General features: G+C 37.3%; 59 protein-coding genes and 1 other RNA gene (2 of these 60 cut by a window edge). 48 read left to right on the forward strand and 12 right to left on the reverse strand.

Annotated elements, in window-relative coordinates:
• The 17 genes from VNN39_RS07310 to purH all read left to right on the forward strand — a co-directional run.
• Nucleotides 1-148, forward strand: partial view of a YfcC family protein gene (locus VNN39_RS07310; RefSeq protein ID WP_339006999.1) — the end only. 1,379 nt of this gene lie to the left of the window's left edge; 148 of the gene's 1,527 nt are visible here — the last part of the coding sequence; the start codon falls outside the window, past its left edge; it ends in the stop codon at nucleotides 146-148.
• 48 nt (nucleotides 149-196) lie between these two features.
• The gene (locus VNN39_RS07315; protein WP_338997273.1) at nucleotides 197-1,540 is read left to right on the forward strand and encodes a M20 family metallopeptidase; all 1,344 of its coding nucleotides are present in this window, start codon (nucleotides 197-199) and stop codon (nucleotides 1,538-1,540) included.
• Between the two features lie 185 nt (nucleotides 1,541-1,725).
• Nucleotides 1,726-2,922: a CCA tRNA nucleotidyltransferase gene (locus VNN39_RS07320; protein ID WP_338997274.1), complete on the forward strand. Its 1,197-nt coding sequence runs from the start codon at nucleotides 1,726-1,728 to the stop codon at nucleotides 2,920-2,922.
• On the forward strand, nucleotides 2,919-4,313 hold the full coding sequence (locus VNN39_RS07325; protein ID WP_338997275.1) for a C69 family dipeptidase: 1,395 nt from the start codon (nucleotides 2,919-2,921) through the stop codon (nucleotides 4,311-4,313). Before VNN39_RS07320 ends, VNN39_RS07325 begins: the two co-directional genes overlap by 4 nt.
• Nucleotides 4,314-4,486: 173 nt before the next feature.
• Nucleotides 4,487-6,331: a glycerophosphodiester phosphodiesterase gene (locus tag VNN39_RS07330; RefSeq protein ID WP_338997276.1), complete on the forward strand. Its 1,845-nt coding sequence runs from the start codon at nucleotides 4,487-4,489 to the stop codon at nucleotides 6,329-6,331.
• A gap of 94 nt (nucleotides 6,332-6,425) precedes the next feature.
• Nucleotides 6,426-8,276 (forward strand): ABC-F family ATP-binding cassette domain-containing protein, encoded by a 1,851-nt coding sequence (locus tag VNN39_RS07335; RefSeq protein ID WP_338997277.1) that lies wholly within the window; start codon nucleotides 6,426-6,428, stop codon nucleotides 8,274-8,276.
• 150 nt (nucleotides 8,277-8,426) lie between these two features.
• Complete coding sequence (locus VNN39_RS07340) at nucleotides 8,427-9,266, forward strand: thymidylate synthase (RefSeq protein ID WP_213432663.1); 840 nt, start codon at nucleotides 8,427-8,429, stop codon at nucleotides 9,264-9,266.
• 1 nt (nucleotide 9,267) lies between these two features.
• Entirely contained in the window at nucleotides 9,268-9,729 is a 462-nt protein-coding gene (locus VNN39_RS07345; RefSeq protein WP_213496150.1) for a GNAT family N-acetyltransferase, read from the forward strand.
• A gap of 16 nt (nucleotides 9,730-9,745) precedes the next feature.
• On the forward strand, nucleotides 9,746-10,171 hold the full coding sequence (locus tag VNN39_RS07350) for an ASCH domain-containing protein (protein WP_017370143.1): 426 nt from the start codon (nucleotides 9,746-9,748) through the stop codon (nucleotides 10,169-10,171).
• 104 nt (nucleotides 10,172-10,275) lie between these two features.
• Entirely contained in the window at nucleotides 10,276-10,992 is a 717-nt protein-coding gene (gene purC / locus VNN39_RS07355) for a phosphoribosylaminoimidazolesuccinocarboxamide synthase (protein ID WP_339007000.1), read from the forward strand.
• Nucleotides 10,993-11,048: 56 nt separating this feature from the next.
• Nucleotides 11,049-11,291, forward strand: a complete 243-nt coding sequence (purS, locus tag VNN39_RS07360) for a phosphoribosylformylglycinamidine synthase subunit PurS (protein ID WP_096369356.1) — start codon at nucleotides 11,049-11,051, stop codon at nucleotides 11,289-11,291.
• Entirely contained in the window at nucleotides 11,291-11,971 is a 681-nt protein-coding gene (purQ, locus tag VNN39_RS07365; protein ID WP_165711479.1) for a phosphoribosylformylglycinamidine synthase subunit PurQ, read from the forward strand. The genes purS and purQ overlap by 1 nt, the downstream gene beginning before the upstream one ends.
• The gene (purL, locus tag VNN39_RS07370) at nucleotides 11,968-14,184 is read left to right on the forward strand and encodes a phosphoribosylformylglycinamidine synthase subunit PurL (RefSeq protein ID WP_338997279.1); all 2,217 of its coding nucleotides are present in this window, start codon (nucleotides 11,968-11,970) and stop codon (nucleotides 14,182-14,184) included. The genes purQ and purL overlap by 4 nt, the downstream gene beginning before the upstream one ends.
• Nucleotides 14,169-15,584, forward strand: coding sequence for an amidophosphoribosyltransferase (gene purF / locus VNN39_RS07375; RefSeq protein WP_338997280.1), 1,416 nt, complete (start codon nucleotides 14,169-14,171; stop codon nucleotides 15,582-15,584). Before purL ends, purF begins: the two co-directional genes overlap by 16 nt.
• Nucleotides 15,577-16,590, forward strand: a complete 1,014-nt coding sequence (purM, locus tag VNN39_RS07380) for a phosphoribosylformylglycinamidine cyclo-ligase (protein ID WP_338997281.1) — start codon at nucleotides 15,577-15,579, stop codon at nucleotides 16,588-16,590. Before purF ends, purM begins: the two co-directional genes overlap by 8 nt.
• Nucleotides 16,587-17,129: a phosphoribosylglycinamide formyltransferase gene (gene purN, locus VNN39_RS07385; RefSeq protein WP_338997282.1), complete on the forward strand. Its 543-nt coding sequence runs from the start codon at nucleotides 16,587-16,589 to the stop codon at nucleotides 17,127-17,129. Before purM ends, purN begins: the two co-directional genes overlap by 4 nt.
• A 40-nt stretch (nucleotides 17,130-17,169) precedes the next feature.
• Entirely contained in the window at nucleotides 17,170-18,720 is a 1,551-nt protein-coding gene (purH, locus tag VNN39_RS07390) for a bifunctional phosphoribosylaminoimidazolecarboxamide formyltransferase/IMP cyclohydrolase (protein ID WP_338997283.1), read from the forward strand.
• A 34-nt stretch (nucleotides 18,721-18,754) separates the two neighbouring features.
• On the opposite strand, the gene treR is transcribed toward purH, so the two are convergent.
• Complete coding sequence (treR, locus tag VNN39_RS07395) at nucleotides 18,755-19,471, reverse strand: trehalose operon repressor (protein ID WP_017370151.1); 717 nt, start codon at nucleotides 19,469-19,471, stop codon at nucleotides 18,755-18,757.
• Nucleotides 19,472-19,600: 129 nt separating this feature from the next.
• Between treR and VNN39_RS07400 the strand changes: the two genes are divergently transcribed.
• The 12 genes from VNN39_RS07400 to VNN39_RS07455 all read left to right on the forward strand — a co-directional run bounded on the left by VNN39_RS07400 (nucleotide 19,601) and on the right by VNN39_RS07455 (nucleotide 30,832).
• Nucleotides 19,601-20,086: a PTS sugar transporter subunit IIA gene (locus VNN39_RS07400; RefSeq protein ID WP_165711472.1), complete on the forward strand. Its 486-nt coding sequence runs from the start codon at nucleotides 19,601-19,603 to the stop codon at nucleotides 20,084-20,086.
• 12 nt (nucleotides 20,087-20,098) lie between these two features.
• Entirely contained in the window at nucleotides 20,099-21,643 is a 1,545-nt protein-coding gene (locus tag VNN39_RS07405; protein WP_338997284.1) for a PTS transporter subunit EIIC, read from the forward strand.
• A 19-nt stretch (nucleotides 21,644-21,662) separates the two neighbouring features.
• Complete coding sequence (gene treC / locus VNN39_RS07410) at nucleotides 21,663-23,273, forward strand: alpha,alpha-phosphotrehalase (protein WP_338997285.1); 1,611 nt, start codon at nucleotides 21,663-21,665, stop codon at nucleotides 23,271-23,273.
• 86 nt (nucleotides 23,274-23,359) lie between these two features.
• On the forward strand, nucleotides 23,360-24,052 hold the full coding sequence (locus VNN39_RS07415) for a YjjG family noncanonical pyrimidine nucleotidase (RefSeq protein WP_338997286.1): 693 nt from the start codon (nucleotides 23,360-23,362) through the stop codon (nucleotides 24,050-24,052).
• 103 nt (nucleotides 24,053-24,155) lie between these two features.
• A complete protein-coding gene (purD, locus tag VNN39_RS07420) occupies nucleotides 24,156-25,388 on the forward strand; it encodes a phosphoribosylamine--glycine ligase (protein WP_338997287.1) in 1,233 nt (410 codons plus the stop codon).
• A 2-nt stretch (nucleotides 25,389-25,390) separates the two neighbouring features.
• Nucleotides 25,391-25,876 (forward strand): 5-(carboxyamino)imidazole ribonucleotide mutase, encoded by a 486-nt coding sequence (gene purE / locus VNN39_RS07425; RefSeq protein WP_339007001.1) that lies wholly within the window; start codon nucleotides 25,391-25,393, stop codon nucleotides 25,874-25,876.
• A 122-nt stretch (nucleotides 25,877-25,998) separates the two neighbouring features.
• Nucleotides 25,999-27,117, forward strand: a complete 1,119-nt coding sequence (gene purK, locus VNN39_RS07430; protein ID WP_338997289.1) for a 5-(carboxyamino)imidazole ribonucleotide synthase — start codon at nucleotides 25,999-26,001, stop codon at nucleotides 27,115-27,117.
• Nucleotides 27,118-27,159: 42 nt separating this feature from the next.
• Nucleotides 27,160-27,942, forward strand: coding sequence for a hypothetical protein (locus VNN39_RS07435; protein ID WP_338997290.1), 783 nt, complete (start codon nucleotides 27,160-27,162; stop codon nucleotides 27,940-27,942).
• A 114-nt stretch (nucleotides 27,943-28,056) separates the two neighbouring features.
• Nucleotides 28,057-29,202 carry a VOC family protein gene (locus tag VNN39_RS07440; protein ID WP_422393570.1) on the forward strand — a complete coding sequence of 382 codons (1,146 nt, stop codon included), beginning with the start codon at nucleotides 28,057-28,059 and terminating at the stop codon, nucleotides 29,200-29,202.
• On the forward strand, nucleotides 29,189-29,782 hold the full coding sequence (locus VNN39_RS07445; RefSeq protein WP_017370161.1) for a flavin reductase family protein: 594 nt from the start codon (nucleotides 29,189-29,191) through the stop codon (nucleotides 29,780-29,782). Before VNN39_RS07440 ends, VNN39_RS07445 begins: the two co-directional genes overlap by 14 nt.
• 133 nt (nucleotides 29,783-29,915) lie before the next feature.
• Nucleotides 29,916-30,341 (forward strand): universal stress protein, encoded by a 426-nt coding sequence (locus tag VNN39_RS07450; protein WP_014024946.1) that lies wholly within the window; start codon nucleotides 29,916-29,918, stop codon nucleotides 30,339-30,341.
• A gap of 140 nt (nucleotides 30,342-30,481) precedes the next feature.
• Nucleotides 30,482-30,832 carry a YxeA family protein gene (locus VNN39_RS07455; RefSeq protein WP_017370163.1) on the forward strand — a complete coding sequence of 117 codons (351 nt, stop codon included), beginning with the start codon at nucleotides 30,482-30,484 and terminating at the stop codon, nucleotides 30,830-30,832.
• 235 nt (nucleotides 30,833-31,067) lie between these two features.
• On the opposite strand, the gene guaA is transcribed toward VNN39_RS07455, so the two are convergent.
• Nucleotides 31,068-32,609, reverse strand: coding sequence for a glutamine-hydrolyzing GMP synthase (gene guaA, locus VNN39_RS07460; protein ID WP_338997292.1), 1,542 nt, complete (start codon nucleotides 32,607-32,609; stop codon nucleotides 31,068-31,070).
• Nucleotides 32,610-32,725: 116 nt separating this feature from the next.
• Nucleotides 32,726-33,646, reverse strand: coding sequence for a type I pantothenate kinase (gene coaA / locus VNN39_RS07465; protein ID WP_017370165.1), 921 nt, complete (start codon nucleotides 33,644-33,646; stop codon nucleotides 32,726-32,728).
• 235 nt (nucleotides 33,647-33,881) lie between these two features.
• Between coaA and VNN39_RS07470 the strand changes: the two genes are divergently transcribed.
• The 7 genes from VNN39_RS07470 to VNN39_RS07500 all read left to right on the forward strand — a co-directional run bounded on the left by VNN39_RS07470 (nucleotide 33,882) and on the right by VNN39_RS07500 (nucleotide 39,104).
• Nucleotides 33,882-34,487: a class I SAM-dependent methyltransferase gene (locus VNN39_RS07470; protein WP_165711462.1), complete on the forward strand. Its 606-nt coding sequence runs from the start codon at nucleotides 33,882-33,884 to the stop codon at nucleotides 34,485-34,487.
• The gene (locus tag VNN39_RS07475) at nucleotides 34,484-35,776 is read left to right on the forward strand and encodes a pyrimidine-nucleoside phosphorylase (RefSeq protein WP_165711461.1); all 1,293 of its coding nucleotides are present in this window, start codon (nucleotides 34,484-34,486) and stop codon (nucleotides 35,774-35,776) included. Before VNN39_RS07470 ends, VNN39_RS07475 begins: the two co-directional genes overlap by 4 nt.
• Nucleotides 35,776-35,970, forward strand: a complete 195-nt coding sequence (locus VNN39_RS07480; RefSeq protein WP_165711460.1) for a hypothetical protein — start codon at nucleotides 35,776-35,778, stop codon at nucleotides 35,968-35,970. Before VNN39_RS07475 ends, VNN39_RS07480 begins: the two co-directional genes overlap by 1 nt.
• 71 nt (nucleotides 35,971-36,041) lie before the next feature.
• Nucleotides 36,042-36,704, forward strand: a complete 663-nt coding sequence (gene deoC, locus VNN39_RS07485) for a deoxyribose-phosphate aldolase (protein ID WP_017370169.1) — start codon at nucleotides 36,042-36,044, stop codon at nucleotides 36,702-36,704.
• A complete protein-coding gene (locus VNN39_RS07490; RefSeq protein ID WP_017370170.1) occupies nucleotides 36,691-37,083 on the forward strand; it encodes a cytidine deaminase in 393 nt (130 codons plus the stop codon). The genes deoC and VNN39_RS07490 overlap by 14 nt, the downstream gene beginning before the upstream one ends.
• 171 nt (nucleotides 37,084-37,254) lie before the next feature.
• Nucleotides 37,255-38,307 carry a BMP family lipoprotein gene (locus VNN39_RS07495; RefSeq protein ID WP_096368161.1) on the forward strand — a complete coding sequence of 351 codons (1,053 nt, stop codon included), beginning with the start codon at nucleotides 37,255-37,257 and terminating at the stop codon, nucleotides 38,305-38,307.
• A gap of 89 nt (nucleotides 38,308-38,396) precedes the next feature.
• Nucleotides 38,397-39,104: a GntR family transcriptional regulator gene (locus VNN39_RS07500; RefSeq protein WP_017370172.1), complete on the forward strand. Its 708-nt coding sequence runs from the start codon at nucleotides 38,397-38,399 to the stop codon at nucleotides 39,102-39,104.
• A gap of 39 nt (nucleotides 39,105-39,143) precedes the next feature.
• Here the strand turns inward: VNN39_RS07500 and VNN39_RS07505 are convergent, their stop codons facing one another.
• The gene (locus VNN39_RS07505; RefSeq protein WP_165713891.1) at nucleotides 39,144-40,706 is read right to left on the reverse strand and encodes a sensor histidine kinase; all 1,563 of its coding nucleotides are present in this window, start codon (nucleotides 40,704-40,706) and stop codon (nucleotides 39,144-39,146) included.
• Nucleotides 40,693-41,391 (reverse strand): response regulator transcription factor, encoded by a 699-nt coding sequence (locus tag VNN39_RS07510; RefSeq protein ID WP_017370174.1) that lies wholly within the window; start codon nucleotides 41,389-41,391, stop codon nucleotides 40,693-40,695. The genes VNN39_RS07505 and VNN39_RS07510 overlap by 14 nt, the downstream gene beginning before the upstream one ends.
• Before the next feature lie 174 nt (nucleotides 41,392-41,565).
• Here VNN39_RS07510 and VNN39_RS07515 point away from each other — a divergent pair, with 174 nt between their 5' ends.
• From VNN39_RS07515 to ssrA, 5 genes are all read left to right on the forward strand, one after another.
• Nucleotides 41,566-41,901 (forward strand): putative DNA-binding protein, encoded by a 336-nt coding sequence (locus VNN39_RS07515; RefSeq protein ID WP_017370175.1) that lies wholly within the window; start codon nucleotides 41,566-41,568, stop codon nucleotides 41,899-41,901.
• 57 nt (nucleotides 41,902-41,958) lie between these two features.
• Nucleotides 41,959-42,114, forward strand: coding sequence for a PLDc N-terminal domain-containing protein (locus VNN39_RS07520; protein ID WP_231951210.1), 156 nt, complete (start codon nucleotides 41,959-41,961; stop codon nucleotides 42,112-42,114).
• Entirely contained in the window at nucleotides 42,107-42,994 is an 888-nt protein-coding gene (locus VNN39_RS07525) for an ABC transporter ATP-binding protein (RefSeq protein WP_338997294.1), read from the forward strand. Before VNN39_RS07520 ends, VNN39_RS07525 begins: the two co-directional genes overlap by 8 nt.
• On the forward strand, nucleotides 42,991-43,740 hold the full coding sequence (locus tag VNN39_RS07530) for a hypothetical protein (RefSeq protein WP_096368165.1): 750 nt from the start codon (nucleotides 42,991-42,993) through the stop codon (nucleotides 43,738-43,740). Before VNN39_RS07525 ends, VNN39_RS07530 begins: the two co-directional genes overlap by 4 nt.
• Before the next feature lie 45 nt (nucleotides 43,741-43,785).
• Nucleotides 43,786-44,142, forward strand: a transfer-messenger RNA (tmRNA) gene (ssrA, locus tag VNN39_RS07535).
• A 395-nt stretch (nucleotides 44,143-44,537) separates the two neighbouring features.
• Here the strand turns inward: ssrA and VNN39_RS07540 are convergent.
• The 4 genes from VNN39_RS07540 to VNN39_RS07555 all read right to left on the reverse strand — a co-directional run bounded on the left by VNN39_RS07540 (nucleotide 44,538) and on the right by VNN39_RS07555 (nucleotide 48,044).
• Nucleotides 44,538-45,119: a hypothetical protein gene (locus VNN39_RS07540; protein ID WP_165711455.1), complete on the reverse strand. Its 582-nt coding sequence runs from the start codon at nucleotides 45,117-45,119 to the stop codon at nucleotides 44,538-44,540.
• 386 nt (nucleotides 45,120-45,505) lie between these two features.
• Nucleotides 45,506-45,664: a hypothetical protein gene (locus tag VNN39_RS07545; RefSeq protein WP_165711454.1), complete on the reverse strand. Its 159-nt coding sequence runs from the start codon at nucleotides 45,662-45,664 to the stop codon at nucleotides 45,506-45,508.
• A gap of 104 nt (nucleotides 45,665-45,768) precedes the next feature.
• Nucleotides 45,769-46,308 carry a YagU family protein gene (locus VNN39_RS07550; RefSeq protein WP_017370031.1) on the reverse strand — a complete coding sequence of 180 codons (540 nt, stop codon included), beginning with the start codon at nucleotides 46,306-46,308 and terminating at the stop codon, nucleotides 45,769-45,771.
• A gap of 170 nt (nucleotides 46,309-46,478) precedes the next feature.
• The gene (locus VNN39_RS07555; RefSeq protein ID WP_338997295.1) at nucleotides 46,479-48,044 is read right to left on the reverse strand and encodes a glycosyltransferase family 39 protein; all 1,566 of its coding nucleotides are present in this window, start codon (nucleotides 48,042-48,044) and stop codon (nucleotides 46,479-46,481) included.
• Between the two features lie 376 nt (nucleotides 48,045-48,420).
• On the opposite strand from VNN39_RS07555, the gene VNN39_RS07560 reads away from it, so the two are divergent.
• Together VNN39_RS07560 and VNN39_RS07565 are read left to right on the forward strand one after the other, a co-directional pair.
• The gene (locus tag VNN39_RS07560) at nucleotides 48,421-48,771 is read left to right on the forward strand and encodes a YxeA family protein (protein ID WP_339007004.1); all 351 of its coding nucleotides are present in this window, start codon (nucleotides 48,421-48,423) and stop codon (nucleotides 48,769-48,771) included.
• 116 nt (nucleotides 48,772-48,887) lie between these two features.
• A complete protein-coding gene (locus VNN39_RS07565) occupies nucleotides 48,888-49,235 on the forward strand; it encodes a YxeA family protein (protein ID WP_338997297.1) in 348 nt (115 codons plus the stop codon).
• A gap of 78 nt (nucleotides 49,236-49,313) precedes the next feature.
• Here the strand turns inward: VNN39_RS07565 and VNN39_RS07570 are convergent, their stop codons facing one another.
• A complete protein-coding gene (locus tag VNN39_RS07570; protein WP_096368168.1) occupies nucleotides 49,314-50,057 on the reverse strand; it encodes a hypothetical protein in 744 nt (247 codons plus the stop codon).
• Between the two features lie 214 nt (nucleotides 50,058-50,271).
• On the opposite strand from VNN39_RS07570, the gene VNN39_RS07575 reads away from it, so the two are divergent.
• The gene (locus VNN39_RS07575; protein WP_017370026.1) at nucleotides 50,272-51,147 is read left to right on the forward strand and encodes a cation diffusion facilitator family transporter; all 876 of its coding nucleotides are present in this window, start codon (nucleotides 50,272-50,274) and stop codon (nucleotides 51,145-51,147) included.
• A 435-nt stretch (nucleotides 51,148-51,582) separates the two neighbouring features.
• Here the strand turns inward: VNN39_RS07575 and VNN39_RS07580 are convergent, their stop codons facing one another.
• Nucleotides 51,583-52,020, reverse strand: coding sequence for a DUF1398 family protein (locus tag VNN39_RS07580; RefSeq protein WP_339007006.1), 438 nt, complete (start codon nucleotides 52,018-52,020; stop codon nucleotides 51,583-51,585).
• Nucleotides 52,021-52,205: 185 nt separating this feature from the next.
• Complete coding sequence (locus tag VNN39_RS07585) at nucleotides 52,206-52,361, reverse strand: hypothetical protein (protein ID WP_016170924.1); 156 nt, start codon at nucleotides 52,359-52,361, stop codon at nucleotides 52,206-52,208.
• A 218-nt stretch (nucleotides 52,362-52,579) separates the two neighbouring features.
• On the opposite strand from VNN39_RS07585, the gene VNN39_RS07590 reads away from it, so the two are divergent.
• The 4 genes from VNN39_RS07590 to VNN39_RS07605 all read left to right on the forward strand — a co-directional run.
• Complete coding sequence (locus VNN39_RS07590) at nucleotides 52,580-53,005, forward strand: universal stress protein (protein ID WP_026063848.1); 426 nt, start codon at nucleotides 52,580-52,582, stop codon at nucleotides 53,003-53,005.
• Between the two features lie 244 nt (nucleotides 53,006-53,249).
• Nucleotides 53,250-53,684 carry a universal stress protein gene (locus VNN39_RS07595; protein ID WP_096368171.1) on the forward strand — a complete coding sequence of 145 codons (435 nt, stop codon included), beginning with the start codon at nucleotides 53,250-53,252 and terminating at the stop codon, nucleotides 53,682-53,684.
• A 627-nt stretch (nucleotides 53,685-54,311) separates the two neighbouring features.
• Entirely contained in the window at nucleotides 54,312-56,639 is a 2,328-nt protein-coding gene (gene secA, locus VNN39_RS07600; RefSeq protein WP_338997299.1) for a preprotein translocase subunit SecA, read from the forward strand.
• A 19-nt stretch (nucleotides 56,640-56,658) separates the two neighbouring features.
• Nucleotides 56,659-57,671: the 5' portion of a sugar transferase gene (locus tag VNN39_RS07605; RefSeq protein WP_339007007.1), read on the forward strand. 16 nt of this gene lie beyond the right edge of the window; only the first 1,013 of its 1,029 coding nucleotides appear in the window; it begins with the start codon at nucleotides 56,659-56,661; its stop codon lies beyond the right edge, outside the window.

Below are 57,671 nucleotides of genomic sequence, written 5' to 3' on the forward strand. Positions count from 1 at the left end.
CCTGATTACACCAACATCTGCCGTTGTTATGGGTGCACTTGCTATTGCACGTTTCAACATTGGGACATGGTGGAAATTTATGGCGAAGTTGATCGTGATCCAGTTGGTTGTGATTATGGTTATTCTTGGTGTTGCCGCAGTATTATAAAAAATGAATAAAAAGCTTTCCATCGGGGGAGCTTTTGTTGGAGGTCATATGAAAACTTTTATTACAGACAAATATCAAACAGCAGCTGTGCAATCAATTGGACGTTTAGTCAAACATGCATCTGTATTAGACGAGAGTGATTCTGGGGTAGGTCATCCTTTTGGTAAAAAAGTTTTAGCTGCCTTAGAAGAGGTCTTAGAACTTTGTCAAGAATTAGGTTTTAAAACCTTCCAAGATCCTGAAGGTTATTATGGCTATGCTGAGATTGGCGAAGGCGAAAAACTTTTTGGCTTACTTTGTCACATGGACGTCGTACCTGCAGTAGATCAAGCAGGTTGGGAAACTGATCCTTTTGAAATGGTCGAACGTGATGGCCTTTTAATTGGTCGGGGAACACAAGATGATAAAGGTCCAAGTATGGCTGCACTATATGCAATAAAAGCTTTGATAGATGCAGGTGTAACATTTGACGGACGAATTCGTTTTATCTTTGGAACAGATGAAGAAACACTTTGGCGTTGTTTGGATAAATATAATGAAAAAGAGGAAGCAATCACTATGGGCTTTGCTCCTGATTCTCATTTCCCACTTAACTATGCCGAAAAAGGCTTACTTCAAGCTTACCTTACTGGACCTGGAACAAATGATTTCGAATTGCATGCGTCTGGCGCATTGAATGTTGTACCCGACCGTGCGTCTTACACTTCGGACAAAATAACAGAAGTAAAAGCTGCCCTGACAGCACATGGTTTTGATTATGAAGAAACAGAAAAAGGGATTTCGGTAAAGGGAAAAAGCGTACACGCGATGGCTGCACCAGAAGGAGCAAACGCAATCCTACGGTTGTCCATTGCCTTGTCTGAAGTATTTGACTTCAAACCCCTGGATTTCTTGGGTAAACTTGTTCAGGAAAATGCCACAGGTGAAAATGTCGTGGGTAAAGTTATGGACGAGCAGTCCGGCGAATTAACCATGAATTTCACAGATGTTGAAATCACTCCTGAACATACAAAAATTGGTGTGGATATGCGTATCCCTGTAACTGTTGATAAAGATGAACTTGCTGCAAAGCTTGCCGTTCAAGCAGCAGAATACCAACTTGAATATAAGCAATATGATTGGTTAAATCCTCTCTATGTGCCGGTAGAAAGTGAACTTATCCAAACGCTTCTTGCTACTTATCGTGAAATTACAGGAGATATGACGGAGCCGATGGTTTCTGGAGGAGCAACCTTCGCTCGGACGATGCAAAATTGTGTGGCCTTCGGAGCTATGTTCCCTGATACGCCAGATTATATGCACCAAGCAAATGAACAATGGGCAATTACAGACTTGCGTAAAACGATGGAGATATATGCTGAAGCTATCTACCGCTTATGTGGAGTGAAGTAATCAACTTTCATAAGAAAAAATGATTCACGAAAGAATCATTTTTTTTTACAAGAAGAGCTTGAATAAGCAAATGCTTTTTAGTTTTTAAGCTTTGCATTTTCATTGCTAAGCTGCACTAAATTTTTTTATCTTTAAAAAATCTACTCAGCGACTCTTTTTCATCCGAAAAGTGCTAAAATAGAAGTATGAAACTAGAGAATTTGCCGTCAGAATTTGTAAAAGCTTTGCCGGTTTTGGAAAAAATACAGGCACATGGTTTTGAGGCTTATTTTGTAGGAGGAAGCGTTCGTGATGCGCTTTTGCAAAGGTCAATCCATGATGTGGATATTGCAACCAGTGCTTATCCAGCTGAAACCAAAGCCATATTCCCGCATACTATTGATGTGGGAATTGATCACGGTACTGTGTTGGTCTTAGCTGGTCAATCTGAAGCTGAACATTATGAAATTACAACTTTCCGTACAGAGAGCACCTATACAGATTATCGCCGTCCAGATTCTGTAGATTTTGTCCGAGAACTTTCGGAAGATTTAAAACGGCGAGACTTTACGATTAATGCCTTTGCTATGGATACTGAAGGAGAGATTATAGATTTATTTGATGGCCTTTCCGATTTAGCTGGGTCACGCTTACGGGCTGTTGGAATTGCAACGGAACGCTTCAATGAAGATGCGCTTCGGATTATGCGTGCAATGCGTTTTGCTGCAACTTTAAATTTTAATGTTGAAGAAGAAACATTTAAAGCCATGCAAGCACGAGCCCATCTTCTAAGCAAAATTTCTATTGAACGTATCTTCATTGAACTCGACAAGTTGCTTCTAGCTAAAGATTGGAAAAAAGGCTTGGAAATATTGCTTGAATCGGAAGCTTATACTTTCTTGCCTGATTTGCAAGAAAAAGCAATCCACGCTTTGATTCAAACTCTAAATTCGGACTTTACTTTTGCAAATTCAGCTCAGGCTTGGGCTGCGCTCTTAGTCCATAGTGGTCAAATAAATGTAAAAACTTTCTTGAAAAAATGGAAGGTGTCTAATGACTTTATCAAATATGTGCATGATTTGACAGAAGCCTATAAGCTCGAAAGTTGGAGCTTAGAGAGCATTTATCGCTATGGGTTAGAAAAAGCCCTGCTGGTTGATCAGCTAAAAGTTGCTGCAGGGCAAGATATTGATTGTGAGCAGGCTTATATCTATGATGCTAAGCTCCAGATACATAGCAAGTCAGAGCTCGCAGTAACTGGTAATGACATTATTCAAACATTTAATATCAAGCCAGGTCCGATTTTAGGGAAGCTGCTACATCAGATTGAAGAACAAGTCGTTAACAACCAATTAAAAAATGATAGAAACAAAATTTTAATATATATTAAGGAGATTCTATGATTACTCGTAAACAAGGTTCATGTACTACTATTTTGGTGGGGAAAAAAGCCTCAATTGATGGCTCAACCCTTATTGCTCGTAATGATGACGGACATGAAGCACTAGATCCACAACGCTTTGTTGTTGTTCAACCAGACGAACAACCGCGTCATTATAAAGCTGTATTAAGTGCTTTGGAGTTGGACCTTCCAGAAAATCCAATGCGTTATACAGCAACACCAAATGCTGTTTTAACAAGCGGGACTTGGGCTGCTGCAGGGATTAATGCTGCAAATGTTGCAATGTCAGCAACAGAAACAATTACAACCAACCCACGTATCTTGGGACTTGACCCTTACAATGAAGAAAGTGGTATGGGGGAAGAAGACTATGTTACTTTAGTCTTACCTTACATTCACAGTGCGCGTGAAGGTGTTGAGCGTTTAGGTGCTCTCCTTGATCAATACGGAACATATGAACCTAACGGTATTGCTTTTGCTGACAAAGAAGAAGTGTGGTGGTTGGAAACGATTGGTGGTCATCATTGGGCAGCAGTCCGCATTCCAGATGATTCATACGTGGTTGCACCTAATCGTATGAACATTGATCATTTTGATTTTGAAAGTGAAGATACACTTTGTTCAAAAGATTTGAAAGCATTGATTGATGAAAACCATCTTAATCCAGATTTTGAAGGATACAATTTACGCCATATCTTTGGCTCTAGCACAGTAAAAGATAGTGTATATAATAACCCACGTACTTGGTATGGTCAAAATGCTTTGGGAACTCCAAGTGATGATCCTCAAAATCCAGAATTACCATTCATCTGTAAAGCTACACGTAAAATTTCAGTAGAAGACATGAAATTTGTACTTTCAAGCCACTTTGAAAATACTGAATTTGATACTTACGGTACAACAAATACACCAGAACAAGCACAACTTTTCCGCCCTATTGGGATCAACCGTAATCACAGTGTCCATATTTTACAAATCCGTAATCATGTTGATGAAAAAATTGCGGGTATTCAATGGTTGGCATTTGGAGCAAATACTTTCAACCATGTCGTTCCTTTCTATACAAATGTTGAGGATACACCAGCATGCTACCGTGATGCAACAGCTACATTTGATTTGAACAATATGTACTGGCTCAGCTGTACAGCAGCACTACTTGGCGATACAGATTACAGTAAATACGTTGATTTACGAGACACTTATGAATTGGCAACTGTTGGTAAGTTCCGTGAAATCCAAAATAAAACGGATAAAGCAGGAGCTGCGGCAGATCCACAAGCAGCAAATGAAGAATTGGCAGCATTTGCATTAAAAGCAATGACTGAAATGCTTGGACGCATGGTAATTTCAGGTTCAAATCGTATGAAGCTTCGTTATGATTTCAACGATTAATTCCGATAAAAAAGCACTTGTGTGCTTTTTTTTATGCTCTATACAAAATACTAAAAACTGTCTATCCTATAAATGAGTTTAAAGCAGGTTCTTAGTATTCAAAACAGATTGTGCTAAAATAAAAAGAAGAAATTTATCTTACATTTTAATTTATTAAAAAGAAAGCAAGGAAAATGCGTAAAACATTCCAATCAACAAAAGACTTTTTTAAAAATACGTTTCATTATTTTGGTCCCGTCATCTTTTTTCACCTCTTACTTTTACTCGTTGTAGTTCCGACATTAACAGCGACCACTAATTTTTTACTTCATCGTAAGGAGATTGATTATCTGGCTTATGATAATGTGCTCTCGATTTTCAGTCAACATCCACTCACAGCGTTTGCTCTGATTGGAATTTTAGTACTGATTGTAGTTTCGGTATTCTTAGAATTCACTTTTCTAACGATACTGGTTCACTTTGTGAAGCAAAAAGAAAAAGTTACAATTCCTGAGTTACTTTATGCAACATTTTCACGGTTGCGACATCTCAGACCTTCTCTTATCTTATTTTTCTTGTTTTATTTTATGTTAGTTTTGCCTTTAAGTGGTTTTGCCAGCGGTATAGACATTATTTCCGCTATTCAAGTGCCTAACTTCATCTTGGAGTTTATTGCAACTAACAATTGGTGGCTGTTGACAGCCTACATTTTACTGACTTTATTATCCATGTTTATTGGATACCGTCTAATTTTTGTTCTGCCGCTCATGATTTTGCAGCAGAAAAAACTTAGGACCTCATTGAGTGTCAGCTGGCAGATGAGCAAAGGAAAATTTAAAGTTTTCTTTTTCCGCTTTATAGCAATTTTCATCAGTTTACTGGCTTCTTTCTGGGTAATCAGTCAACTCTTGATTCTGTTACAATCTACAATAGATCATCACATGCCCCAATTGGCTCTAGCATCAGCGACAGTGATTATGTTTATAATCCAAGTTTCGGCTTTATTACACATGCTTTTGTCACTGATTTTGATTTTCTATGTGGTTATTAATTTGTTAGAGGAATTAACACCAGAAGAAATCTATGTAGAGCTAAAAGCTTTTCAACTATTGCCTAAAGGTTGGCGTTGGGTAAGCCGAAGTTTATTGGGGTTTTTCACAGTTCTATTTATTGCGCTTATTGGTGTTTTTAACGTTTATTACCTCAGCCAGGATACCTTGTCAAACCCACTTATTATTTCACATCGTGGTGTGTCAGAGAAAAATGGTGTCCAAAATACAATCCCCGCCTTGATTGAAACTAGCCAAACCTATCATCCAGATTATGTTGAGATGGATGTACGTGAAACAAAGGACAAGCAATTTGTTGTCATGCATGATGAAAATTTACGTCATTTAGCTGGAGTGAACAAGAAAGTAAATGAATTGACTTTAGCTGAACTCACCAAACTCACTGTCCGAGAAAACGGTAAATCTGCCCCTTTACCAAGCTTTGATGAATACTTGAAAGCAGCTGATAGGCTTGGTCAAAAATTACTGATTGAAATTAAAATCCCGCTTAAGGAAGATGTCAATGCAGTAAGTGAAAATTTCTTGCAACGTTATAAAAAGGATATCGAAGCAAAAAATCATCAGGTGCAATCTTTAAGCTTTGATTTGTCACGGAGCTTAAAAAGACATGATTCATCTACTTTTGTCTCTTACATTATGACCTACAACCTTATCGGAGTACCGAAAAGTAACGTCGACGCTTTTTCTGTTGAAATATCAACATTGGATTCGGAATTTGTAGAAAAAGCACATGATTATGGGAAAAAAGTATACGCTTGGGATGTCAATGATGCCAATACCGTACAGCGTATGCGTCTGTATGATGTCGACGGCTTAATCACGGATGATATACCGGTAGTCAAGAAAACTATCGAAAATACGCAAAGCGGTATGAGCTTTGCACAGAAAATTCGCATTTACTTATTAGACTTAGGAAATGCAGATTTAACAGATTTAAGTTCAGATAGTTTTTCTAGTTTTAATGTTTGATAAGAAAGGCAAAGGGCTAAGGCTCTTTGCCTTTCTTAACTTGTGCTATAATAAATAAGAGTATTCAGAGAAAAAGATAGGATTTAGATAAAACATGGCAGATTTTTTAGTATCAGAATTAACAAAAAGCGTGGGAGATAAAACACTTTTTGATAAAATTTCATTTATTATACATAACCTCGATCGCATAGGGCTATTGGGCACAAATGGTACCGGTAAAACAACCTTGCTTAATACGATTGCGGGCGTTCAAGGTTTTGATGGAGATGTTTCTCCATTTACTTACCCTCAAGATTATAAAATTACCTATTTGACTCAAGAGCCAGATTTTGACGATACGGCAAGTATCATGGATACTGTTCTGGATGATTCACTCCCCCAAATGAAGGCCATAAAAAGATATGAAGCTGCACTTTTAAATATTGAAGATTTAAGCAAATTTGAACGTGCCCAATCTGACATGGATGCTTTAAATGCTTGGCAAGTAGAAGCAGATGTGAAAACAGTTTTAACAAAACTCAAATTGCCAGATTTTTCTTCAAAGATAGGATCGCTTTCAGGAGGACAAAAGCGCCGTGTGCAATTAGCCCAAGCTCTTGTGAATCCATCTGATTTACTTTTGCTGGATGAACCGACCAACCACCTTGATGTGGATACTATTGCTTGGTTGCAAAACTATCTCAAAAATAGTAAGAGAACAGTGCTTTTTGTGACACATGATCGTTATTTTTTGGACAATGTGGCGACGCGTATATTTGAGCTAGACAAGTCAAAACTCAAAGAATATCAAGGGAATTATCAAGATTATTTGGCGCAACGTGCTGAAGCAGAGGAACGTGAAGCTGCAAGCTTGCATAAAAACCAACAGCTTTACAAATCAGAATTAGCTTGGATACGTAAGTCTCCGCAAGCACGAGCAACTAAACAACAGGCACGTATTGACCGTTTTGAAAGCTTAAAAGAAGATGTACGTACAGATAAAGACTTGGGTGATGTAGACATCAGCTTGGCGACGACACGTTTGGGAAAAAAAGTCATAAACTTTGAAAATGCAGCATTTGCATTTCCTGATCGTCCCATCTTTTCTGACTTGAACTGGATTGTACAGAATAAAAGTCGTGTTGGTATCGTAGGTGATAATGGTGTAGGTAAATCAACCTTGCTCAATATTATCGCTGGAGAACTTGAGTTGACGTCAGGAACGATGGATATCGGTGAGACTGTTAAGATTGGATACTTCAGTCAAGAAATACGTGGACTTGAAGAGGATAAACGCATCATTAATTTCTTGGAAGAAGTAGCTTCAGCTAGCCAAAATACAAGCGGTGAGACAATTTCGATTGTTAATCTTTTGGAACAATTCCTCTTTCCGAGAAGCACACATGGGACTTTGATTTGTAAACTTTCTGGTGGTGAGAAGAAGCGCCTTTACCTCTTAAAAATATTATTAACACAACCTAATGTTCTGCTCTTGGACGAGCCAACCAATGATTTGGATATTGCAACTTTGACAGTTTTAGAAGATTTTCTTGCAAAATTCCCTGGCGCTGTAATAACCGTAAGTCACGACCGTTATTTCCAAGACAAGGTTTCCAATGAGCTTTTGGCTTTTGAGGATGGAAAAATCAACCATCTTTTTGGTGCTTATAGTGACTACTTGGCGACAAAAGTGGTAGCTCCTGTTGAAGTAGCAGCTCCGAAAGTTGATACACGCGTACGCGAAGATGCAAAACCAAAGATGACTTGGGCCGAGAAGCAAGAATGGGCAACGATCGAAGATGACATTGCAAAATTAGAAGAACGAATAGAAGAAATTGATTCTGAAATGAACGAAAATGGTTCAGATGCTGGGATGCTTTCTACTCTTCAAAAAGAATTAGATCAAGTAACGACAGAACTTGAGGCGAAATACGAGCGCTGGGAAATGCTCAGCGAAAAAGTATAAAAGCAAGCGAAAAGCTTGCTTTTTTTGTTACTTTCTCTTTCTTTTTTTAGTGATAAAATTTCTTGAAGAGGGTGGAACTAACCTTTAAAAGTTTATTTATTAATATGGTATAATGTTAGTCATAATAAAGTGAAATTAAGAGAGGGAAATATGACCTACGCAGACCAAATCTTCAAAGAAAATATCAGTAATATCCTCGAAAATGGTGTGTTTTCAGAAAACGCACGTCCAAAATATAAAAATGGCCAAACAGCCAATAGTAAATATATCACAGGATCTTTCGTCACTTATGATCTTGAAAAAGGCCAATTTCCTATTACAACTCTTCGTCGTATTCCTATCAAGACAGCAATTAAAGAACTCATGTGGATTTACCAAGATCAGACAAGTGCACTTGATGTTCTAGAAGAAAAATATGGTGTAAAATATTGGGCTGAATGGGGTATCGGTGACGGTACCATTGGACAACGTTATGGTGCAACAGTCAAAAAATATAACATTATCGGTAAGCTCATTGAGGGCTTAGAAAAAAATCCATGGAATCGCCGTAATATTATTAATCTTTGGCAATATGAAGATTTTGAAGAAACGGAAGGACTTTTGCCTTGTGCATTTCAAACGATGTTTGACGTAAGACGTGAAGCAGATGGACAGATTTATCTTGATGCAACCTTAATTCAACGTTCAAATGATATGCTTGTGGCTCATCATATTAACGCAATGCAATATGTGGCTTTGCAAATGATGTTGGCTAAACACTTCAGCTGGAAAGTTGGCAAGTTTTTCTACTTTGTCAACAACTTACATATTTACGATAATCAATTTGAACAAGCGAATGAGTTAATGTCACGTACGGGTTCAGAAAAAGAACCACGCTTGATTTTAAATGTACCAGATGGGACGAATTTCTTTGATATTAAACCAGAAGATTTTGAACTGGTGGATTATGAACCTGTTACTCCACAACTCAAATTTGATTTGGCGATTTAAGATGAACTGTCGACATTATCACTCAAAAGATTACGCTGAGATTGTTGATTTGTTTTATACGACAGTACATACAATCAATGTTGCTGATTATTCTAGAGAAGAGTTAGAAGCGTGGGCGCCATCGGATAAGTCTGATTTTTGTATGGAAAAACAGCTGGCAGAGAGTTATTGTTTAGTTGTCGAAGAAAGCGGAAAAATTTTAGGCTTTGCCAATGCAACAAGCAGAGACACATTCGATTGTCTGTATGTTGATAAGGATTATCAGAAACGGGGTGTCGGACATCTCCTTGCCAATAAGATTGAACAGTATTGTAAGGAGCAGGGGGCAGAAATAATAAATGTTGATGTTTCCTTAACTGCTCTATCTTTCTTTGAACAACGTGGTTATGTGATTTTAAACCAACAAGTCGTTGTACGACGTAACCAATATTTAAACAATTATAAAATGCAATTAAAGTTATAAAAGACTGGAAGGAAAAATGTACGAAAAATTTATCGCAGAGGCTAATCTAAATCCCGACAACTTCGGTGGTGCCTGGGCTTTTGGGAATAATCCTCAAATGGCTGATGAGTTATTAGAACTTGTGCTTGAAGGGAAAAAACGAGCAACAGCAAGTGCATTGTCTCAGTATGGGCCAGATGATTTTTTACCTGCTGTTGACGGAAGGTATGAGATTTTACTCGATGGTAAAGGGAATCCACGTGCCGCGATCCAAACAAGCAAGGTCTACATCACTAAGTTTAATAAGGTAACGGTAGATCATGCTTTTAATGAAGGAGAGGGAGATAGAAGCTTATCTTATTGGCGGCAAGTACATGAATCCTTTTTCCGAGAGTTGGATTGCTTCGCACCAGATATGGATATTGTCTGTGAGGAATTTGAAGTCTTATATAAAAGTTCGTAAAAGGCGAACGATATTCAAAAAAGATATTACTTTCACAAGTAATATCTTTTTTTGTACTCTAAATAAGGTTAGAATTAAATTATAAAATAAAGAGGAGGCATATTGTGAGAAAGGGACGCTTACTTTATGAAGGCAAAGCAAAGAAGCTTTATGAAACAGACGATGAACAGCTGGTTTGGGTGGAGTATTGTGATAACGCAACAGCTTTGAATGGTAAAAGAAAAGAAGAAATTAAAGGCAAAGGGGCATTGAACAATCAAATCACATCCTTAATTTTTCAAAAATTAAACTCCGAACAAATTCAAACATCTTTCATTGAACAATTATCTAAAACCGAACAATTGAATCGGAAAGTGGAGATTATACCTCTGGAAGTAGTCTTGAGAAATCGTGTTGCTGGCTCTTTTGCGAAACGATTTGGATTGGAAGAAGGTGACATTCTTCCTCAACCCATTATTGAATTTTATTACAAGTCTGACGCATTGGACGATCCATTTATCAATGATGCACATGTCTATTTTCTTGAACTTGCTCGCCCAGAAGAAGTGGAATTCATCAAATCAGAGACACTGAAAATCAATGCACTACTCCAAAAGCTCTGGGCAAAAATCGGCTTGAGTTTGGTTGATTTCAAACTCGAATTTGGTCGTACAGCAGAGGGAGAAATTATCTTGGCGGATGAAATTTCACCAGATACCTGCCGTCTTTGGGATGCGGAGGGGAATCATTTAGATAAAGATGTTTTCCGACGTAATATTGGTAATTTGATCGAAGTATATAGTCGCGTACTCACAGCCCTTCAAGAAGGAAAAGAGCTTTAAGATTAAGTAGTGAAATCGTAGAGAAGAAATAAAAGAAAGTGAATGAAAAAGAGAAAATGAGTAAAGTAGAAGTTTATGTAACCTATAAAAAATCAATTTTGGACCCTCAAGGACAAGCCATCACAGCAGCAACACAAAAGCTAGGTTATGATGAGATAAAGGACATTCGTGTAGGAAAATATTTTGAGATTGAAGTCGATGCAACAGCTGAGGCAGCGGCCTCTAAAGTTGAGGAAATCGCAGAAAAACTTCTTGCTAACCCAAACATGGAAACTTACAAGGTTGAGGTGGTAGATTGATGAAATTTGCAGTTATTCAATTTCCAGGATCAAATTGTGATTTTGACCTCCTTTGGGCCATTCGTGATGTGATGCAAGCTGAAGCCGAGTTTGTCTGGCATGAGGAAAATTCTCTTTCAGGCTTTGATGGTGTGTTGATTCCTGGAGGTTTCAGTTACGGGGATTACTTACGTTGCGGAGCCATTGCTTCTTTTTCTAACATCATGCCAGAGATTAAGCGTTTAGCAGCAGAGGGAAAACCTGTCTTTGGCACCTGCAATGGATTTCAAATCCTTGTTGAGGCGGGACTTTTACCTGGAGCATTGATTCAAAATGACAGCTTAAAGTTTGTTTCAAAGTGGCAAAACTTAAAAGTAAATAACAATTCAAAATTTACAACTGTCTTTTCTGAAAATGAAGTGATTAGCTTGCCTATTGCTCATGGTGAAGGCAAGTATATTGCTGATGAACAAACTTTGTCAGATTTAAAAGAAAACGGCCAAATCGTTTTCACCTATGTAAATGGAAATCCTAATGGTTCAGCTTTAGATATTGCTGGAATCTGTAATAAAGAGGGCAATGTTTTAGGAATGATGCCGCATCCAGAACGCGCTGTAGAATCCCTATTGGGTGGAAATGATGGTCAAAAAATGTTTGCCAGTATCTTGAAAAATTTTGTAGAAAAAGGAGCGCTACAATGAGCGTTGAAATGAGTCCAGAACAAATCCAAACGTCAAAAATTTATCGTGAATGGGGCTTGACTGATGAAGAATACTCTAAAATTAAAAATGAGATTCTTGGTGGTCGCTTGCCTAACTTTACAGAAACAGGCATGTATGCCGTGATGTGGTCAGAGCATTGTTGCTATAAAAATTCAAAACCTGTCTTGAAAAAATTTCCAACAGAAGGCCCACACGTACTTATGGGACCAGGTGAAGGTGCAGGAGTCGTTGATATTGGTGATGATTGGGCTGTTGTTTTCAAAGCGGAATCGCACAATCACCCAAGCTATGTTGAACCCTATGAAGGAGCGGCAACAGGTTCTGGCGGGATTATTCGTGATATCTTTTCGATGGGTGCACGTCCAGTTGCTCTTTTAGATAGCCTTCGCTTTGGTCAGATTGACAATGCTAAAACACGTCACATTGTTGACCGCGTGACAGCTGGAATAGCAGGATATGGTAACTGTATCGGTATCCCTACGGTAGGTGGAGAAGTAGCTTTTGATGAATCTTATGCGGGAAATCCTTTAGTGAACGTGATGTGTGTGGGCTTGATTGAGCATAAGCACATCCAAAAAGGACAAGCCAAAGGTGTGGGCAACACAATCATGTATGTCGGTGCGAAAACAGGACGTGACGGCATTCATGGTGCTTCCTTTGCCTCTCAGGAGTTTGGTTCAGGTTCTGAAACACAACGTTCTGCCGTTCAAGTGGGCGATCCTTTTATGGAAAAACTTTTGTTAGAGGCTTGTCTCGAAGTGATTCATAATCATTCCGATATTCTTGTCGGTATTCAAGATATGGGGGCTGCTGGATTAGTTTCTTCAACTTCGGAAATGGCTTCGAAAGCTGGCTCAGGTCTGAAACTTAATTTAGACTTAGTACCACAACGTGAGACGAATATGACACCATACGAAATGATGCTTTCAGAGTCGCAAGAGCGGATGGTACTTTGCATTAAAAAAGGACATGAAGATGAAATTGTTGAGCTCTTTAAAAAGTACGAACTTGATGCAGTAAACATAGGTGAAGTCACTGACGATGGGATGTACACATTGTTCCATCAAGGTGAAAAGGTTGCCGAAATTCCAGTAGACTCTTTAGCTGAGGATGCACCGGTTTATTATCGTGAAATGAAACAACCCGCACGTATTGCTGCATTTGAAAAAGCCGAAAAATTTATCCCGGAAATCGTAAATACAACAGAGGTTCTCAAAGAACTCCTTAGTCAACCAACGATTGCGAGCAAGCGCAGTATTTATGAAACCTACGATAGCCGTGTAATGACCAATACAGTTGTTGCACCTGGATCTGATGCGGCAGTTATCCGCCTCCGTCATTCCAATAAAGCTTTAGCAATGACAACAGACTGTAATGCGCGCTATCTCTACCTTGACCCTGAGGTTGGTGGACAAATAGCAGTCGCAGAAGCAGCGCGTAACATCATCGCCTCAGGTGGGAAACCTTTAGCTATTACGGACTGCCTTAATTTTGGAAATCCAGAAAAACCAGAACAATTTTATGAGTTAAGCAAGGCATGCGATGGTATTTCGGAATCTTGTCGTGTGCTATCTACTCCAGTTATCTCGGGTAATGTTTCCCTTTATAACGAAACGAATGGTCAAGCAATTTTACCGACACCAATGATTGGGATGGTTGGATTGATTGAAGATGTGGCACAGATTACGACACAAGATTTTAAAGAAACAGGTGACTTAATTTATCTTATCGGTGATACTGGCGATGATTTCTCCGGTTCTGAAATTCAAAAAATGATGACAGGAGAGATTTCAGGTACGCTGAACTTTGATCTGCAAGCTGAAAAAGAAAATCAGGAATGCGTACTAAAAGCAATCCAAGCGGGTCTCATTCGATCAGCGCATGATTTATCTGAAGGTGGCTTAGCTGTAGCTCTTGTCGAGTCGGCTTTTGCGAATAATAAAGGAATTTCGGTTCATTTTGATGGCAATGCATCACAACTCTTCTCTGAAAGTCAGGGGCGCTTTATCCTCTCGGTTCATCCAGAAGATGAAAAGAACTTTGAAGACCTGATGGCAGGTAAAGCAAGCAAGTTAGGGCAGGTTACAGACAAGTCAGAAATTAAAATTTCAGCAAAAGATGGTGAAATTTCCTTATCTACTGAAGAAGCGAAAGCGATTTATGAAGGAGCGATTCCATGCCTTATGAAGTAAAGTCTTTGAACGAAGAATGTGGCGTTTTTGGCATCTGGGGACATCCTGAAGCTGTACAACTGACATATTTTGGACTTCATGCCTTGCAACACAGAGGGCAAGAAGGTGCTGGGATTCTGTCAAATAATGATGGGCAACTTCAACGGCACCGTGATTTAGGCTTGGTAACAGAAGTTTTCCGTCACGAAAAAGACTTGCAAAAATTATCAGGGAAAGCAGCCATGGGTCATGTGCGCTACGCCACAGCAGGTTCAGCAGAATTAAACAATATTCAGCCTTTCCACTTTAAATTTCAAGACACACAGCTTGGTCTAGCCCATAACGGCAACTTGACTAATGCTATATCACTACGACGCGAATTAGAAGCACAAGGCGCGATCTTTTCTTCGAGCTCAGATACAGAAATTTTGGCGCATCTGATTCGACGTAGCCATCATCCTGAATTTATGGGAAAAGTAAAGGAAGCTTTGAATACTGTTAAAGGTGGCTTTGCTTATCTCTTGATGACAGAAGATTCGATGATTGCAGCTCTTGATCCTAATGGCTTCCGTCCCTTATCTATTGGGAAAATGACTAATGGTGCGCTCGTTGTAGCCAGTGAAACTTGTGCTTTTGATGTTATTGGTGCAGAGTTTGTTCAAGAAGTCAAACCGGGGCAGATTATTCAAATTAATGATCAAGGCTTGCATGTTGAGCAGTTTACAGATAAGACCAATACACAAATCTGTTCAATGGAGTATATTTACTTTGCACGTCCGGACAGTGTTATTGCAGGTGTCAATGTCCATACCGCACGTAAACAATCAGGGCGCATCCTAGCACGGGAGGCACAGGTAGATGCAGATATAGTTATTGGTGTGCCGAACTCATCGCTCTCAGCAGCATCAGGATATGCAGAAGAATCTGGATTACCTTACGAAATGGGCTTGATTAAAAATCAATATGTGGCGCGTACATTTATTCAGCCTACGCAAGAATTAAGAGAACAAGGTGTACGGATGAAGCTCTCGGCTGTTTCCAGTGTAGTCGAAGGTAAAAAGGTTATCATGGTGGACGATTCTATTGTACGTGGAACGACAAGCAGACGAATTGTGCGTTTACTTAAAGATGCCGGCGCTGCTGAAGTTCACGTTGTAATTGCGAGCCCACCGCTTGCTTATCCATGCTTTTATGGTATCGATATTCAAAAGCGAGAAGAGTTGATTGCAGCGGAACACTCAGTCGATGAAATTTGCCAAATCATTGGAGCAGATAGTCTTACTTTTTTAAGTCAAGAAGGGTTAGTTGAGGCTATTGGACATGATAATCTGTGTCTGTCTTACTTTGACGGTATATATCCGACGCCACTTTACGATTATGAAGAAAATTACCTGAAATCTTTAGGAGGAAAAAATGTCTAAAAATGCTTATGCAAAGGCAGGAGTTGATGTTGAAGCGGGTTACCAAGTGGTTGATCGCATAAAAAAACACGCCGAAAAAACGAAAAGGCTGGGAGTTCTTGGAGGACTTGGAGGATTTGGAGCGGCATTTGATCTTTCGAAACTTGATGTTAAGGAACCAGTGCTTATTTCTGGAACAGACGGAGTGGGCACAAAGCTGATGCTGGCTATTGAAGCAGACAAACATGATACGATTGGCATTGATTGTGTGGCCATGTGTGTTAATGATATCGTTGCAGCTGGAGCAGAACCCCTCTACTTTCTTGACTATATCGCTATCGGTAAAAACCTTCCGGAAAAGCTCGAAAAAGTGGTCGCAGGTGTTGCCCAAGGATGTTTGCTATCAGGGGCAGCCTTGATTGGTGGTGAAACAGCAGAAATGCCAGATATGTATGATACAGATGACTATGACCTTGCAGGTTTTGCTGTCGGTATTGCCGAAAAGTCAGCCCTAATCGATGGCTCTAAGAATGTTGAGGCAGGTGATATCTTATTAGGGCTTCCTTCCTCTGGCATTCATTCGAACGGTTACTCGCTCGTCCGGAAAATCTTTAAAGATTTTGATAAACAAGAAATTCTTCCTGAGCTGGAACGCCCCCTTGGAGAAGAGTTACTTGAACCCACTCATATTTATGTTCAAGAGCTGTTGCCACTTATAAAAGACAACATGATTAAGGGGATATCACATATTACAGGAGGTGGTTTTTATGAAAATCTTCCGCGGATGTTTAGTGATCAATTAGCAGCTGAAATTAAAGAAGACAGCTGGGAGATTTTGCCTATTTTCAAAGCTTTGGAGAAATACGGTCAAGTTCCTCATGACGAAATGTTCCAGATTTTCAATATGGGAATTGGCATGGTCCTCGCTGTTGCCCCAGAACAGGCTGAAGAAGTGAAGCAAAGAGTAAAATGCTACGAAATCGGAAAAATTACGCCTCGTGTAAATCAAGCGGTAATAATAAAATGAGGATTGCCGTTTTCGCCTCTGGCTCAGGATCTAACTTTGAAGCTCTTGCTCAAGCTTTTCCCGCTGAAGTTCAGCTCTTATTTTCGGATAAGATTGATGCTTATGCTCTACAAAGAGCACAGCAGCTCAAGATAGCTGCTGTCAGCTTTACCTTAAAATCTTTTGCTGATAAGCAAAGTTATGAAGAAGCCTTAGTTGCTTTGCTCCGTGAACATCAGATTGATTTGATTTGTCTTGCAGGTTATATGAAAATTGTTGGTCCTACTCTTTTGCAAGCTTATGAAGGTCGGATCATTAATATTCATCCATCATATCTGCCAGCTTTTGCGGGTTCAGCTCATGCTTTAGACGAATCCTGGCAAGCTCAAGAAGGCTTGGGAATCACAGTGCATTGGGTGGATTCTGGAGTCGATACAGGAGAAATTTTAGCCCAGCAGCAGCTTGATTATTACCCAGAACTCGCCGAATATGAAAAAAAGCTCCATCAAATAGAGCATGAATTGTATATAAAAGTAGTAGAAGAGCTTATCAAAAAATAGTAAAAGCTATTATAAACTTAAAAATAGAAAAGGAATAAAAATGACTAAACGTGCGCTTATCAGTGTGTCGGATAAAAATGGAATTGTTGAATTGGCTGAGTCTTTAAGTAAACTCGGTTTTGAAATTATCTCAACTGGCGGAACTAAAAAAGCTTTGGATGAAGCAGGAATTGCAACCTTAGCGATTGAAGAAGTGACGCAGTTTCCGGAAATGATGGATGGACGTGTGAAAACATTACATCCAATGATTCATGGTGGACTTTTGGCACGACGTGATTTGGACAGCCATCTAGCTGCCTTAGAAGAGCACAATATTACACCCATTGACTTGGTTGTTGTCAATCTTTATCCTTTCAAAGAGACACTCTTGTCAGGAGCTGATCATCAAACAATTGTCGAGAATATTGATATTGGTGGTCCTTCAATGTTACGTTCTGCAGCAAAAAATCATGCAGACGTTACTGTTCTTGTTGATCCAAGTGACTATGCTATGGTTCTCGAAGAATTCGAAAAAGCTGGTGAAACAAGCTTAGGACTTCGTCAACGTTTGGCTGCCAAAGTTTTTCGACATACTGCTGCTTATGATGCGCTCATTGCACAATATTTAACAGAAAAATTTTCTGCTCCGGAGGAGAAACCTGAAAAGCTGACATTGACCTATGATTTAAAACAAGGGATGCGTTATGGTGAAAATCCACAACAAGATGCAGATTTTTATGAAAATGCCCTTCCAACTACATATTCGATTGGGCAAAGTGTGCAATTACACGGTAAAGAATTATCTTACAACAATGTGCGTGATGCAGATGCTGCGTTGCAGATCGCGCGTGATTTTACGGATCAACCTACCGTTGTGGCGCTTAAGCACATGAATCCTTGCGGCATTGGTCAAGGGGAGACGATTGAGCAAGCTTGGGATTATGCTTATGAAGCAGATCCTGTTTCTATCTTTGGGGGTATTGTCGTTTTAAATCGCGCAGTTGACCAGAAAACAGCGGAGAAAATGAGCAAAATATTTTTAGAAATCATTATTGCACCAGCATTTTCTGATGAAGCTCTGGCAATTTTAACGAAAAAGAAAAATATTCGTTTGCTTACGCTTGATTTTGAACAAATTGGTGCATCAGAAAGAGAACCAATGATTACAGGCGTGCTTGGCGGTGTTTTAGTACAAGAACAAGATGTTGTTACAGAACACCCAGAAAGTTGGACAGTAGTAACGCAAGTCCAACCAGATATGGAACAATGGGAAGCGCTAAAATTTGCATGGAAAGCGGTCAAATATGTGAAGTCTAACGGTATCATTGTTACAAATGAGCATCAAACACTTGGGGTTGGACCTGGTCAAACCAACCGTGTAGCTTCAGTGAAAATAGCAATCGAAGCCGCTCAAGAAAAAGGTCTAGATAATACTGTGCTTGCCTCTGACGCCTTCTTCCCCTTTGCAGATAATATTGACGAGATTGCCAAATCTGGTATCAAAGCAATTGTACAACCGGGTGGTTCCGTTCGTGATCAAGAAGTCATTGAAGCTTGCGACAAGTACGGTATCACAATGGTCTTTACAGACGTGAGACATTTCCGTCACTAATAAAAAAAGCTAGACGAGAGTTTAGCTTTTTTTATTAGTGTTTCTGCCGTCTAGAAAATTCCGTGAAGCGAAACTTATCAACTTGATGTCGGCTTTCGGTGTACTGGAAAACATTATTATTGGTGAGGTAAACATGACTACGTACACTCACGACATGGCGGTCTTTTGGGTTTAAATCCAAGTAAGTTTTGTCTTCATCGTTGGCGAAGTCAATCGTGATTTCTTTTTGAGCATATGAAATGTCGAGGTTAACTTGGTCTTCAAGGTAGGAATAAAGAGAAGACTTTACTTTTTCTCTTGTCATATTGGGTGCTGTAGAAGCTAAGATGTAGTCGCGATCTAGGATAACAAACTGCTCATCAATATTTCGTCGACGGAGGATGTGAAAGGCCTGAGTACCTTCTTCAAAAAAAGAAAGTTCTGAGAGTTCTTTATCTACAGTTATTTTTTCAAAAATTAATATTTCGGTAGTTGAGCTGAAGTTTAAAGAGTCTTTGAGCTCTTTGAAAGAAGTTAAACCTGAAATGGGGAACATCAATCTCTCCCTTGGAATAACAATGGAGCCAAAGCCATGACGGCGTTGAATAATCCCATTTTCTTCCAAGATTTTTAGTGCTTGTCGTACCGTTGCGCGGCTAGTTTGATAGAGCACTGTAAGCTGGTTTTCACTGGGCAAGAGCTCATTTTCGGGATATCTTCCTTCATGGATTTTTTTCTCCAAATCCCGAAGAATAATTTCGTACTTTTTCATAATCTAAGTGTAACAAAAAAGCACTTTAAGTTAAAGTAAAAATATAACCGCTTGCAAAACCGCTTTCATTTTGCTATTATAAACTTGTACGTACAAGTTGTGATTTATTTTTATTAAAGGAGAATAAAAGTGTTTGGTTTTGGAAAGAAAAAAATTGTGAGTGAAGATAAAAATCTTTATGCACCTTTAGCAGGTACAGTTATTGGCTTGGAAAAGGTTTCCGACCCTGTATTTGCCAAAAAAGTTATGGGGGATGGTTATGCTATTGAACCTACAAGTACTGAAATTGTCAGTCCAGTAGCAGGAGAAGTCAGTCTAGTACAAGGACATGCTATCGGCTTCAAGCGTGCAGATGGCTTAGAAGTATTGCTTCATTTAGGGATTGATACAGTAAGTTTAAATGGACAACCTTTTCAGATTAAGGTTAAGGTAGGCGATATAGTCGACGGCGGTGATGCTCTGGGACAGGTCAATTGGAAAGAAGTGGAAGCAGCGGGTCTACCACTTACGAGTATGATTTTAATTACAAATACAAATGAAATGCTCAATAGTCTTACCGTTAAAAAAGGAAGTGCTCAAGCAGGTGATATGTTGGGTCAAGCAACTGCAAAATAAAAAGGAGAAAACATGGCAGATTACAAAAAATTAGCAACAGAAATCATTGCTGCTGTTGGCGGTGAAGAAAATATCACAAAGGTAATTCACTGTATTACACGCTTACGTTTTTATTTAGTCGACAAAGAAAAAGCAGATAATGAAAAGCTTGAAGCAATGGATGGTGTTGCCGGTGTTGTCTACAATGCAAATCTGGGGCAGTACCAAGTAGTTATCGGTCAAGCCGTTGAGGATGTCTATGACGAAATTGTTGCCCAGTTGGGGAGTCGTGTAGTGGATGGTGAAAGTAGTGAAAATGTCGAGGAAACAAAAGTTTCTAAAAATCCGATCATTCGTGCTTTTCAAGTTGTAGTCGGAACAATTACAGGCTCGATGATGCCGATTATTGGTTTATTAGCTGCTGGAGGTATGATTAACGGGATTCTTAACATGTTTGTTAAGGGCAACCATATTTTTGAACTTATTAGTCCGACAGATCCAACCTATATTATTATTTCAACAATGGCGATGGCACCATTCTACTTCCTTCCTGTCTTGGTCGGCTATGCCGCTGCTAAACAGTTAGGTTCAGAGCCATTCGTCGTGGCAGCAGTTGGTGGCTTTATGATTCATCCTGCCCTACAAGGCTTAGTTGCAGCACCGAATGTTATTGAAAAGGGAGAAATTGTAGCCGGAAAAGCACCAGTAGTTATGGAATTATTTGGGGTAACTTTTAATACAAGTTATTTTAATATTCCTGTTAGTCTACCAAATTATGCTTATACTATTTTCCCGATTATTGTAGCAGCTTGGATGGCTAAACCAATCGGTGCTTGGCTTAAGAAACACATGCCTTTAGCACTTCGTTCGATCTTTGTACCGATGATTACTTTCTTTGTCGTGGCTTCATTAGTACTCTTGTTGGTAGGACCCGTAATTAGTATTGTTTCCTCTGCGCTTGCTTCAGTCATTACAGGCTTGATTAATCTTAATCTTACTATAGCAGGAGCAATTATTGGTGGACTTTACCAAGTTCTAGTTATCTTTGGTCTCCATTGGTTGGTTATTCCTATCTTGACTCAACAAATCGTAACAACAGGAGAATCAAACATTAACATGATTGTTTCCTTTACAATGTTGGCACAAGGTGCAGGTGCTCTAGCTGTCTTTCTTAAAACACGCCAACAAAGTCTTAAAGGGTTAGCTTTACCAGCAGCGATTTCGGCTTTTTGTGGGGTAACTGAGCCAGCCATGTATGGGATTAACTTGAAATATATTCGTGTTTTCATTATGAGTTCGGTTGGTGCAGCTGCAGGCGCTGCGGTTGCTGGCTTATTTGATCTGCATATGTATGGCTTCTCAGGCTCACTTATTGGTTTCCCTAACTTTGCTGCAACAACAAATCCTTTGACTCATGCTGCAGGTAACCCTAACAACTTTATCTACTTTTGGATTGCGACAGCTGTTTGTATTGTTGTATCCATGACATTGGTATGGTTCTTTGGTTTCAAAGATTCAGATACAATGGGAACAGGACTTGAAAAGAAAAACGTCTTTAAATCAGCCGTAAATAAATAAGAAACAAAAGGAAAAAACTATGACATTGAGCGAAAAAGTCATCTATCAAATTTACCCTAAATCATTCTTCGACACTACGGGAAATGGTATTGGGGACCTCAGAGGAGTAACGGAAAAATTACCTTATTTGGCGGAATTAGGAATCGATATGATTTGGCTTAATCCTTTTTATCCCAGCCCGCAAAGAGATAATGGTTATGATATTTCTGACTATACTAATATAGATCCAGTATTTGGTGATTTTAAAGATTTTGATCAAATGGTAGCGCGTGGTAAAGAGTTAGGTATTGAATTTATGCTGGATATGGTTTTGAATCATGTTTCAACAGAACATGAATGGTTTAAAAAAGCACTTGCCGGTGATAAATATTACCAAGATTTCTTCATTATTAGAGATGAGCCTACGGATTGGATGTCAAAATTTGGCGGCAATGCTTGGGCACCATTTGGCGACACTGGTAAATATTATCTTCATCTTTATGATATTTCTCAAGCCGACTTAAATTGGCGTAATCCCAATGTACGCAAAGAACTGTTTGAAGTTGTCAATTTTTGGCGCGATAAAGGTATATCAGGCTTTCGTTTCGACGTGATTAACGTTATTGGAAAAGATGAAATACTTAAAAATAATCCAGAAATTGATGGGAAATTTGAGTATACTGATAAACCAATCACTCATGAATATCTGAAAATGCTCAATGCGGCTACTTTTGGCCAAGACGAATATGCTATAACTGTGGGAGAAATGAGCTCAACGTCAATCGAAAACAGTATTCTCTATACACAACCAGAGCGAAGAGAACTTAGTATGGTTTTTAATTTCCACCATCTAAAAACAGATTACAAAGATGGTGATAAATGGACCAAAGTTCCCTTTGATTTTCAAGCGCTCAAAGAGCTTTTCCATGAATGGGGCGAAAAAATGTCACAAGGTGGCGGCTGGAATGCTACATTTTGGAATAATCATGATCAACCTCGAGCGCTCAATCGTTTTGTGGATGTGAAAAATTTCCGTATAAAAGGAGCGACGATGTTGGCTGCTGCGATTCATCTCAGCCGTGGTACACCTTTTATTTATATGGGTGAAGAAATTGGTATGATTGATCCTGATTATGATTCTGTCACCGATTACCAAGATTTAGAAGCTCTGAATGCTTACGAAAGACTTTTGAAACAAGGAAAAACAGAATCCGAAGCATTTGAAATAATCAGCAGTAAATCACGTGATAATTCAAGAACACCGATGCAATGGGACGATAGTACAAATGCGGGCTTTAGTAAAGGAGAGCCGTGGCTGAAGCTGGGCAAACATACCGACGTTAACCTGAAAAGAGATAAAAACGGAGAAATCTATAATTTCTATAAAGAAATGATTCGTTTACGAAAAACGGAAAAAATTATTTCTGAGGGAGATTATAAAGCTGCACTTAAAGATTCAGAGCACATTTATGCTTTTGTGCGTGAATACGAAGGTCAACGTTTACTTGTGTTGAATAACTTTGCCAATCACAGTGTGAACTTTAGCTTACCACAAGGGTTTGAAGATGTCGAAGTCTTTGTAAATAACTATGACTCATACAAGTCTGAAACACTGGCGCCTTATCAGTCAGTTGCTTTATTAGCCAAATAGTGCTAGCCATAAAAGTCTCTTTTGTTGAAAAAAAACGATGAAATCGTTAAACTAGAGCTATCATAAATTTTTAGAAAGAGATGAAAATGACTGTATTACTTTTTGACATAGACAACACACTTCTTGATTTTGATAAGGCAGAGTACACGGCTTTAGGTAAAATTTTTGAGCAATACGATATTGAAGATACAAAAGAAAACAGAGCTATCTACTCGCGTGAAAATAAGGCACTTTGGCGAAGTCACGAGGCAGGAGAAATCAGTCGTGAAGAACTTCTTTCTACACGTTTTGCTAATGCTTTTAGAGCTTTGGGAGTTAAAGAAGCTTACGATGCTTCGGCTGTTGATGCAGCGTACCAACTTCACTTGGCTCAAGGTCATGAATTGATGGACCATGCTATGGAACTTTTGGATCGCTTAGCGCAAGAAGCTACAGAAATGTACATTGTTAGTAATGGTACATCAAAAGTTTCTCGTCCACGAATTTTAGAGTCTGGTATTGCCGGATATTTCAAAGAAATATTTATCAGTGAAGAAATTGGAAAACACAAGCCATCAAAAGAATTCTTTGATTATGTATTTGAACATATCGATCATGCTGCGGATAAAGATTTTGCGATTGTTGGTGATACCTTAGCTACGGATATCCTAGGCGGAAAAAATGCAGGTATTAAAACAATTTGGTATAATCCTAAACACTTAGAGGCGCAAAAAGATTTAACACCAGATTGTGTTATCGAAGATTTATTAGAAATACCTTCTCTACCTGTCCTCGCTTGATAATTCCGAACAATGGAATAAGAATATATTTAGAAAAGCCCCCTGGGGCTTTTTCTTTTTCTCTAAATATCTTAAGATAGAAGTGAGAAGAAAGTGAGGAAATATGAGGGTTTTAGTTGTTGGCTCAGGTGGGCGTGAACATGCACTTGCACGAAAATTTGCAAAAAGTGAAAAAGTAGAGAAAGTTTTTATTTGCCCAGGAAATGTGGGTATGGCGGAGGAAAAGCTGGAAAATGTAGCTATTTCCGAACTTGAAAATCATCTATTGGTAAACTTTGCGAAGAAGAAAAAAGTAGACTTGACTTTTGTTGGTCCAGAAACAGCATTGATGAACGGCATTGTGGATGCTTTCTTAGACGAAGGGTTGCTTATATTTGGACCGAGAGTTGAAGCTGCTCAAATCGAAGGCAGTAAAACTTTTGCTAAGTCAATAATGAAAAAATACGGCGTACCCACAGCAGACTACGAGAGTTTTACGGATCTCGGAAAGGCTCTAAATTACGTTGAGACAAAAGGTGCACCTATTGTTATCAAGGCAGATGGCTTAGCTGCAGGAAAAGGCGTCACAGTTGCCATGGATTTAGAAGCAGCAAAAGCTGCTTTAGAAGATATTTTCCAGACAAAAGCAGCAAAAGTTGTGGTAGAAGAATATCTTGATGGCGAAGAGTTTTCACTTTTTAGCTTAGTACATGATGGAAAGATATACCCGTTACCTATTGCGCAAGATCATAAACGTGCCTTTGATGGCGATCGAGGGCCAAATACAGGCGGGATGGGTGCTTATGCACCTGTACCTCATATTCCAAAAGCTGTAGTACAAGAAGCCATAGAAAAAATTGTTCAGCCAACTGTGGCTGGGTTAGAGGCGGAGAATAAGCCTTTTACTGGTATTCTTTATGCCGGATTAATATTGACATCCGAAGGTGTCAAAACGATTGAATTTAATGCTCGCTTTGGTGACCCAGAAACGCAAGTGGTTTTAGAAACTATTACAAGTGATTTTTTTGAAAATATACTGGATATCTTACAAGGACGAGAGCCAAACTTGACCTGTAATACTGAAGAAGTTACCTTAGGTGTAGTTGTAGCAAATCAGGGCTATCCTGATGCCTCAACAGAGAGTGTTGTTCTACCAGAACTACATGATTTAAACTGTTATTATGCTGGTGTCATAAGAAAAGATGATCAGCTTCTTTCAAAGGGGGGACGTATATACATGGTCACCGAAACCGGAAAAGAGATAAAAAGTATTCAAAAATCACTTTACGAGAAATTAGATAAATTAGACAATACAGGGATGTTTTATCGTAAAGACATTGGAAATAAAGGAGTATAAAAATGGCAGATGTTGCAGTAATTATGGGATCACTTTCAGATTGGGAGACAATGAAACAAGCGACTCATATTTTGGAGGAGTTCGGTATCGATTTTGATAAAAAGGTCGTCTCCGCTTACCGGACACCAGAAATTATGATGAATTTTGCGAAAAATGCGGAGCAACAAGGCTATAAGCTCATAATTGCTGGCGCAGGAGGTGCGGCACATTTACCTGGAATGGTTGCTGCAATGACACTGCTTCCTGTTGTTGGTGTGCCTATTCAGTCACGTGCCCTATCTGGCTTAGATAGCCTTTACTCCATCGTCCAGATGCCAGGTGGAGTTCCTGTTGCTAGTATGGCTATAGGCACCTCAGGAGCCAAAAATGCTGCTCTCTATGCTATTCAGATTTTGGCACTTGCTGATAAAAGCTTAGTAGAAAAATTGAAAAAATATCGAAAAGAAGCAGCCGATATATCAGTCTCTTCAACTAAAGAATTGTTGTAAACTTTTAATTTAAAAACGAGCGTAATATTTGTAAAAATATTTTGATTTTAGTAAACAAAAATCCGGATAATATGCGGATTTATTTTTAAACTATCCGAAAAGAATGGGGAGAATAAAGAAAAATGGCCTATAATAAGAATATGCAACATAAGAAAAAAACAATTGGAATTATTGGTGGTGGGCAGTTGGGCCAAATGATGGCTATTTCTGCACAATATATGGGCCATAAAGTGATTACACTCGATCCAAATCCTAACTGTTCCGCAGCAAAGTGTTCGGATGAGTTGATTATTGCGGAATATGATGATGTTGATGCGCTTCTTAAGCTAGCTTATGCTTGTGATCTGATAACCTACGAGTTTGAAAATGTATCGGCTAGCGGTTTACATCAGCTTGATGCCTGTGTCGCTATTCCGCAAGGCATTCGATTATTAGAAATCACGCAAAATCGCCGGTTAGAAAAAGAGTTTTTAGAACAATGTGGCGTGAAAATAGCTCCGTGGAAACTCGTAGAAAATGCTCAAGATCTTCCAGAGCAAGTAACAAAAAAACAAGTATTAAAAACAACAATGGGCGGCTATGATGGACACGGTCAAGTTGTTTTGAAATCTGATGAGGATTTGAAAGAGGCCATGAAGTTAGCAGAGAGTGCAGAATGTGTACTGGAGGAATTTGTTGATTTTGATTGTGAGATTTCTTTAATTATTAGTGGGAATGGTAAAGATTTTGTGACCTTCCCGCTTTGCCAAAATGAACATATTAATAATATTCTACACCGTACCATTGCTCCTGCTCCCGTACCTCTTGAGGTCAGCGAAAAGGCTAAAGGTTTGGCGCTGGCGATAGCTAAAGAGCTCCAGCTTTCAGGAACACTTTGTGTAGAAATGTTTCTGACAGCAGCGGGCGAGATTTATGTAAATGAACTTGCCCCACGTCCCCATAACTCGGGACACTATACAATAGAGGCTTGTGATTTTTCACAATTTGATTTACATATCAAGGGAATTCTTGGTGAGGAACTGCCGCAACCACGTCTATTGAAACAAGCCATCATGCTCAATATTCTGGGACAAGATGTCCCCAAAATGGAACAATTGGCTCAGGAAAGGCCAGAGTGGCATATTCATGATTATGGGAAGTTGGAAGCGAAGAACGATAGAAAAATGGGGCATGTAACCATATTGACAGATGACTTTTCAAAAAGTCTGAAAGAAATATCCCGTTTAAAAATATGGGAATGATTTACAGGAAGGAAGAAGAGGATGCACACGATCAGGTTGTCGATGGAAAGCCGGAAAACAATTTTTCGAATCGAAACGCTGAGTGAAGAAATAAATCCCGAATGGACAGTTGTGTTTCAAAGTGCCTTCAAAGATAAACTGGTAAACTACTTGGAAGAGTATGAAAAGACTAAGCATTGTCTTTTGTTTCAAGGTAATACAACTTTCTGGTTGCAACACTCGGCAATGCAAGCCAGTTTATTCCTGCCACTGGCGTCAAATGATGAAAAAATTAGGGATATCATTGTTCGTTTATTAAGGCTACATTTTGAGTTCATCAATACAAATTCTTCTTCTTTAAATTCACAGAACAATTCTTTAAGCTATTTCGAACTTTATCATTTGGCATATACTTTGCAATTGGCTTATATCTTTTATTTGCGAACCGAGGAAATTTGTCAGTTTAGCTTATTATTCAGTTCAGCTTCAGCTCGCGTTTTAAATGTATGGGAGGAAGGTGCGATACGCTCAAACTTAACTGGTGTGATGGGGAAGGATTTGTGCATTGAGTCAGCTACACACTTAGAAGAAATCTTTAGCAATATTACGAGACACGCTGACTTAGGAAACCAAGCTTCTAAGGTTATTGCACTTTTGAAAAAAACGAATAGTATCCCAATATCAAAAGAGCAAGAATTTTTTCAAAGAGGTATGAAGACAATATCTTCTTATAAAAAAGAAGAAATACTCAACGGCCTGCTAAAAAAGATAAAACAAGAACAAGTAACAGGAAGCCTAACGGAACTGTACTTTTGTCAGCTCCTCTTAAATTATTTTAAAATCTAGAAGGTGTATCCCAAGGGATACATTTTTTAATGCAAGTTGCTTGAAAATTATGGAAGAGATGATATAATGAAAATAAGATTTACAAGTGTAAACGGAAAAACGAGAGAAATAAGAATGACAAAACTAAATTCGGAATTTACATTGGGTGGGATACACCATGTTACTGCAATTACTTCAAGCGCCCAAAAGACCTATGATTTTTTTACGAATCTTTTAGGGCTTCGGCTGGCAAAACTTACTGTTAATCAGGATGATTATGAAACTTATCATCTTTATTTTACGGATGAAGAGGGGAACCCTGGAACAGATATAACTTTCTTTGATTCTCCAGGAATTGGTGCTGGGAGCCATGGGATTAATAGTATTGATCGTATTTCATTCCGTGTTGCTCAGGATGTATCTTTGGAATACTGGTGCCAAAGATTTGCTGTAGCAGGTGTGCCACATGGCTTGGTGGCTGAGCGCTTTGGTAAAAAATATATAGAGTTTGAGGATTTTGATGGTCAGAAGTACCAGCTAGTTTCAGATGAGAAAGATCAAGGTATTGTTGCTCCAGGAAAACCTTGGCAGCTTTCAAATGTGGAGGTTGAACATGCTATTGTAGGCTTAGGACCTGTTTTCATTAAATTGTCAGAAGTAAATATTTTCCAGCAATTGCTCGAAGAAGTTTTTGGTTTTCGTAGGAGCGCAAGTGAAGAGGTTTTCACACTTTTTGAAGTAGCAGAGGGAGGTAATGGCGCCTCGATCATTATCGAACAAGATAAAGAATCACAGCGAGCATATCAAGGCTATGGCACAGTTCACCATGTTGCATTTCGCACTGCTAATCCTGATACGCTTAGATATTGGATTGAACGTGTCAAATCATATGTAATGCCTCACTCAGGATTGGTGGAACGTTTTTATTTTTCCAGTGAATATGTGAACGTTGCACCCGGTGTACTTTTTGAAATCGCTACAGATACTCCAGGGATTGCTGCCTTAGATATGGTACGTTCAGGGGAAGCTAAGGTTGATAGTTACGAAGAAGCGCTCGTGACCTCAGGCTTTTGGATAGATGAGACTTCGGACGAGGCAGGTCTCTCACTAAGTTTGCCTCCTCATCTCTTTCCAGGAGCAGAAGCGGAAAAAGCACGAACTGCAGCTGCATTACGTCGTTTGGACACGTCAGATGCATTTCGAGATAGAAAATTAGAACCACTGTGGACCATGAAAAAAATTCAAGAACGTCGTATAGGGAGAAAGAATGAAAGCATTTAAACCAGAAGATATGAGCAGTATTGATGCATACAAATTAATTTCAGGGCTGGTTATTCCAAGACCAATCGCGTGGTTGACAACCCAAAATTCTACGGGGCTTGTCAACGCAGCGCCCTTTAGCTTTTTTAATGTCGTATCAAAAGATCCTGTCATTGTATCCATTGCCATGACAGAGATGAAAGATTCTGTTAGAAATCTTTTGGAAACAAAAGAAGGTGTTATCCATCTGGTAAATATGGATAATGTTGAAGCGATGAATCAAACATCAGCACCTCTCACTGCTACAGAAAGTGAAATTGAAAAATTCGGTATTAAAATTACAGCGTCAGAAGAAGTGAAAGTACCTGCTATAGAAAATGCTAAAGCCCGATTAGAAGTCGTGCTTCATCAGCATATTCCAGTAGGAAAAACAAGCCAATTAATGCTCTTAGAAGTAAAAAATATTCTTATGAATGATTCTGTCATTGACGAGGAAAAACTCTATATTAAAGCGAAAGAACTGGATCCCGTTGCCCGTTTGTCAGGTAGAGCTTATACAAGATTAGGGAACACATTTGAAATTACACGCCCGACAGAGTAAGTTCCGATAATTGAAGTAGAAACTAAATTTTTCTTTAATTTTCCAACCATATTATTATCTTTTTCTCTCTTTTTAATTTAAAATATAATTATAGAGGAATTAAATTGATAATTTTAGAAAAGGGAGGCTTTTTATGAGAGAAAAATACAAAAACATTCTAGTAGCTGTTGATGGGTCAGAACAATCTGATAAAGCAGTACGTGAAGCCGTGAAAATTGCAGCACGTAATGAAACGTCACTATTTGTTTTGAATGTCAAAGATGATGTGCGACTTTATGGTTCAGCTTATGGTGTCCCTCTCATTCTTGAGAATTTAGAAGAGCAGTCACGTGCAATCATTGAAAGAGCTTCTGAGATTATCAAGAAACAGGTAGAATTTAAGGCATATCGCGTGGAGGGCTCGCCCAAAAAAGAAATCGTTGATTTTGCTCAAGCAAATGATATTGACTTAATCGTTATTGGTGTTACTGGTAAAGGCGCCTTTGACCGCTTGTTAGTCGGGTCTACAACAGCATACGTTATTGATCATGCGCGTTGTAATGTTATGGTTGTCAAATAATATAAAGAAGAAAAAGCTTTCTCAAAGAAAGCTTTTTTCTCGTGAAAAAAATTTTTTAATTCTGAGTCGTTTTCCTTAAAAAAAAGGGCGAAGCATTATATAATAGTTTTTACAGGAAAAATAAGTAAAAGGATTTTATAATGAAGAGAGTTGTATTTGGCCTGGTTGCAATTATAGTTTTAATAGTTGGAAATTCTGTATGGCATAATTTAGAGCATGGTGGCAAGAATTTATTCGTTAAAATACATGAAGACGAGAAAATCGAAATGAAAAAATCGGATAATGGCCATATCACAAAATATAAATATTCCGTCATCGGATTTGATGAAAAAGGAAAATCGCAAGAAATAAAGCTTACGGCGCAATATAGTTTAAAACACTATGATTATTTGAAAGTCGTAACAAATAAGAAAAAAGGAGTTTTGAGCTGGAAAGAAGTTAAGAAGCAAGAAATTCCTAAAAATCCCCTGTTTGAGCTTGAAAAAGCTTAAGTTCGCTTGTGTTTTTTTCCTTGAATAAATAAAATTATTTAACACTTGCGATAACGCTTTCTTGGTGTTATAATAACAGTGTAAAAAATAATAAACTCTATCCCTCAGCAATAACGTTGGGGGATTATTTTGTGCCAATTTTTTTCAAAATCAGTGTTTTTTAACGATTCATCCAAAAGAAAAACCGCTCTGTTGAGCGATTTTTAATTTCTATTTTAGCTATTTTACCTAGGAATTATTCCCACTCAACAGTTGCAGGTGGTTTAGAGGTAATATCGTAGACGACGCGGTTGATATGATCCACTTCATTAACGATACGTACTGAAATCTTTTGTAAAACATCCCATGGAAGTTTAGCAAACTCAGCTGTCATACCATCGATAGAGGTGATGGCACGGATAGCGAGTGTATAGTCGTAAGTACGGATATCTCCCATAACACCAACTGAACGAACACCTGTGTTAACAGTAAAATATTGCCATACATCTCGGTCTAAGCCAGCAGCGGCAATTTCTTCACGAAGAATCGCATCTGAATCACGGACAACTGCAATCTTTTCAGGTGTCAAGTTACCCATAACACGAATGGCAAGACCAGGTCCTGGGAATGGTTGACGCCATACAATCTCATCAGGCATACCAAGCTCTGTACCAAGGGCACGTACTTCGTCTTTGAAGAGTGTATTTAAAGGTTCAATCAATTCGAACTGCATGTCTTCTGGCAAGCCACCAACATTGTGGTGTGATTTGATTGTTTGAGCAGTGTCTGTTCCTGACTCGATGACATCTGTATAAAGTGTACCTTGAGCGAGGAATTTAACATCTTTAAGTTTAGAAGCTTCATCATCAAAGACGTAAACAAATTCGTTACCGATAATTTTACGTTTTTTCTCTGGGTCAGAAACACCAGCTAACTTATTCATGAAACGTTCTTCAGCATTAACACGGATAATATTTAAGCCGAATTTGTCTCCCAACATGTTCATGACTTGATCACCCTCGCCTTTGCGAAGGAAACCGTGGTCCACAAAGATTGAAGTCAATTGGTCACCGATAGCACGTTGTAAGAGCACACCAACTACAGATGAGTCTACACCACCAGAGAGACCAAGCAAGACTTTTTTGTCTCCTACTTGTTCGCGGATTTTTTCAATTTGCATATCAATGAAGCTCTCCATTGACCAATCGCCTTTAGCACCACAAATGTTTAATGCAAAGTTACGGAGCATATCTGTTCCGTATACAGAGTGACGAACTTCAGGGTGGAATTGAATACCGTAAATGTTACGTTCCGTATTTTCAACCGCTGCAAATGGGCTATTTGGAGAAGTAGCAACGACATGGAAGCCTTCTGGAATTTCAACAACACGGTCACCATGGCTCATGAGAACATCTTGTGTCTCAGGAGTATGAGCGAAAAGTTCAGATTTTGCTTTAAGCTCGATAGGTGCAACACCATACTCGCTTTCAGAAGCACTTTCAACCTTACCACCTAATTTGTGACTAATCAGTTGCATACCATAGCAGATACCTAGAATAGGTAATCCAAGTTCGAAAATTTCAGGATCAATATCAAATGAACCTTCGTCGTAAACAGAGTTAGGACCCCCAGAAAGTACAATCCCCAAAGGGTTTATTTCACGGATTTCTTGAGCTGTGACTTTGTGACTCATCAGCTCTGAGAAAACACCGATTTCACGAATGCGACGCGCAATCAATTGATTATATTGACTACCATAGTCAAGAACGATAATTTTTTCAAGTTGTTTATCAGACAAGTGGGCCTCCTAAAAATTAATATTAAAATATTTTATCATAAAAGAACGGATTATAAAAACGTTTGATACAAAAAGATAGCATTTTTAATCAAAGAGTAAATTAATGTTATGTTTTATCAAAATTTTTTCAAATAAATTTTATCAATGTAATGATTATCCGTTTTGTGCAGGATAACTTCCGCACGATTTCGTGTAGGTTCGATGTAGTCACGCAAATTAGGTAGATTGGTATTGGCCCAAGTTTGGCGTGCTAGCTTCATCACTTCATCGTAAGGCATCTTTGTAAATTGGTGATAATAGTTATGTGGATTATCTTCGGCGAGTTTGAGTAGACTGTCAAAACGCTCCAAATACCATCTTTCAATCACAGCTTCATCTGCATCGACATAAATAGAAAAATCATAAAAATCACTGACATACAGATGCTCGCTCTGTGGATTTTGCAGAACGTTTATCCCTTCAACTATTAAGATATCAGGTTGGTCAATTGTCTGTGTTTGATCTTTGAGGATGTCATAATTTTCGTGGGAATAAATCGGAATTTCACATGTTTCACCATTCTTAACACGGTAAAGAAAGTTTAACAGATGCTCCATGTCATAACTTTCGGGAAAACCTTTACGGTCTAGCATATTTCGCTCTTCTAAGACTGCTGTTGGATAAAGAAACCCATCAGTTGTCACAAGCTCTACGCTTAATTTTTTAAATTCACGGGATAGAAGTAGCTGAACAAGGCGTGCTGCAGTAGATTTTCCGACAGCTACAGAACCAGATATTCCAATAATTAATGGTGGAGTTTTAACAATTTTTTGTAAAAACAAACCTTTAGAAAAGCTTAAATCCTCAATATTTTTCTTGTAGAGTCGGACTAGATAGATTAAAGGCAAGTATACATCGATAACGTCTTGGAGTGAAATTTCATCATTGAGTGAACGAATGGCATCGAGCTCCTTGTTTGTCAAAGGCACAATTGAAGAAAGATAGAGATTTTGCCAAGTTTCTCGCGAAATTTCATCATAATTGATGAATTTATTCATAAGGATATTTTAGCATATTTTGCTTGCTGGCTGTGTTTAGAGACTCATTTTAACTGTAAGTTTAATTTTATAAAATTATAGAAATAGGCGCTAAACATAAGCAGTGTCTAAAGCGTTAGGGCCTGACTTTTTTGAAAAAAACAAAATTAAAATGTAAGGGTTTTCTAATACTTCCTCTCTATCTGTAAAGGTTTTCTCAGAACAAATAAAATATTTTGTGATAAAATAAACTGTAATGGTAAAAACAAATATGTATTATGAAGACAACCGAGATTTAGCACATGACGTGCAGGAATTGACGGTTGAACTTTTGGGCCTTCCCCTACACTTTCTGACTGATGCAGGTGTATTTTCTAAAAACGCTATTGATTATGGTTCACGTGTGTTGCTGGATAATTTTCAACCCGAAGGAGCTAAGACTCTGCTTGATGTAGGTTGTGGTTATGGCACATTGGCTTTAACTTTAGCAAAGAAATACGACTTGAAAGTTACACTTGTAGATGTAAATAGCCGCGCTCTTGATTTAGCAAAGAAAAATGCAGATAAAAACAATATAAAAGTTGATAATATATTTTTATCTAATATATATGATAATGTGGAACAAAGCTTTGATGCTATTATTTCGAATCCCCCTATTCGTGCGGGAAAAGAAGTGGTACATGCTATTTTGTCTGACGCTTATACGCATTTAAATAATAATGGCCATTTGACTATCGTAATTCAGAAAAAACAGGGCGCGCCGAGTGCACAAAAGAAAATGAATGCTGTCTTTGGCAATTGCGAGGTTGTCGCGAAAGATAAAGGATATTACATTTTAAGAAGTTATAAGGAGAAACTATGACCTACAGAATGGTTGACCTGATTCAAAAAAAACGTGACGGTGGTCACTTTGAGAAAGCTGAAATTGATTGGCTTATCTCTGGTTATGCGAATGGTGAAGTGCCGGATTACCAAATGGCAGCACTTGCTATGGCGATTTATTTTGAAGGTATGACGACAGAAGAAACAGCAAACTTAACCATGGCTATGGTTGCTTCAGGTAAGGAATTTGACTTATCAGCTATTCCTGGCGTGAAGGTAGACAAACATTCGACGGGTGGTGTAGGTGATAAAGTAACAATTATTTTAGCACCTTTAGTGGCGAGTTTTGATGTCCCTGTCGCTAAAATGTCTGGCCGTGGTTTAGGACATACTGGTGGAACATTAGATAAGTTAGAATCCATTCCTGGCTTTGAAATTGAAAAAACAGAAGAAGACTTTATCAGCCAAGTAAAAGATTCAGGAATCGCGGTAATTGGTCAATCTGACGAGTTGGTTAAAGCAGACAAACTCCTCTATGCACTTCGTGATGTGACAGCCACAGTCGATATTATTCCATTGATTGCAAGCTCGATCATGTCTAAGAAAATTGCTTCGGGCTCAAATGCCATTTTGCTTGATGTGACTGTTGGCGACGGTGCTTTCATGAAGAATATTGAAGATGCTCGACTTTTAGCGCGTACAATGGTTGACTTAGGAAAGGCTGTTGGTCGTGAAACAGTGGCTGTTCTAACAAATATGAACCAACCTTTAGGATATGCTATAGGTAATCGTAATGAAATTACGGAAGCCGTGAATACGCTAAATGGTAAAGGAACATCAGAGTTTCGTCACTTTATCGCTGAACTTGCTCAAATCATGCTTAGTTTAGCAGGGATAGAAAAAACAGTTCCAGAAATTATCGAAAACCTTGATAATGGTAAAGCTTACGCTAAATTTCTTGCCATGTGTAAAGCACAACACGGAGATGCAACAGCCTTCAATCATTTGACTGCAGAATTAAATGTGACACATACTGCGGAAATCTATGCAGAACGTGCAGGTTATATCTCACAAGAAAAAGCGATGGGTGTCGGTATTGTTGCGATGAAGCTAGGTGCAGGACGAGCAACTAAGGCAGATATAATCGATTTTGAAGCCGGTATTACTCTCGCTAAAAAAGTTGGTGATTCAGTCCAAGAAGGTGACCTTATTGCTACGCTTTACAGTAATCGTGAAATTTCATCTGATCTAATTGCTGAATTTAAGGACAATATCGAAATTTCTGATCAGCAGATCCATGCCCCTGAAATTTTGGAAATTATTCGCTGATGAAAAATGAACTTCCGCCTATTCCTAATGGCATAAAAGCTCTCCAAAGTATAGCAGCAGCTGTACTTGGCGCAATAGGGATGAATCTTTTGGCGCAGAATACGTTGGCGAAAGTAGTACTTTTTATCCTTATCTTTATCTCGGTTTATACGCTTATTGGTATGCTTTATCTTAAAAGCCGTAAGCCCAAATAATTTTTAATGTTTACAAATAATGCGTATCTTAAGGTTCGCATAATAAAAAATAACTAGGAGAAGACCTAAAAATGAAAATCAATCAATACATTGACCACACAATCCTCAAAGCAGACGCTACTCAAGAAAAGGTTCAAGCTATCGTTGACGAAGCAAAAAAATACGAATTCGCAAGTGTATGTATTAATCCAACGTGGGTAGCTTTTGCTGCTGCACAACTCAAAGATGAAGTTTCAAAAGTATGTACAGTTATCGGCTTCCCTCTCGGAGCAAATACTTCAGAAGTCAAAGCCTTTGAAGCTGCGGATGCAATCAAAAAAGGTGCAGACGAAGTGGATATGGTGATTAATATTGGTGCAGCTAAAGACGGTAAATGGGACTTAGTGGAAAGTGATATCGCAGCAGTTAATGCTGTTAAAGATGGCCGTATCCTTAAAGTTATTATCGAAACAAGCCTTTTGACAGATGAAGAAAAAGTCAAAGCTTGTCAAGCAGCACAACGTGCAGGCGCTGATTTTGTTAAAACATCAACAGGATTTTCAACAGCTGGTGCCAAAGTTGAAGATGTAAAATTGATGCGTGAAACAGTTGGACCTGATATGGGTGTCAAAGCTTCAGGCGGTATCCGTAATCTTGAAGATGCTAAAGCTATGATTGCAGCTGGTGCAAACCGTTTGGGCTGTTCATCAGGTGTCGCAATCATGGAAGGTGAAACTGCCAATGCCAGCTACTAAAGAACTGATTAAAGCAGCGCGTGAAGCGAGCAGTCATGCTTATGTTCCTTACTCAAATTTTCCTGTAGGGGCAGCGCTTGTCACTACAGATGGCAAGGTTTATCAAGGATGTAATATTGAGAATGCGAGCTTCGGATTGAGTAACTGTGCGGAGAGGACTGCTATTTTTAAGGCTGTATCTGAGGATCATTTGGAATTTTCAAGCCTGTATATTTATGGAGAAACTGCCGCTCCCATCAGTCCTTGTGGAGCATGCCGTCAGGTCGTCTCTGAATTTTGTAATGCTGATATGCCAGTCTATCTTCTTTCAAAAACGGGAGAAGTTAAAGAGACCTCAGTGGGGCAATTGTTGCCATATTCCTTTAAAGAACTCGAATAAAAAATTAAAATTAACAGAAAACTTGCTATTTCCGAACAAAGATGTGGATAAAACCCACATCTTTCTTTTTGGCTTGAATTAATATGCAAAATAACTTAAAATAAACTTATACATAAAAACTCTTACTTGCGAGAGTTTTAAAAATTTTTAAATTTGGAGGAAAACGTTTCCATGAATAAACGTATTTTCGCAGTTGGTGCTCTTGCACTCGCATCAGTAGCAGTTCTGGCAGGTTGCCGTGGACGTGACGCAGCTTCCGGTGGTGAAGCTAAAACAGATCTCAATGTAGCGATGATTACCGATACAGGTGGTGTTGATGACCGTTCATTCAACCAGTCAGCTTGGGAAGGTATGCAAGCTTGGGGTAAAGAAAATAACCTTTCAAGAGGTAAAGGTATCAACTATTTCCAATCTAACTCAGCTTCTGACTACACAGCTAATTTCAACTCAGCTGTATCTGGTGGTTATGACTTAGTATTTGGGATTGGGTTTGGCCTCCAAGAAGCAACTTCACAAGCTGCTAAAAATAATCCAGATACTAAATTTGCAATTATCGACTCTGTGATTGAAAATCAAGAAAACGTTGTTTCAGCAACATTTGCTGACCAAGAATCAGCTTATCTTGCCGGTGTTGCAGCAGCTAAAACTACAAAAACTGACCACGTTGGATTTATCGGAGGAATTGCTTCAGATATTATCACAGCGTTTGAAGTTGGGTTCGAACAAGGTGTTAAATCTGTTAATCCAAACATCAAAATAGATGTTCAATATGCTGGTTCATTTAGCGATGCAGGTAAAGGTAAAACCATCGCTTCAGCAATGTACTCTGGTGGCGCAGATATTATCTATCAAGCTGCCGGTGGTGTAGGTACAGGTGTATTCACTGAAGCACGCGTTCTTAACGAAACGAAGAACGAAGCAGATAAAGTTTGGGTTATTGGCGTTGACCGTGACCAAGAAGACGAAGGTAAATTTAAATCTAAAGATGGTAAAGAATCTAACTTCGTATTAGCTTCTACACTTAAAGAAGTAGGAAATGTTGTCAAAGACGTTTCAAATAAAACTAAAGACGACAAATTCCCTGGTGGTGAAATTCTTAAGTACGACTTGAAAAACTCAGGTGTAGCTCTTGCTCGTAACAATACTTCAGACGAAGCATGGAAAGCTGTTGAAACTGCTAAAGAAAAAATCATCAATGGTGAAATCACAGTTCCTGCAAAATAATTATACCAATTATATAAATCAGCTATTATAGCTGGTTTTTTATTTGGAATTGGTATATAATAATAAAAAACAAGGCAGAGGGAGACACCATGCAAAGAAGCAATGTTCCAAATTATATAAGAATTCATGATGCAATAAAAGAAGAAGTTGAAAAAGCAGTTTGGAAGATTGGTGAGCGTTTACCAAGTGAACGAGATTTAGCAGAGCGCTTTGGAGTAAGTCGGATGACTGCGCGACAAGCAGTAACATCACTTGTTGAGGAAGGAATCCTGGAACGCCGTGTGGGGAGTGGGACTTATGTCGCCAGTCGTCGGGTGCGTGAAAAGATGCGAGGCACAACTTCCTTTACAGAAATCATTACTGCGCAGGGGAAAACACCGTCTACTGAAGTTTTAAGTTATCTTAAAACTTTACCTAATGAAGTCGAGTGTGAGAAGCTGGAAATTTCGAAAGAACAAACGATTATCCGAATGGAACGTGTACGTTATGCAGATCAAGTACCTATCTGCTATGAAGTTGCAAGTATTCCCTATGATTTAGTAAAACCTTTTGAAAAGAAAAATATTACCTCAAACTTTTTTAATACGCTGACACAAGCAGGCTATGAAATTGATCGTAGTCAACAGATTATTTCTGCCAAAAAAGTTAGCACCGAAGTTGCTGAATACCTTAAGATTAAGTCTGGAGATGCTATTTTAGGACTAACCCAAATTTCTTATTTGGCGGATGGTCGTGCTTTTGAGTACGTTCTCTCTCAGTATGTTGGGGATCGCTTTGAGTTTTATTTGGAACGTTAAAAGAAAAAAAGACTCTCTTTCGAGAAGTCTTTTTTATTTCTATAAAGTAACAGAAAATGTCGTCCCTTTACCAGGCACACTGATTACTTCAATATGTCCTTGAAGTTCTCTAACATTTTTGTCTACGATGGATAAACCAAGCCCCGTTCCTGTGACTTGTGTACGACTTTCATCCACACGGTAGAAGCGTTCAAAAATACGCGATTTCTCAATTTCCGTTAAACCAGGACCATTGTCTGTGACTGTGAAAACAACTTTTTTCTTGTTTTGATGGAGTCCGACGTAAATTTTTCCATGCTCATCTGTGTATTTAATTGCATTTTCAATCAGATTTTCAAAAATGCTATGCACCATCTGACGGTTAGTAACTTGAGAAATCGGAACAATGTCAGTCTGAAGTGATAGGTTCTTTTCATCCAGTAAGGGTTGTGACGTGTTTAAGATTTCTTCGACAAGGGCGGAGAGATTAATTTTCTTCTTGTCGATATGTATGTTTTGTTTGGTTAAGAGTAAAGTGTCTTGAACCAGTGCAATCAAGCGAGAACTTTCTTTGCTGATAATGTGAGAAAACTCGTGACGATCTGCTTCAGAAAGTGTGTCGTCTTTTAGTAATTCAGCGAATCCCTTAATTGAAGTTAAAGGTGTTTTAAGTTCGTGACTGACATTGGCAATAAGTTCGTTATGGGCATTTAGTGTTCGCTTAAACGCAGTTATATCAAGTAAAGTGACTAAGAAACGGTTGTCCAAGTCTGGCAGGGGAGAGATACGTACCTGGTAATAAGCATTGATATTTTCAAAGTAAAAGTTCTTTTCTTGTGTGGTCGGATTGAGCATCTTATCCACTAAGAAACTTAAAAAGTCAGCATAAGGGCTAAAAATATCAAGGTTGTGCGTGTCCGCAAATTCGTTTTTAAAAGCAGCATTTGTTTTACGAATTTTTCCTTTAGCATTGTAAATGAAAATAGGAAATTGGAAAAGTTCAATGAATTCGTAAATGTTCTCTTTCTTTTCGCTGTGCGATAAAATCTGATTTTGGATGTATTCGCCCAAAGAATTCAGTGCAAGGGTTACCTTATCATCATTTTCACTCATCAGATAGCTCTGCGTGAGGGGGCTACGTTCGATATTTTTGATCTTAGCAATAATATCTTGAGTGAAAAGATAGTTACGTCTGGCGTGCACAAAAACGTAAGATGTACAAGCAAGATAAACAATCAAAGCAAATCCTCCCACCATCAAGTTGGTAAACCAGGGAGAAGTTCGACTATCCTCGGCATGAAGATAACCAGTTATTACACCGTCAACACGTATGGGACTTGTAATTTCAATAGTATGACGGCTGACAGATTGTGCATAATCTGCTCCATCTTCAATCTTTGCTGTCTCCTGGTTGTGTGTGCCTGCCGGAAGATACTGAAACTTGTTAGGGAGCGCAGAATTTGGATTTTCTGCGAGAAGTGTTTTTGTAGTGTCAATAGTGTGCAAGACACGATTGGTATCTGTTTTTAGAATCTGTATGTTGAGAAAAACAAGCAGAATCACAGTTGCAACAAGATAAATGATTGTCGAGATGACAATATTTTTAAGCTTAATTTTTTTCATCAGAGAAGTAGTACCCGAACCCTCGTTTTGTTTTTATAAATTTATTGTCTAACTTTTTACGAATTTTACTGATTAAAACATCAATGGTTCGCGTTTCGGCAGCAGAAGATATTCCCCAAAAGTGCTGCAACAATTCTTCACGTGAAATTACATCACCTGAGCGTTCAATTAAAAGTTCTAAAATTTCAAATTCACGTTTAGTTAGATCCAAAGGTTGTCCATCAAAGATACAAATTTTTTTAGTGAAATCAAGCTCCAAACGGTCAAATTTAATACCAGATTTTTCTGCGGATTTTTCGTTCTCAATCGTTTTATTATAGTGCTGGTGACGTCGAATGAGTGCATTGACCCGAACAATAATTTCCTTCATAGGAGTAGCTTTATCCAAATATTCATCGGAACCTGAGTTAAGACCAGTCAGTTTCATCTCTTCGTCATCACGCGCTGTGAGTATCAAAATTGGCGTGAAGTTCTGCTTTTTTCGCAAAATTTCCGTCACTTCAATACCAGAAAGCTCGGGCATCATTAAGTCCAGCAAAATTAAATCGTAATGATTTTTCTTAGCTTTATCCAGAGCTTGTTTACCATCACTCACTGTAGTAACTTCAAAATCACTCTGCCTAAAATTATAAGAAAGTAAGGTTAAAATCGAACGATCATCATCCGCAATTAAAATCTTTTTCATTCTTCTATTATAACAAGCTTTTATCTGAAAGAAAAGTTTAAAATCTGGAAAGATGTCCTTATGATTACAACGATAATTATGATAAAATTATAAAAGATAACAGATAATTAAGTTATGAATGAGGATGAAAACGAAGATTTAAAATCAGCTGTTTTCTTAGAATATTAGGAAATTATGGAAATCGAAAAAACAAACCGTATGAACACCCTGTTTGAGTTCTATGCGACTCTTTTGACGGACAAACAGATGAATTATATTGAACTTTATTATGCGGATAATTATAGCTTAGCTGAGATTGCTGAGGAATTCAATGTCAGCCGCCAAGCCGTATATGACAATATTAAGCGCACGGAAAAAGTTTTGGAAGGCTATGAGGAGAAGTTGCATCTTTTTTCTAATTATGTGGTACGTAACCAGTTGATTGATGAGCTTTTAGCAGAGTACGCATCTGATCAACACCTAACAGCAGTATTGCGTGAAATTCAAAAAATCGATGAAGATGAATTTTAAAAGACAAAGAATGGAGTGTACGAAATGGATATACGTATCGTTGTCCCGTTGATTTTAATGGTTTGTCTCTACTTAGGAGCTTGCTTTTACAGTATTTTTAAAAGTGCAGACGTCAAGCATCTGCCAAGATGGGCTTGGGCACTTATTTGCGTTATTTCGGTTCCTTTGGGCGGGATTCTTTATTTTATTTTAGGAAGGGACAAATATGAATAAAATCATTGAGATAGAGGACTTAACTGTTTCTTTTGGCAATTTTGATGCTTTAAAAAATGTGACCTGTTCGATTAGTGCAGATCCAGGAATTATTGGGTTGATTGGTCCTAATGGTGCGGGGAAGACTACCTTAATTCATGCGATTTTAGGGCAGCATAAAGCCAGCCAGGGAGAAATTCAGTTGGCCAACCAAGCTTTGGCCTATTGTCCGGACACACCAGAATTTCCTGCCTATCTTACCGCAACAGAGGTTTTGCAACAAAGTTGTGCTCTGAACGAGAAACCAGAAAATCTCCAACAAATTGAGCTGACACTTGAAAAAGTTGGTTTATCTGCCTATCCAAATAAGAAAGTCGGTGGTTATTCAAGAGGCATGAAGCAACGTCTGGGAATTGCTGTGGCTCTCTTACTTGATCCAGTTTTGATATTTCTAGATGAACCGACAAGTGCTCTAGATCCTATTGGTCGAATTGAAATTTTGCAACTGATTACGCAAGTATCACAGGAAAAAACGGTAGTTGTTTCCAGTCATCTCCTTGCAGATATCGAAAATATCGCTGATCGACTCCTTGTCTTAAATCATGGAGAACTTATTTTTCAGGGGGCACTTTATCAGTTTATTGAAAATAGTCAGATGGATGAGTTTGTAGAACTGGAGATTAAAAGTGAACAAGTCAAACAAGAAGTTATGGATATTCTTCAAGTGAATGATATTGAGTTCTATCCTGAAATTACAGGAAAATTGATGATTAAGAGTGAATATACAGAGAAACTTTTACAAATCTTTCCCGATATCGGTCAAAAAATAAGTGCTTATCGTGCCGCAAGCAACAGTCTCGAAATGGCTTTTGAACGTGCAATTACAGGAGGAGAACAGTGAAAAGACTAATTCTTTTAGAAATGAAAATGTGGTGGCGCAATAGCCGTCTGCCTATTCTCTTCTTTTTATTTGCTTTTTTTGGTATTACCTCGCCCGTTTTAATTTACTATATGAAGGAATTTCTTTCAACTTTTGGTGGGACAGAAGGTACGATTATTCTCATGCCAGACCCGAACTGGAAAGCCCTGATGGAATCGTATTTTAGTAATATTTCTCAGATTGGACTTTTTGTTCTGATTTACTTTACTGCCGATACTTTTAAGTTGAAAAAAGAGAGCTCACTGGGGCTTTATTATTCGACTGTAGCGCGCAATTCTATTATCTTATGGGTACCTAAACTCATTCTTGCTTTTTTAGTAACTCTAGTAAGTAATGTGGTAGGAGTTATAAGTGCCACATATATAACCTGGGTTTTCTTTCCTGAAGTTGAGTGGGGCAGAGTACTTTCGGCAAGTTTGCTCCAAACTTTAGCTTTACTCACATTAGTTATCTTCGGTAGTGCGATTGCTGTATGGACAAGGAAGGCGTTTCTAGCAGTTGTTTCTGGAATTGTGCTGATGGTGGTAAGTTCGATTATTCAGACATTGAGTGATATTTCTGAATGGCTGCCTCTTAGCTTACTCTCTCCGATTAATGTGTTAAATGCGCCAGGACAAGTTAATTTTGTTACTATTGGCATTTGTGTTGGTATTATAGTACTCTCTATTGTGGCTATATTGATACGACCATTGCGCGTGAAATATTAATGGACTTGTGCTATAATTAAGGTCTGGAAGTTATTCCACCGTAACGGGGGCGTTACGGATTCGACAGGCATTGTCGCGCATGAACTGCAACTGGTGGTGATGTTACCTAAATCCATCGCAGATAAATATAACTGCTAAAAATAACACTTCTTACGCACTCGCTGCCTAAACACCAGCTTGCGTAGCTGATGATCGTTCGCCGATGGCGGCCTGAAGCTCTAAACCTCAGTCGGATACGTTTTTATGGTGGCTTTACATAAAAAAAGAGATTTTAAAGCACCGCAAATTTCTGCTGTTTGAGACTGGCTTTGGAAATTTGTTAAACTAGAGAAAGTCCTATGGTTGTAGATGTTGATGTAGCAAGGTGTCTGGACAGGGGTTCAACTCCCCTCGCCTCCATTGTATATGTAACTACTTTATTGTAGTTTAAGAAAATCGCTCTATTGAGCGGTTTTTATTTTTCTATACTTTACCAAATAGTGATAACTAAAAAAATAAAAAAACTAGCTGAAGAAGAGCTAGTTTAAAAATCAATATACTCGGAAAATATATCAAATGCTTGCTAAATGTTCCGATAGCAGTGATCCACCAACTTGAGAACAAATGAGCCGCTTTTAGAGAAGAAGGATTAAAGATGATAAGTTGAGGAAGTGTAAGATGAAGAGTGGAGTGTGTAACTTCAATGATTGAGGAAAAATACTAACAAGTGGCTACGCGTTGATATCTACCTTGCAATTATGGTGTTCCGTGTCGAACCTGTAGAAGTAAAATAAAAAGCGCCAAAGCGCAATATAAATTTAGAGACTAAAATACCAGAAATATATAGTAAGTAGTAGATAAACGATTGTTACAAAAACAAGGAAAATATCAGACATAATTTTTGCCTTTGTAACTTTTTTTGCATAATCTTCTTCACAAACAATTACACGTAAATCGTTTGAAGGATTTTCTTCTAAATATTTTTTGAGGAAATTATTCTGATTTGCAAAGCGAGGAGTAATGAGTTGTGATAAGGCTAAGAATAAGAAGATAAGGAAAAAATAAGAGACGAGAATATTTAAGTTATCACGATTTATATTATTCAACACTTTAATAACTTGAATTATTATTCCAACAATTGCAGCTAGAACGCCTAGTCCGAATAGAGGGATTAAAATTCTTTGTGCGGGAGAATAAAGATACCAGCGAAGATATAGATTAATTGATGCATTTCTATATTTAATATCTTTAGGTGATAAATTAGGAAATGTTTCTCTTACCAGTTTAGCTCGATCTTTTCTCGATTGACTTACAATTTTTCGATATTTAGATATGAATAATGCATAAATGACCACGGAACCAATAAGAATAATAGGGATAAAGATACTGAAAGTAACCATAATAAAACCTCTTTCGTTAAATGCATCATCTATTCTACTACAAATAAATAAAGAAAGGAATTGATATTATGAACAAAATTTACCTGTTTTCTTCCCAATAAAAATGACTTGTAAAATATAGTAGATACAAGGAAGGATGGCTTATAAAGTAAATTTTGATTGCATTTAATCTATGATTGGCAGAATAGGGGTTATAGTTGTTATAGATTTCTAATATGTATGTGAATCAATAGGTGATTAGTGTTTCGTTGAACAAAATTAAAGAATATTCGGCTTCTTATTTAATACTTCTCTAACTGCTTTATCTGTATTCCTATAGCCTAGAATACCGCTCTACTGAGCGGTTTTTTTATACAAAAAGCGCCTATTCAAATAGGCGCTGTCAGTTATGCTATCGCTTCTAAATTATACACGGCTTCTTCAATGGTGTTACCGAGACTACTTAATGAAGTAGTCTCATCTACCATAGAGGCTTTAAATAAATTCGTTGAAGTATCTAGAGATACTGTGTATTTGAAGTTTTTAGTGTTATTAGTGAATGTCATATGCATTCCCCTTTCTGTTTCTCTTCGAAAGGACACTATAACGAATATAACGAAATTCTATTCTTATTGTAGCACAATAAACTTAAAACACAAACTTAATTTACTTAAATGTTTGTTAAAATTCCACTATTATCCTTTGATATTAAATAATATAGACAGGCAGCGATGGACCATGCCCAAACGATATGTCCAAAGAACTCTGAGAAGTGTTCAGCGAATGGCTGTTTCCAAGGTACAGGAATGGTCTTCATAATGGGCAATAAGATGATATGCCAAACGACCCAGATGATGATTCCATAAGCAGCACCTTGCCAAAGGGCAATAAAGGGCCAATATTGTGCAATGAATATAAATAAAGCAGCAAAGAATATGGAAAAACTAAAATGCAAAATTAAAGAAAACCAATACACTTTTTGATCACGCGAGTATAAAACATAAGCGTGAGTAAGTGAAGAAGGCACTCCAAATTGCTCCAACATACGTTGAGGAGGATTAGTGGCATTTCTTGCAGATGTTCTAGGTGGAAGGATTGCTTCCCAACCAATCTTAACCATTCCAGAAATCATGCCTGAAATAAAGCCATACCAGATACTTTGAAAAATTATTTCCTGAAGAGATGCGCTAGGGATAGTGAATGAAAACATAGAATGCCTCCTTTTAATATAATTTATATTTTAACAAAAAATCTTTGCAAGATTGTGTACTAAAACTCCATAAATAAAACCCCTACACAGCAGGGGATTATCTTTTTATGTAGTTATGAGTTGTATAAGGCGTAAGGGAAGTCAGATAATTTTTTTGACTGTTATATTTTTTATTTGTTTTTTGATCTGCTCTTTAAATTTTGAGTGCCAAATTTTGAATGATATCCATAAGCTGCTAAGATAACAAATACAGGCAAGGTTTGAATCAGATAGCGACTTCTCCCACCTTCAAAGAGAAGCAAGAAGAGCATAAGCCCAATCATAGATAAGAGTAACCACATAACTTTAAAATCATACCTTGATTTTAAGGTTGAAAGTAAAATCCCGAAAATCATAATAATATAGATAATTTGAGCAATAAATCTGTAGAAAAAGGTATTTTTTCCATTGGTATAACCTTGACCATTGCTATCAGTGTAAATAAAGCTTCTCAAAAAACTTCCGAAATTTGAACGGGTAAATGGTGATAGCTTTTCGCTTGGATTGAGATTAGGTGTAACAAGGAAACCAGTTTTACCTGCACCGTCTGCGCCCCAAGCATAGGAACCATCATGGACGGTTTTACAATACTTTCCATATAAGAATTTGGCATAGCCAAGAGTTCCTAACTGTTTTAGTCTTTGCTTGAAGACCTTAATATTCACTTCTTTCTTCTCTTTAGCAGTTTTTGCTGATCTGGTAAGTTGAACATCTGGTCCGTTGTACATACCATTTTTAGAAATACCTAACATCAAAAAATGAGTCATAGGAAACACTTTGTTTTTATCAAAGTGAACATAGTTTTGATTGTTTTTATAAAGTGTAAAAGGCATTGCAAACACTAAAGCACCAATAATAAAGACTAAAAACGAGGTGAAGAAAGGTTTGAATTTCCCTAGCTTAAGTATAGAAATTAAAAAGTATGCTATCACAAAAATAATTGCAGAGGGTTTCAGATAGTAAGCTATGGAGCTAAAAAAACCAGCAGAGAGTAGAGACATTAGCCTGTAGTGAGGGGCAATACTTTTTTCGCTCCAGCAAGTTAAAAAGAATATCCCTAAACTTACAAAGGGCAACACAAAGGTGTCACTGTAGGTGTTTAAAAACCAAGGACTAAAGCCGAGTGTTGCTATAAAGAGTAAGATACTGTATCGAGCGGTTTGTTTATCGAAAAGACGCTTTGCTGTAAAATATGACATTGCTATAGAAAAATCTATTGCTATGATATTTAAAATTTGTAAAAGAGTTAGACTATGAACGATTCTCATGAATAAGAAGAGTAAAAAATTATTAGGATAGTTTTGCAAATAGGTCCATTTTTGAGGATTTATATCGCCCATAGCAGCATGATATAACCCGTAAACATCATATCCTGAGAGTCCTGAAGCAAATAAAAGGGTAACTATTTGAAATAGTATCATAACCCCAAATACTGCAACAATATTGTTACATAAAAATCTTATTACATATGATAACCAATTTTTTAATTTATCGCGATTCAGATAAGATACGGTCAAAGCTATTAAACTAAGTATGAAGATATAAGCTCCATTTTGTGAGTAAATTAGTTCTAAAGAAAAATTTTCTGAACGAATAGCACTGAAAAGCCAAAAAGAACTTAATAGAAAAGCTACTACAAATAGTGCTTCGTATAGTAAGTTTTTCTTATTTATTACTTTTTTTGAATTCTTTATCAAAATTATTTACTCCTATAAATATACTGCCCTAATTTAAACTAAAGGAAAAATTTCCTTGTAGATGAGGAGGTTATATTTTCTGTTTATTTAATTTTAAGCTTTGATACTTGTATTATAAATAAAAAATATTTATTTTACAATTTTTTATACGACTAAAGTTTCATATTTTACCAATTTGTAAAAAAATAATTTCTAAAGTAAAGAAACTAAAAAGGGATAGAAGAAATAATTATAAAATCAAGAGTTTGCGAGGGCGAATTCGCTATGAGTTAAGAGGTCTCAAATTTTATTATTACAATAATGTAAGGACATTTTAGATGAAATAGCAGTAAAATAATGATAGCAACTCAATGTTGTAAGTTGAATGGAAAATAAAATGAAAAAAATATTGTTTGGTTTTTTAGCCGTACTCTTAATTTTAGACATTGGCTTTTTTTGGGAAAATGTTAGTTATACACAAACGATTTACTTTGCATGTATACACGAGCAAGTAAGTGCTAGAACGGTTAAGAATACTGATGGGACTGTAGACAGTCAATACAATTATACAATCAAGGGAGCAAGTTCCAGAGGAAAGGTTAGGGAGTTTCATCTTAAAACCGATAATCAAATACATTTGGGTGACTATTTGGAAGTTCACGTGAACAAGAAAAAAGAGGCAACCAGTTGGAAGATAAGGAAAAAGTATGAGATCCCTAAAACAGCATTGAATAAGCTTGATGAATAGTGGGCTCTTCAAAATTAATGAAGAAGGAACATTACTTCTTAAGAAAATGTAAGTTACAACTGCAAAAATAAAAGTAAAATAGTTTTAATAGAAGAAAAATAAATGAGGTATGAAATATGAAAAAGGTATTAGTAGGAATTGTGGCACTTGTATTGATTCTTGTCGGCGGAGGTTATGCTTGGTATCACACAGCATATGGTGGCGACAGTTACTACGTTCATATTCAAGAAGATGGAATTGCTAAAAAAGAAAAAGACGATGCGGGGCAAGAATTTACGAGGTACTATTATACATTGACTGGCTATAATGAAAAAGGGGAAGCAAAAGAAATGGAATTCACAGGAAGCCATAATCTCAGACATGATGCTTATTTAAGGCTCGTATATAACGATAAGAAAGGCGTAACCAGCTGGGAGGAAGTCCAGAAACAAGATATTCCTCAAAAGGTACGGAATAAAACTTAGAATAATTTACTTATAAAAAATCTACGCTCTAAGAACGTAGATTTTTTATTTATAATGCAGGAATAATTCGGTAATGAGTTACTCAGCTTTAGGATATGTATTTGTTGCTACATCATAAGTCACAAGATAAATAGTGCCATCAGGTAAAATTTTGTATAAACCAACGGTCCCGCTCGCACCATTTGCTCGCATTTCTTTTGAAAAAACTTGAATTACAAAAGAACCTTGCGTATTCGTAGCGTCAAAATAATAATCATCTGGATTGGAAAGATAGCTCTTAAAATAATTAAGTACAGTATCCTTAGTAAAATTATTGCTGTCAAGTTGGGCAGCTAAAGTAAAATCAGCAGTGGTACCAGCATTATCTGTAATTTGAATTGTTTCAATCTTGTCTGCTGTCGCATTAAAGTTGATCTCTATCTGGCCTTGATTAAAAAGATAAACTTGGTTAAAGGGCTGATTTTCAGTCTTAGATTTAAAAGTACTTTCGTTGATAATGACAGAGCCAATATCTTTTCCGGTATGAGAATAATATTCAATGTGGTCTTTGGTGATGATTAGAACGTCGTTGTTGCTGTTTTTATATAGCCCATGAAAGCTGGAGTAGTCTCCTTTGGAAAACTGTTCTAGAGCTTCAGGATAACTTTTTTGTTGCTCACTTGATGCGACAGTATCCTGAGAAGAACGAGGAGCAGACGTAGAGGAGGCGTTGTGAGCACTTGACTGTTTATCCTGAGCAAAATTGGCAGTGTCCTCTTTTTTATCCGCTCCACAACCAACAAGTAAAAGTAGTGGAATAAACCCTAATATAATTTTTTTCATAAATTAATCTCCTGATTATAGTATATCATATAAGAAAAGAGCGCGCTTTCTTTTTATGTGAAAAAGTAATTTAATAGAAGAAAAGATAAAAAGATGTGAGAAACCGAAAATAATTCCCTAAACTTTCTTGGTTAAATTAAAACAACATTTCATTTTGTTTTTACAATAGTCGATGATACAATAGAAAGGTTACTTTTTTCAGAAGGAGAAGGATATGGAAAACAAGAGATATAAAGAACTGAAAATCGCTGAGAAGGGCGCGTGGATTAGTATCTCAGCATATATCATTTTAGCTTTTACAAAGATATTTATGGGGATATTTGCAAATTCGGAAGCCTTACGTGCGGATGGTTTGAATAATTTTACAGATGTGATTGCCTCAGTTTCCGTACTGATAGGCTTGAAACTTGCCCGAAAACCAAAAGATAATGATCATCGTTATGGACATTGGAAATTTGAAAATATTGCAAGCATGGTCACTTCTTTTATCATGCTTATGGTAGGGATTGAAGTCCTATATTCTTCCTTTGAAAAAATTGTCAATAATTCTTTCACGCCACCCCATCCTTTATCTGCATTAGTCGGTATTGGTTCGGCTTTAGTTATGGTGATTGTGTACATTTATAACAGCAGATTAGCAAAAAAAGTTAATTCGCAAGCCTTGATGGCAGCAGCAAAGGATAACTTAAGTGATGCTTATACATCAATTGGTGCGGCTGTAGCAATTGCGGCTTCTTATCTTCACTTTTATATTTTAGATACGGTTGCGGCTTTTATTATTGGTATTATCATTATCAAAACGGCCGTTGAAATTTTCAGAGAGAGTAGTTTTACCTTATCGGACGGTTTTCCTGAGGAAGATTTGGAAAAATATAAGAAAGATATTTTAAAAATTCCTGGTGTGAAAGGAGTCCCTTTTCTTAGAGGTAGAACTTATGGTGCTAATATTTTTCTAGATATCGTTATCTATGTGGATGCTCAACTTTCAGTTGCGGAAAGCCATTTAATTACCGAGGAAATTGAGAAGCAACTGTCTAAAAAGTTTGAAGTTTTTGATATTGACGTACACGTAGAACCTTTTCCTGAATAAAAAAGTACCGGTAAATTACCGGTACTTTTTTATTGCTTACATGATAGGTAAGAACGAAGTTAACATCATCATTCCAAAAGAAATAATGATGAAAAGAGCAATCGCTACTTTAATAATTGAGGTAAATAAAATTTTAACCATTCCTTAATTCTATCAAAAAGAAAGAAAATAAGCAAAAGAAGCTTAGAATTTTTTAAGCAATAAAGGCCAGCATTTTCGTGCCTACATAAATAAGAAGAAAGAGGCAAACTGCTAAAATAAGCAGTGCTTGAATTAATGCTTTAAAATAAATTTTTATCATAGATGAATTTTAACAAAAATAGCAACGAGAAGCAAAACTTCTGTGATGATGGTTTGTCTTATGAAAATGAAAAAAATCACACTCTGCATATTCGTTCATGAAAAAAAGACCTTGATATTTCAAGATCTTTTTAATTAAGGAAGAAAAGATTCGGTAGGTAAAGTCTCGATTTCAACAGCGGGATAGTTTTCTTGATAGACTTGGTCAAGTGCGCCAAAATAACTCATCTGTCGTGTAGTGAAATCAACCTCATATCGGATTACACCCGCTTTCCAAAGTGAAACCAAGAATTCAGGGAAGGAAATTTTACCCATCTGGTTTGCACGAATATTTTGAACCAAAGCAATTTGGTCAAAAACTGGGCAAGGACCGACACGTCCGATTAAAGGATTTCCCGGATTTACGAGTGAGCCAGCTTGCGAAAAGTAGAAGCTGTCTCCAGAAGGGAGGTGCCATATATTTTTTACAATTCCTTCCTGCCTTAAACATTCGGCCAGATAGGGGAAGCCCTTAGATGCAGCACCGATATGGTTTGCTTTGAGCATCGCTCTTTGAATATTTTTTGAAATCATTTGTACAATCTCTTTTCTATTCAGATATCTATGATGCCATTAAACCATAATTTAGCTGAGAAGTAAATTTTTGAGGATATATTTGGGGGAAGAAAATTAACTTTTTGAGCATAAAAAAAGGCATCTACTTAAACGTGTGAAGTAGATACCATCACGAGGAATATTCATCCATTGCTATGAGCTCCTTATGCTAATTCTTCCAAGTTGTGCATTGCTTCTTCAATGGTACGACCAAGCCCATAAACAGCAGGATCATTAGCCAAAAATACTTTGAAAATGTCTTTTGAAGTATCTAAAGATACAGTATACTTGAAATTTTTGTTTTTGTTAGTGAATGTCATAATGCATTCTCCTTTCTCTATATGGTTGACGAAAGGACACTATAACGTACATAACGAAATTCCATAATCATTGTAACACATTCTTTTGAAAAGTACAAAAAAGCTATTTTGAAATGTGTTCTTGAGTAATTATTACAATCTTTCACTGAAATATTTGAATTGTCGTTGTGAAAGAGAGATAATAGATATAAGAAAAGAAAGAGGCGGAGGTACTAATGATGGAAAAACAATATCACAATATTTTAGTCGCACTAGATGGTTCAGATCAATCTTATAATGCAGTACACGAAGCAATTACTTTGGCACAGAGAAACAATGCAAAACTTCATGTTTTAACTGTTAAGGATATGGAGCATCATTACGGAATGACTGGTTTTGGTGTTGTCGAAAATCCTGAAATGGATATGATGGCGCAAGATATCCTGAAGAAAGCAGCAGAGATTATTGGCGAAGAAGTACCATATGAGAGTTATGAGATTGTTGGTGCACCTAAGCATATGATTGTCCAATTTTCCGAAGATAAGAAAATGGATTTGATTGTGATTGGTGCAACGGGAGCAGGAATGATTAATAAACTCATGTTAGGCTCAACTACACAGTTTGTTGTAAATCATGCACCATGTAATGTCTTAGTTGTTAAATAGATATAAAAGTTCGTTTGGCATTGTCTCATTTAAGAGCTTTTAAATTTAGTATTGCTTAAGATAGAGACGATATAATACAAGTATTCCAGTAAGATGTTTATCTTATCACTTCAATACGCTCACTTTAGTGGGCGTATTTTTTAACATATTTTCGGTTGAGTACTGATTTCAGGGAAATGATTTCGTTTTTAGGTAAAGAAAATGTACAATAGAAGTAGAGATAAATCTAAAAGGAGGAATGATTATGACTGACTATTATAAAAATATTTTGGTTCCCGTGGATGGTTCCGAGCAATCTTACAAAGCAGTAGATGAAGCGATACGTATTGCCCGGCTCAATCATGCAAAATTACATGTCCTGACAGTAAAAGACATCAATAAATATTATGGAGCTGTTCATAAAGGGATTGTAGAGACGCCAGGATTGGACCAACTTGCACAAGATATCTTAGCAAATTGTAAAGATATTATTCGTGAACAAGTCGAATATGAAACTTATGAAGTTGCAGGTAAACCAAAGTTAAGGATTGTTAATTTTGCTGAAGAAGAAGATAAAAAAATTGACTTAATCGTCATTGGCGCAACTGGAACAGACATGTTTGACCGTTTACTTGTCGGCTCGACAACAAATTATGTCATTAATCACGCGCCTTGTAATGTTATTGTGGTTAAAAAATAGTATCCTTTGTTTGATTTAAGAAAGAAAGGTTATACTTTACTTGTTCCAAAATTTTTCATAAAACTCCCAAGTCCTCGTATTGCGAGGGCTTTTTTTGATTTTTAAATATCAGCCTATAAGTCAGGGTATAAAAGGGAAGTGCAGTTATGGCAAATCTTGTTGTATTTTCTCTTATCATAAAGAGCAAAAGTATTTGGATACAAAAAATACTTACGCATTTTTGTTTTTTGGAAAGATTTGCGTATTGTGTTCATTTTAAATATATGATATTATGTAAGTGTGAGATAAATGAGAAGAATTTTGTGAAATAATATTTCGCTGTAAATTTTTCTTATGGATATCTGTAAAAAAAACCTTAATTTTATTGAAAGAAGCTCCTATTTTCAGGGGCTTTTTTAATATTTTTTTGTATTTTAGTACATTTTTTCTTTGATTTATGTTTTTTTCTTTAAAAAATAATCTTTTTACAAGTATTTGAGAAAAATATCGTGAATAGATATACAGGAAAATGAATTTTATTTCATTTTTTCTGTATATTTTTTTGTTTATGTAGGTTAATTGGCAATAAAATTAAGGTTTGTCTAAAAAATGCAAGTGAATAAATAGTTAAAGAAGGAAGAGTAGAGAGTGTATAAGAAGCTGCTAAAAAAAATAAATAATTTATCAGAAATTGTAATGAAATTTAGTGACAAAGAACTCAAAAATAAAACTTACGACCTCAAAAAACGTATTGCAAATAATGAGAAAGAAATTGATATTATTGTCGAGGCTTTTGCAGTAGTTCGCGAAGCAGATAGAAGGGTACTAGGTTTATATCCTACAGATGAACAAGTTTTAGGAGCTTTAGCCCTTTACAATGGCCATATTGCTGAGATGAAGACTGGTGAAGGAAAGAGTTTAGTGGCTACTTTACCTCTTTATTTAAAAGCCTTATACATGGATACAGTCTTTTTAGTGACAACGAATGACTATTTAGCCAGTAGGGACTTTGAACGCATTGGTATTGTCTACCAATGGTTAGGGTTAGAAGTTGCTAATGGTACGAGTGATCCTGAGGAAGAAGAATTTGATGTGAAAAAAAGGCAAGCAGTTTATACCGCAAATATTATTTATATTTCAAATGGAACTTTAGCTTTTGATTTTTTAATCGATGGTTTGGCTGAAAAAAGAGAAGAGAAGTTTATGTCGAAATTAACTTATGCTCTTTTAGATGAGGTAGATGAGATCCTTCTAGATAGTGCGCAGATGCCCTTGATTATTTCAGGTGCGCCAAAAGTTCAATCCAATTATTTTGAGAACACAAATGCTTTCATTACAATTCTCAAAAAAGAAATCGATTTTAAGTTGGACGAAGAACAAAAAAATGTTTGGTTGACAGAAAAAGGTATTACAAAAGCGAAGAAATATTTTTCAATTTCAAATCTTCTTGATCAACAATTTTTTACGCTCTACCAACATATAATATTGGCATTAAAAGCACATCATACATTAAAACGAGATCGAGATTATCTTGTGGAAGAGGGTGAAGTTAAACTGCTTGACCGCAAAGATGGACGAATTTTAGAAGGATCGAATCTACAAAATGGTTTACATCAAGCTATTGAAGCAAAAGAGTCTGTTGAGTTAAGTCATGAAACACAGACAATTTCATCTATAACGTATCAAAATTTATTTCGTCAATTTCAACAATTAGCTGGCATGTCAGGAACAGCAAAAGTTGCGGAAAATGAATTTATCAATACCTACAATCTCCCAGTAAGAATGATAAAGACCCATAAAAAAAGTATCCGAGTTGATCACAAACCTGAAAGCTATACAAATTTTGCGGCAAAATTAGAAGCAAGCCTTGAAAAAATAACTTCTTTACATGCCGAAGGGCGTCCTGTTCTCGTCATTACAGGGTCTGTTGATGCTTCAGAACTTTATTCTTTGAATTTACTTAATACAGGTATTCCACATAATATTCTTAATGCAAAGAGCAGTTCCAAAGAAGCACAAATTATTTCTGAAGCAGGACAGGTCGGAGCCGTGACTATTTCAACCTCTATGGCAGGGCGAGGAACGGATATTAAGATATCGGAGGAAGCGGCTAAAAAAGGTGGACTTGCGGTCGTTATAACTGAGCGGATGTTAAATAGACGTATTGAATTACAAGCAAAGGGTCGAGCAGGTAGGCAGGGAGAACCTGGGGATACTTATACCTTTGAGTCTTTAGAGGATGATGTAATTAAGAATTTCGTCCAAGAAGGCATACAAGCCTACTATGAAAAATATAAAAAAGTTACAACACCGATTCGTAGTTATAAGATAAAACGTGCTTTTAGGAAAGCTCAAAAAATTTCAGAACAAAATGGTTATGATGAACGAATAAAGGCTCTCCAATTTGATGAAGTTTTACGCCTGCAGAAAGAGCAAGTAAATAAGAAGCGTCAAGAAATTATGGAACTTAGAAGTGTGTCTGAAGCTTTATTAATCGTAAATCAGAGTGCAGAAATTGTCGTTAATGATTATTTTTCAACTAAAGAGAGACAGACATCACATAGTATACAGCGTTTTATTTTAGATCATATTGATTATAATTTTAAAAATGTTAATGAAGAATATCTGAAAACAAATGAACTTAAACAATGGTATATAAGGCATGTTTTAAAAGAAAATCTTCAAGCAAAAAGAGAAAAAATTGGTGATGACAGAGCTTTTCTTCAATACTTACAGATTACAATGCTGAAAGCTATAGATAATTCTTGGAGTGATCAAGTAGACGCCATGAATCAACTCCGCTTTGTTGTGCAAAGTCGATCGACAGCACAGAAAAAGCCAATTGCTGAATTTGAGAAAGAGGCCCAGAAAAGTTACACGCAACGACAAAGAGAAGTCTCGCTTCTAATTCTAAAAAATGCTGCATTGAGTTTGCTAGACATTAAGAAAGGAGAACTTATCGTAACTTTTCCTTAGAGAAGGGGTAAGGGGATAGATGAAAAAGTATATAACAAATTTATACGGACAAAGTGAACAAAGCACGGCTATGACGGCACAACATATGATTACTAAGCTTGCAAAAGATGAAGGATTTAAAGAAATTAGTATTTCGGCTTATTCTGTGAGTGAAGATACACCAGAGGAAAAAGAAAAAAGAATCATTGGCATGTTGTCTTCTGTCACACAAGGAGATTTGGCCATTGCTCAAATGCCCACTTGGAACGGAATCGCATTCGATGAAGTATTCTTGAAAATACTCCGTGAAAGAGTAGATAAACTGGTTGTCTTTATTCATGACTTTGTCCCTCTTATGTTTCAAAATAATGATTATTTATTTGAGAGATACTTAGAGGCTTACAATTTAGCAGACTTAGTAATCCTACCTTCGGAACGAATGGAGAAAAAACTACGAGAGCGTGGGCTGACAAGTCCTGTGAAAATACAAGGTATCTGGGATCATTTAGTAGAAATTGAAAATTTGAAACATCCAAAATTTCAACGCAAATTGAAATTTGCTGGAAATATTACGCGCTTTCCTTTTGTGAAAGAATGGAGCAGTGATTTACCATTAGAAGTTTTTAGCAATGGTAAGGTAAATGCAAAAGGCTTTTTAAAGATGAAAGGTTGGCAACATGATGACCAACTTTTACGTGAACTTAATAAAGGTGGTTTCGGCTTAGTCTGGAGCGAAAATATTGAAAATCAATTTGAACGAGAATACTCCGAAATGAATGCTTCCTTTAAATTCAGTACCTATCTCGCTGCAGGCTTACCGATTATTGTTAATAAAGGTTTAGCAAAGCAAAACTTTGTGGAAGAGCAAGAGATTGGTTTAGTGGCAAATAATCTTGAGGAGGCAATAGATTATGTGAAATACATGTCTTCTTCGGAATATACAAGAATCAGTTCCAACGTGCAACGTGTGGGGGCACTAGTGAAGGAAGGTTTTTTCACTAAAAAGTTGCTTATGGAGATACAAAATTACTTATTTTTAGAAAAGGGAAAAGA

This window comes from Lactococcus formosensis (genome assembly GCF_037892375.1).
Classification (GTDB): domain Bacteria; phylum Bacillota; class Bacilli; order Lactobacillales; family Streptococcaceae; genus Lactococcus; species Lactococcus formosensis.

Excerpts from the sequence above, each read along its gene's own strand:
- purK (WP_338997289.1), top strand. The coding sequence starts at position 25,999 with ATGGCCTATAATAAGAATATGCAACATAAGAAAAAAACAATTGGAATT.
- VNN39_RS07590 (WP_026063848.1), top strand. The coding sequence starts at position 52,580 with ATGGAAAAACAATATCACAATATTTTAGTCGCACTAGATGGTTCAGAT.
- VNN39_RS07320 (WP_338997274.1), top strand. The coding sequence starts at position 1,726 with ATGAAACTAGAGAATTTGCCGTCAGAATTTGTAAAAGCTTTGCCGGTT.
- VNN39_RS07560 (WP_339007004.1), top strand. The coding sequence starts at position 48,421 with ATGAAAAAAATATTGTTTGGTTTTTTAGCCGTACTCTTAATTTTAGAC.
- VNN39_RS07510 (WP_017370174.1), bottom strand. The coding sequence starts at position 41,391 with ATGAAAAAGATTTTAATTGCGGATGATGATCGTTCGATTTTAACCTTA.
- treC (WP_338997285.1), top strand. The coding sequence starts at position 21,663 with ATGACATTGAGCGAAAAAGTCATCTATCAAATTTACCCTAAATCATTC.
- VNN39_RS07345 (WP_213496150.1), top strand. The coding sequence starts at position 9,268 with ATGAACTGTCGACATTATCACTCAAAAGATTACGCTGAGATTGTTGAT.
- VNN39_RS07315 (WP_338997273.1), top strand. The coding sequence starts at position 197 with ATGAAAACTTTTATTACAGACAAATATCAAACAGCAGCTGTGCAATCA.
- VNN39_RS07545 (WP_165711454.1), bottom strand. The coding sequence starts at position 45,664 with ATGACATTCACTAATAACACTAAAAACTTCAAATACACAGTATCTCTA.
- VNN39_RS07570 (WP_096368168.1), bottom strand. The coding sequence starts at position 50,057 with ATGAAAAAAATTATATTAGGGTTTATTCCACTACTTTTACTTGTTGGT.
- VNN39_RS07435 (WP_338997290.1), top strand. The coding sequence starts at position 27,160 with ATGGAAAGCCGGAAAACAATTTTTCGAATCGAAACGCTGAGTGAAGAA.
- VNN39_RS07470 (WP_165711462.1), top strand. The coding sequence starts at position 33,882 with ATGGTAAAAACAAATATGTATTATGAAGACAACCGAGATTTAGCACAT.
- VNN39_RS07505 (WP_165713891.1), bottom strand. The coding sequence starts at position 40,706 with ATGAAAAAAATTAAGCTTAAAAATATTGTCATCTCGACAATCATTTAT.
- purN (WP_338997282.1), top strand. The coding sequence starts at position 16,587 with ATGAGGATTGCCGTTTTCGCCTCTGGCTCAGGATCTAACTTTGAAGCT.
- VNN39_RS07490 (WP_017370170.1), top strand. The coding sequence starts at position 36,691 with ATGCCAGCTACTAAAGAACTGATTAAAGCAGCGCGTGAAGCGAGCAGT.
- VNN39_RS07450 (WP_014024946.1), top strand. The coding sequence starts at position 29,916 with ATGAGAGAAAAATACAAAAACATTCTAGTAGCTGTTGATGGGTCAGAA.
- VNN39_RS07520 (WP_231951210.1), top strand. The coding sequence starts at position 41,959 with ATGGTTTGTCTCTACTTAGGAGCTTGCTTTTACAGTATTTTTAAAAGT.
- VNN39_RS07325 (WP_338997275.1), top strand. The coding sequence starts at position 2,919 with ATGATTACTCGTAAACAAGGTTCATGTACTACTATTTTGGTGGGGAAA.
- VNN39_RS07515 (WP_017370175.1), top strand. The coding sequence starts at position 41,566 with ATGGAAATCGAAAAAACAAACCGTATGAACACCCTGTTTGAGTTCTAT.
- VNN39_RS07480 (WP_165711460.1), top strand. The coding sequence starts at position 35,776 with ATGAAAAATGAACTTCCGCCTATTCCTAATGGCATAAAAGCTCTCCAA.
- purF (WP_338997280.1), top strand. The coding sequence starts at position 14,169 with ATGCCTTATGAAGTAAAGTCTTTGAACGAAGAATGTGGCGTTTTTGGC.
- VNN39_RS07445 (WP_017370161.1), top strand. The coding sequence starts at position 29,189 with ATGAAAGCATTTAAACCAGAAGATATGAGCAGTATTGATGCATACAAA.
- VNN39_RS07565 (WP_338997297.1), top strand. The coding sequence starts at position 48,888 with ATGAAAAAGGTATTAGTAGGAATTGTGGCACTTGTATTGATTCTTGTC.
- VNN39_RS07525 (WP_338997294.1), top strand. The coding sequence starts at position 42,107 with ATGAATAAAATCATTGAGATAGAGGACTTAACTGTTTCTTTTGGCAAT.
- VNN39_RS07585 (WP_016170924.1), bottom strand. The coding sequence starts at position 52,361 with ATGACATTCACTAACAAAAACAAAAATTTCAAGTATACTGTATCTTTA.
- deoC (WP_017370169.1), top strand. The coding sequence starts at position 36,042 with ATGAAAATCAATCAATACATTGACCACACAATCCTCAAAGCAGACGCT.
- purS (WP_096369356.1), top strand. The coding sequence starts at position 11,049 with ATGAGTAAAGTAGAAGTTTATGTAACCTATAAAAAATCAATTTTGGAC.
- purE (WP_339007001.1), top strand. The coding sequence starts at position 25,391 with ATGGCAGATGTTGCAGTAATTATGGGATCACTTTCAGATTGGGAGACA.
- VNN39_RS07330 (WP_338997276.1), top strand. The coding sequence starts at position 4,487 with ATGCGTAAAACATTCCAATCAACAAAAGACTTTTTTAAAAATACGTTT.
- treR (WP_017370151.1), bottom strand. The coding sequence starts at position 19,471 with ATGAAAAAGTACGAAATTATTCTTCGGGATTTGGAGAAAAAAATCCAT.
- VNN39_RS07455 (WP_017370163.1), top strand. The coding sequence starts at position 30,482 with ATGAAGAGAGTTGTATTTGGCCTGGTTGCAATTATAGTTTTAATAGTT.
- VNN39_RS07405 (WP_338997284.1), top strand. The coding sequence starts at position 20,099 with ATGGCAGATTACAAAAAATTAGCAACAGAAATCATTGCTGCTGTTGGC.
- VNN39_RS07495 (WP_096368161.1), top strand. The coding sequence starts at position 37,255 with ATGAATAAACGTATTTTCGCAGTTGGTGCTCTTGCACTCGCATCAGTA.
- VNN39_RS07475 (WP_165711461.1), top strand. The coding sequence starts at position 34,484 with ATGACCTACAGAATGGTTGACCTGATTCAAAAAAAACGTGACGGTGGT.
- VNN39_RS07340 (WP_213432663.1), top strand. The coding sequence starts at position 8,427 with ATGACCTACGCAGACCAAATCTTCAAAGAAAATATCAGTAATATCCTC.
- VNN39_RS07540 (WP_165711455.1), bottom strand. The coding sequence starts at position 45,119 with ATGGTTACTTTCAGTATCTTTATCCCTATTATTCTTATTGGTTCCGTG.
- purQ (WP_165711479.1), top strand. The coding sequence starts at position 11,291 with ATGAAATTTGCAGTTATTCAATTTCCAGGATCAAATTGTGATTTTGAC.
- VNN39_RS07350 (WP_017370143.1), top strand. The coding sequence starts at position 9,746 with ATGTACGAAAAATTTATCGCAGAGGCTAATCTAAATCCCGACAACTTC.
- purD (WP_338997287.1), top strand. The coding sequence starts at position 24,156 with ATGAGGGTTTTAGTTGTTGGCTCAGGTGGGCGTGAACATGCACTTGCA.
- purL (WP_338997279.1), top strand. The coding sequence starts at position 11,968 with ATGAGCGTTGAAATGAGTCCAGAACAAATCCAAACGTCAAAAATTTAT.
- purH (WP_338997283.1), top strand. The coding sequence starts at position 17,170 with ATGACTAAACGTGCGCTTATCAGTGTGTCGGATAAAAATGGAATTGTT.
- VNN39_RS07440 (WP_422393570.1), top strand. The coding sequence starts at position 28,057 with ATGACAAAACTAAATTCGGAATTTACATTGGGTGGGATACACCATGTT.
- VNN39_RS07415 (WP_338997286.1), top strand. The coding sequence starts at position 23,360 with ATGACTGTATTACTTTTTGACATAGACAACACACTTCTTGATTTTGAT.
- VNN39_RS07575 (WP_017370026.1), top strand. The coding sequence starts at position 50,272 with ATGGAAAACAAGAGATATAAAGAACTGAAAATCGCTGAGAAGGGCGCG.
- VNN39_RS07595 (WP_096368171.1), top strand. The coding sequence starts at position 53,250 with ATGACTGACTATTATAAAAATATTTTGGTTCCCGTGGATGGTTCCGAG.
- purM (WP_338997281.1), top strand. The coding sequence starts at position 15,577 with ATGTCTAAAAATGCTTATGCAAAGGCAGGAGTTGATGTTGAAGCGGGT.
- VNN39_RS07335 (WP_338997277.1), top strand. The coding sequence starts at position 6,426 with ATGGCAGATTTTTTAGTATCAGAATTAACAAAAAGCGTGGGAGATAAA.
- VNN39_RS07550 (WP_017370031.1), bottom strand. The coding sequence starts at position 46,308 with ATGTTTTCATTCACTATCCCTAGCGCATCTCTTCAGGAAATAATTTTT.
- VNN39_RS07580 (WP_339007006.1), bottom strand. The coding sequence starts at position 52,020 with ATGATTTCAAAAAATATTCAAAGAGCGATGCTCAAAGCAAACCATATC.
- coaA (WP_017370165.1), bottom strand. The coding sequence starts at position 33,646 with ATGAATAAATTCATCAATTATGATGAAATTTCGCGAGAAACTTGGCAA.
- VNN39_RS07500 (WP_017370172.1), top strand. The coding sequence starts at position 38,397 with ATGCAAAGAAGCAATGTTCCAAATTATATAAGAATTCATGATGCAATA.